This is a genomic window from Dyadobacter flavalbus, from assembly GCF_006149045.1.
In the GTDB taxonomy this organism is placed as follows: Bacteria; Bacteroidota; Bacteroidia; order Cytophagales; family Spirosomataceae; genus Dyadobacter; species Dyadobacter flavalbus.
Genome location: NZ_VBSN01000076.1, coordinates 115,344 through 173,014 on the forward strand (window position 1 = coordinate 115,344; position 57,671 = coordinate 173,014).

The 57,671-nt window shown below is 45.2% G+C and carries 39 protein-coding genes and 1 pseudogene (2 of these 40 cut by a window edge); 26 read left to right on the top strand and 14 right to left on the bottom strand.

Going from position 1 to position 57,671, the window contains the following annotated elements; all coding sequences use genetic code 11:
• A protein-coding gene (locus FEM33_RS25775) for an LEA type 2 family protein (RefSeq protein ID WP_139014848.1) crosses the window boundary here: on the top strand, nucleotides 1-713 show its 3' portion. It extends 202 nt beyond the left edge of the window; 713 of the gene's 915 nt are visible here — the last part of the coding sequence; its start codon lies beyond the left edge, outside the window; its stop codon occupies nucleotides 711-713.
• A gap of 13 nt (nucleotides 714-726) precedes the next feature.
• On the opposite strand, the gene FEM33_RS25780 is transcribed toward FEM33_RS25775, so the two are convergent.
• Nucleotides 727-2,676, bottom strand: a complete 1,950-nt coding sequence (locus tag FEM33_RS25780) for a glycoside hydrolase family 127 protein (RefSeq protein WP_139014849.1) — start codon at nucleotides 2,674-2,676, stop codon at nucleotides 727-729.
• A 144-nt stretch (nucleotides 2,677-2,820) separates the two neighbouring features.
• On the opposite strand from FEM33_RS25780, the gene FEM33_RS25785 reads away from it, so the two are divergent.
• On the top strand, nucleotides 2,821-3,546 hold the full coding sequence (locus FEM33_RS25785; protein WP_139014850.1) for a porin family protein: 726 nt from the start codon (nucleotides 2,821-2,823) through the stop codon (nucleotides 3,544-3,546).
• Nucleotides 3,547-3,558: 12 nt separating this feature from the next.
• Here FEM33_RS25785 and FEM33_RS25790 read toward each other — a convergent pair whose 3' ends face one another.
• Nucleotides 3,559-4,926 (bottom strand): sigma-54-dependent transcriptional regulator, encoded by a 1,368-nt coding sequence (locus FEM33_RS25790; RefSeq protein ID WP_139014851.1) that lies wholly within the window; start codon nucleotides 4,924-4,926, stop codon nucleotides 3,559-3,561.
• A gap of 379 nt (nucleotides 4,927-5,305) precedes the next feature.
• Between FEM33_RS25790 and FEM33_RS25795 the strand changes: the two genes are divergently transcribed.
• On the top strand, nucleotides 5,306-6,553 hold the full coding sequence (locus tag FEM33_RS25795) for an efflux RND transporter periplasmic adaptor subunit (protein ID WP_139014933.1): 1,248 nt from the start codon (nucleotides 5,306-5,308) through the stop codon (nucleotides 6,551-6,553).
• Between the two features lie 144 nt (nucleotides 6,554-6,697).
• Here FEM33_RS25795 and FEM33_RS25800 read toward each other — a convergent pair whose 3' ends face one another.
• Complete coding sequence (locus FEM33_RS25800) at nucleotides 6,698-7,069, bottom strand: four helix bundle protein (protein WP_229214426.1); 372 nt, start codon at nucleotides 7,067-7,069, stop codon at nucleotides 6,698-6,700.
• 126 nt (nucleotides 7,070-7,195) lie between these two features.
• Here FEM33_RS25800 and FEM33_RS25805 point away from each other — a divergent pair, with 126 nt between their 5' ends.
• From FEM33_RS25805 to FEM33_RS25855, 11 genes and pseudogenes are all read left to right on the top strand, one after another.
• The gene (locus FEM33_RS25805; protein ID WP_139014852.1) at nucleotides 7,196-7,873 is read left to right on the top strand and encodes an ABC transporter ATP-binding protein; all 678 of its coding nucleotides are present in this window, start codon (nucleotides 7,196-7,198) and stop codon (nucleotides 7,871-7,873) included.
• A gap of 1 nt (nucleotide 7,874) precedes the next feature.
• Nucleotides 7,875-8,252 (top strand): hypothetical protein, encoded by a 378-nt coding sequence (locus FEM33_RS25810; RefSeq protein ID WP_139014853.1) that lies wholly within the window; start codon nucleotides 7,875-7,877, stop codon nucleotides 8,250-8,252.
• A 138-nt stretch (nucleotides 8,253-8,390) separates the two neighbouring features.
• Nucleotides 8,391-10,750: pseudogene (locus tag FEM33_RS25815) on the top strand (ABC transporter permease).
• 43 nt (nucleotides 10,751-10,793) lie between these two features.
• The gene (locus tag FEM33_RS25820) at nucleotides 10,794-13,178 is read left to right on the top strand and encodes an ABC transporter permease (protein WP_139014854.1); all 2,385 of its coding nucleotides are present in this window, start codon (nucleotides 10,794-10,796) and stop codon (nucleotides 13,176-13,178) included.
• Nucleotides 13,179-13,392: 214 nt separating this feature from the next.
• Nucleotides 13,393-13,620, top strand: a complete 228-nt coding sequence (locus FEM33_RS25825; RefSeq protein WP_139014855.1) for a DUF433 domain-containing protein — start codon at nucleotides 13,393-13,395, stop codon at nucleotides 13,618-13,620.
• A gap of 190 nt (nucleotides 13,621-13,810) precedes the next feature.
• Nucleotides 13,811-16,270, top strand: coding sequence for an ABC transporter permease (locus FEM33_RS25830; RefSeq protein WP_139014856.1), 2,460 nt, complete (start codon nucleotides 13,811-13,813; stop codon nucleotides 16,268-16,270).
• 296 nt (nucleotides 16,271-16,566) lie between these two features.
• Complete coding sequence (locus tag FEM33_RS25835) at nucleotides 16,567-18,987, top strand: ABC transporter permease (protein ID WP_139014857.1); 2,421 nt, start codon at nucleotides 16,567-16,569, stop codon at nucleotides 18,985-18,987.
• Nucleotides 18,988-18,998: 11 nt separating this feature from the next.
• Nucleotides 18,999-21,413, top strand: a complete 2,415-nt coding sequence (locus FEM33_RS25840; protein WP_139014858.1) for an ABC transporter permease — start codon at nucleotides 18,999-19,001, stop codon at nucleotides 21,411-21,413.
• Between the two features lie 30 nt (nucleotides 21,414-21,443).
• Nucleotides 21,444-23,822, top strand: a complete 2,379-nt coding sequence (locus tag FEM33_RS25845) for an ABC transporter permease (protein WP_139014859.1) — start codon at nucleotides 21,444-21,446, stop codon at nucleotides 23,820-23,822.
• A 150-nt stretch (nucleotides 23,823-23,972) separates the two neighbouring features.
• Entirely contained in the window at nucleotides 23,973-24,359 is a 387-nt protein-coding gene (locus FEM33_RS25850; protein WP_139014860.1) for a hypothetical protein, read from the top strand.
• A gap of 340 nt (nucleotides 24,360-24,699) precedes the next feature.
• Nucleotides 24,700-27,138 (top strand): outer membrane beta-barrel family protein, encoded by a 2,439-nt coding sequence (locus tag FEM33_RS25855; RefSeq protein ID WP_139014861.1) that lies wholly within the window; start codon nucleotides 24,700-24,702, stop codon nucleotides 27,136-27,138.
• Nucleotides 27,139-27,481: 343 nt separating this feature from the next.
• Here the strand turns inward: FEM33_RS25855 and FEM33_RS25860 are convergent, their stop codons facing one another.
• The gene (locus FEM33_RS25860; protein ID WP_139014862.1) at nucleotides 27,482-27,871 is read right to left on the bottom strand and encodes a hypothetical protein; all 390 of its coding nucleotides are present in this window, start codon (nucleotides 27,869-27,871) and stop codon (nucleotides 27,482-27,484) included.
• 179 nt (nucleotides 27,872-28,050) lie between these two features.
• On the opposite strand from FEM33_RS25860, the gene FEM33_RS25865 reads away from it, so the two are divergent.
• From FEM33_RS25865 to FEM33_RS25890, 6 genes are all read left to right on the top strand, one after another.
• Complete coding sequence (locus FEM33_RS25865; RefSeq protein ID WP_139014863.1) at nucleotides 28,051-30,477, top strand: ABC transporter permease; 2,427 nt, start codon at nucleotides 28,051-28,053, stop codon at nucleotides 30,475-30,477.
• 217 nt (nucleotides 30,478-30,694) lie between these two features.
• Entirely contained in the window at nucleotides 30,695-33,097 is a 2,403-nt protein-coding gene (locus FEM33_RS25870) for an ABC transporter permease (RefSeq protein WP_139014864.1), read from the top strand.
• Between the two features lie 245 nt (nucleotides 33,098-33,342).
• On the top strand, nucleotides 33,343-35,718 hold the full coding sequence (locus FEM33_RS25875) for an ABC transporter permease (protein WP_139014865.1): 2,376 nt from the start codon (nucleotides 33,343-33,345) through the stop codon (nucleotides 35,716-35,718).
• Nucleotides 35,719-36,022: 304 nt separating this feature from the next.
• Nucleotides 36,023-38,404 (top strand): ABC transporter permease, encoded by a 2,382-nt coding sequence (locus FEM33_RS25880; protein WP_139014866.1) that lies wholly within the window; start codon nucleotides 36,023-36,025, stop codon nucleotides 38,402-38,404.
• Between the two features lie 314 nt (nucleotides 38,405-38,718).
• Nucleotides 38,719-40,209, top strand: coding sequence for a capsule assembly Wzi family protein (locus tag FEM33_RS25885; RefSeq protein WP_139014867.1), 1,491 nt, complete (start codon nucleotides 38,719-38,721; stop codon nucleotides 40,207-40,209).
• 248 nt (nucleotides 40,210-40,457) lie between these two features.
• Nucleotides 40,458-40,745: a hypothetical protein gene (locus FEM33_RS25890; protein WP_139014868.1), complete on the top strand. Its 288-nt coding sequence runs from the start codon at nucleotides 40,458-40,460 to the stop codon at nucleotides 40,743-40,745.
• Nucleotides 40,746-40,791: 46 nt separating this feature from the next.
• On the opposite strand, the gene FEM33_RS25895 is transcribed toward FEM33_RS25890, so the two are convergent.
• The 5 genes from FEM33_RS25895 to FEM33_RS25915 all read right to left on the bottom strand — a co-directional run bounded on the left by FEM33_RS25895 (nucleotide 40,792) and on the right by FEM33_RS25915 (nucleotide 44,876).
• Nucleotides 40,792-41,721, bottom strand: coding sequence for a serine hydrolase (locus FEM33_RS25895; RefSeq protein ID WP_139014869.1), 930 nt, complete (start codon nucleotides 41,719-41,721; stop codon nucleotides 40,792-40,794).
• Between the two features lie 20 nt (nucleotides 41,722-41,741).
• Nucleotides 41,742-42,635: a carbohydrate-binding family 9-like protein gene (locus FEM33_RS25900; RefSeq protein ID WP_229214427.1), complete on the bottom strand. Its 894-nt coding sequence runs from the start codon at nucleotides 42,633-42,635 to the stop codon at nucleotides 41,742-41,744.
• Nucleotides 42,636-42,721: 86 nt separating this feature from the next.
• Nucleotides 42,722-43,195 (bottom strand): GNAT family N-acetyltransferase, encoded by a 474-nt coding sequence (locus FEM33_RS25905; protein ID WP_139014870.1) that lies wholly within the window; start codon nucleotides 43,193-43,195, stop codon nucleotides 42,722-42,724.
• Between the two features lie 64 nt (nucleotides 43,196-43,259).
• Nucleotides 43,260-44,582 (bottom strand): hypothetical protein, encoded by a 1,323-nt coding sequence (locus FEM33_RS25910; protein ID WP_229214428.1) that lies wholly within the window; start codon nucleotides 44,580-44,582, stop codon nucleotides 43,260-43,262.
• Between the two features lie 63 nt (nucleotides 44,583-44,645).
• Nucleotides 44,646-44,876 (bottom strand): hypothetical protein, encoded by a 231-nt coding sequence (locus tag FEM33_RS25915; protein WP_138281821.1) that lies wholly within the window; start codon nucleotides 44,874-44,876, stop codon nucleotides 44,646-44,648.
• Nucleotides 44,877-45,118: 242 nt separating this feature from the next.
• Between FEM33_RS25915 and FEM33_RS25920 the strand changes: the two genes are divergently transcribed.
• Together FEM33_RS25920 and FEM33_RS25925 are read left to right on the top strand one after the other, a co-directional pair.
• Complete coding sequence (locus FEM33_RS25920) at nucleotides 45,119-46,159, top strand: DUF4097 family beta strand repeat-containing protein (RefSeq protein ID WP_139014871.1); 1,041 nt, start codon at nucleotides 45,119-45,121, stop codon at nucleotides 46,157-46,159.
• A gap of 226 nt (nucleotides 46,160-46,385) precedes the next feature.
• Entirely contained in the window at nucleotides 46,386-47,345 is a 960-nt protein-coding gene (locus FEM33_RS25925) for a ComEA family DNA-binding protein (protein WP_139014872.1), read from the top strand.
• Between the two features lie 15 nt (nucleotides 47,346-47,360).
• On the opposite strand, the gene FEM33_RS25930 is transcribed toward FEM33_RS25925, so the two are convergent.
• Nucleotides 47,361-48,131 (bottom strand): LOG family protein, encoded by a 771-nt coding sequence (locus FEM33_RS25930; RefSeq protein ID WP_229214429.1) that lies wholly within the window; start codon nucleotides 48,129-48,131, stop codon nucleotides 47,361-47,363.
• 223 nt (nucleotides 48,132-48,354) lie between these two features.
• On the opposite strand from FEM33_RS25930, the gene rpiB reads away from it, so the two are divergent.
• The gene (rpiB, locus tag FEM33_RS25935) at nucleotides 48,355-48,786 is read left to right on the top strand and encodes a ribose 5-phosphate isomerase B (protein ID WP_139014873.1); all 432 of its coding nucleotides are present in this window, start codon (nucleotides 48,355-48,357) and stop codon (nucleotides 48,784-48,786) included.
• Here rpiB and FEM33_RS25940 read toward each other — a convergent pair.
• On the bottom strand, nucleotides 48,783-50,195 hold the full coding sequence (locus FEM33_RS25940) for a hypothetical protein (RefSeq protein ID WP_139014874.1): 1,413 nt from the start codon (nucleotides 50,193-50,195) through the stop codon (nucleotides 48,783-48,785). The genes rpiB and FEM33_RS25940 overlap by 4 nt on opposite strands.
• A gap of 212 nt (nucleotides 50,196-50,407) precedes the next feature.
• Here FEM33_RS25940 and rbfA point away from each other — a divergent pair, with 212 nt between their 5' ends.
• Genes rbfA through FEM33_RS25955 form a run of 3 tightly spaced genes read left to right on the top strand, consistent with a single transcriptional unit; the run spans nucleotide 50,408 to nucleotide 54,717 of the window.
• Nucleotides 50,408-50,791, top strand: a complete 384-nt coding sequence (gene rbfA / locus FEM33_RS25945) for a 30S ribosome-binding factor RbfA (RefSeq protein WP_138281826.1) — start codon at nucleotides 50,408-50,410, stop codon at nucleotides 50,789-50,791.
• 18 nt (nucleotides 50,792-50,809) lie between these two features.
• Nucleotides 50,810-52,036 (top strand): ABC transporter permease, encoded by a 1,227-nt coding sequence (locus FEM33_RS25950; RefSeq protein WP_139014875.1) that lies wholly within the window; start codon nucleotides 50,810-50,812, stop codon nucleotides 52,034-52,036.
• A 20-nt stretch (nucleotides 52,037-52,056) separates the two neighbouring features.
• Nucleotides 52,057-54,717, top strand: a complete 2,661-nt coding sequence (locus FEM33_RS25955) for a M1 family metallopeptidase (RefSeq protein ID WP_229214430.1) — start codon at nucleotides 52,057-52,059, stop codon at nucleotides 54,715-54,717.
• Between the two features lie 55 nt (nucleotides 54,718-54,772).
• On the opposite strand, the gene FEM33_RS25960 is transcribed toward FEM33_RS25955, so the two are convergent.
• The 3 genes from FEM33_RS25960 to FEM33_RS25970 all read right to left on the bottom strand — a co-directional run.
• A complete protein-coding gene (locus FEM33_RS25960; RefSeq protein WP_139014876.1) occupies nucleotides 54,773-55,837 on the bottom strand; it encodes a substrate-binding domain-containing protein in 1,065 nt (354 codons plus the stop codon).
• A gap of 399 nt (nucleotides 55,838-56,236) precedes the next feature.
• Nucleotides 56,237-57,295, bottom strand: a complete 1,059-nt coding sequence (locus FEM33_RS25965; RefSeq protein WP_139014877.1) for a ferredoxin--NADP reductase — start codon at nucleotides 57,293-57,295, stop codon at nucleotides 56,237-56,239.
• A 12-nt stretch (nucleotides 57,296-57,307) separates the two neighbouring features.
• A protein-coding gene (locus tag FEM33_RS25970; RefSeq protein WP_139014878.1) for a hypothetical protein crosses the window boundary here: on the bottom strand, nucleotides 57,308-57,671 show its 3' portion. It continues 746 nt past the right edge of the window; only the last 364 of its 1,110 coding nucleotides appear in the window; the start codon falls outside the window, past its right edge; the stop codon is at nucleotides 57,308-57,310.

Consider the following 57,671-nt stretch of genomic DNA (forward strand, 5'->3'; position numbering starts at 1 on the left):
TGCCTGTCGGGCTGGACATCAAGCATTTCAGTTATGTTGTACAGATGAACGGTAAAACGATCATGGAAGACGATTACCCGAAACCGGTAAATATCAAATCCAGCGACAGCACCGTTATTCCTGTTTCTTCCGAATTAAAAATCAGTAAATTGAGAATAGAAGGCGATCAGGAAGCATCGAAAGGAGAGGATAGTGCAGATTATCATTTTGAAGGCGTTTTTCATCTGCAGAAACCTTTTCTCGGAAAAGATTCGATTGAGCTGTCCATGGACAAACGGCTGCCGCTCGTAAGGGTCCCGAAAATCAGAATGGCCGGTTACGACATGAAAAAGCTGCGCCTGAAAGATACGGAAGTAGTCCTGAGCATAGAACTTACGAACCCCAATCCGTTTTCAATGGAATTCAGGAATGCAGCTTATGTAATGGATCTCGGCAAACAGAAAAGAATTGCGGAAGGCAGCGTAAAAGGCCCAACCAAAATAAAAGCGCACAGCAAGGAAGTGTACGAAATTCCGATGTCGATTGACCTTGGAAAAATGCTGAAAGCAACCGGTCAGGCGATTACCAAAGGCAAGCACCTGCCGTATACTTTCTATTTCAAAAGCAAGATCGTTTCTGAAAATGACATGTTCAAGAACAGTGATATCAACATGATTACAAACGGAGAACTGGAAGATTTGAAAATGGCAAAAGAAAACCTGATCAAAAAGTAACGATCCTTAAAAGTTATTTTTTCTGATCAAACCAGATTGTCATTTCGTTGGCACCTCTGTTTCCCCATGCATAATAAGGAACAAGCATTGCATTTCCGGAAGCTGATTTCAGTACATTGATGCCGCCCAGAAAGTCCTTCTGGAACTGCGGTACGAAGGTATCTGAAGCCGAAATCCGGATGGCAGCTGCTTTTCCGTTGTTGTCGCGGCCTTCGGCGCAGTACAGAACCGGCCCGCGTTCAATGGCCACTTTTCCGTTGTTTGATCTGATGTTTTGATCCGAAACCACTTTCCTGACAGGCATATCCAGCGTAAGTTCAATAACGTCACCTTTTTTCCACGTTCTTGTAATTTTCAGATAACCGTTTTCAATTGTTGCCGGCGATTTTTTACCATTGATTGTTAACGTTACGGGCTTTGATTCTTTCTCGGTATAAGTATAAAGATCTCCGGGAATGGCCTGTCCGTTGGCCCAGCCGGGAATCCGTACCGATAAAGGAAATGCAAGTGATTTTTCAGGCTCAATACTGATTTTTATATTTCCTTCCCACGGATAACTGGTCTGCTGAATAATTTTGACCGTTTCGTTTTTTACCATAACGTAGGCCTCATTATCCGCAAATAAATTAACAATCAGTTTGTCGCCGCGCAGGGCATAAATGTAAGCCGGCATGGAAGGCAGAAACCGCGATACATTGGTCGGGCAGCATGCCGTTCCAAACCAGAGTTGTCTTTCCGCGCCCGTACCGCGGTTAAAATCATTGACACCGTTGGATGCCATCGGATTAACATAGAAAAATTTGTCGCCTTTCACGGACATGCCGCCCAGAAAACCATTGTAAAGCACTCTTTCGAAAACGTCCATGTATCTGGATTCGCCTGTATACAGATACATTTTATGGTTCCAGAGCATATTGGCCACAGCCGCGCAGGTTTCGGCATACGCATTATCGTTGGGAAGCACGTAAGCTTTGTCAAATGCTTCGCCGTCTTCACGCGCGCCGACGCCGCCGGTTATGTATTGCTTTTTCTCTGTTGCATCTTTCCAGATAGCGTGAATGGCATTGCTGTAACGGGCATCTTCCTGCACGGTAAGGAAATCTGCAACCGCAGTGTAAAGATACTGTGCACGAACAGCATGGCCTTCGGCTTCTTTCTGCCTCACAAACGGAACCTGATCCTGAAAATACGCCGGTCCGAGCTTGTGTTCATCCAGATAAAGTGCGCGCTTGTCGGAACGTCCGCGCATGTCTATGAAAAAGCGGGAAAGGTCCAGATACTCTTTTTTTCCGGTTGTACGGTACAATCGGATCAGTGCGATTTCTATTTCTTCATGACCGGGAACCACAACGAGCTGGCCGGGATTCGGCCCGAAAGTCTTTACAAGATGATCCGCATTCTTGATGGCAACATTCAGCAGTGATTTTTTTCCGGTTGCTTCGTAATGGGCAATGGCCGCTTCATAAAGGTGCCCCACATTGTAGAGTTCATGGCTGCCGTTTTCAAAGCCGTACCGGTACGGGCCGGCAATCCAGTCGTAAGAACCCGTGGTATCTTTGTTGATCGTCCGGATGGTGTAAAGGTATCCGTCGGGTTCCTGCGCAGCGGCAAAAAGCGTGATCAGGCTGTCGAGGTAATGATCCAATTTGGCATCATACTGGTTTTGCAGCACGTAAGCGGCGCCTTCCACGACTTTGAAAACATCCGAATCGTTAAACCGTGTGCCTTCGAATTTTCCTTTTTTCAATCCGCCGGCCACGGCAAAGTTGTCGATCCTTCCCGATTTTTCGCATTCTTCCAGCACATGCGGAACGGTTACGTTCTTTGCTGCTTCCAGCCTCTGGTGCCAGAACCCCTGACGGGTTTTTACATTTTTAAGCGGAACGGGAGTTATCTTGGTTTTCTGGGCAAAAAGGAAATGGCAGGAAAAAAACAGGAAAAAAGAAAGCAGGAATCTGGTCATTATAAAATCAAATTGGTTCTAAATCCGACGTTAAAACGATAAAAGTCTTCTAAAAACATGCCAGTCAGTCAATTCTGAAGACCTTTTTACAATCAGATGAAAACGGCTGTTATCTTCAAATGATTTAATAATGAAGGAACAGCCATGCTTAAATATTTAACTTTTTTACTGGTATTTTTTAAAACGGGTTATGCGTCCGCTCAGTCTTCCAAATGGACATTCAGCCTTAAACCGGGTTACGGATGGGCCGGAACGGAAAAGACAGTAATACTTGGTCCGGAAATAAAGGACGAATTTGGCCGGGGTTTCACTGTCAGTTCAGGTATTCGCGCGGGGTACCGGCTATCCGGATTTCTGACACTTTCCTTGGATGCAGAATGGCAGTTCAGTCAGGATCTGAGAATCCGGACTTTCGATACCCGGAATTCTGCCGACATTTCAAATGATCCGGTTTACACTACTTTTTACCGAAACAATTTCAAGCGCATCCAGTTTCCGTTGACCCTGCAATATTCACCATTTGATAAATCCTTCAAACCATACATTACTGCCGGTATCATGCCGTCGTTTATTACTTCCGGACGCATCCGTTATACTGCCAAAAGCTCGTTGATCGGAGAAATAGATTCGGGAAATATACCTGCTGATTTTGCCATTCCTGCAAATGCAAAACTCAGAAAAAACCTTTCCTATATCACAGGAATCGGGTTAAACCTTAAAAAACGCGTTTCCTTTGAACTGGTTTATCAATTCGCCAGACCGGTTGAACTGGCAGCTTTCGATCCCGGATCAAGTGCCATTAATGTTCCTGTTTATACTACAAGAGCCAATGAAGGCTGGATATTTTATGTATTGATACGCTTGTTCTAGGGTACTTCGGAATTACAAACCGTACTTTTCCATTCTTCTGTAAAGTGCTGCGCGGCTCAGGCCCAGTTCGCGTGCGGCATCTGTAATATTTCCGTTAAAGCGTTTCATTGCCTTGATGATCAGCGTTTTCTCCATATCTTCCAGATCAAAGCCCGTAGCCGTCACAGGCTGTCCGCCGGAACTTTTGAGGAAAAGGTCTTCAGGCTGCAACGTTTTTTCCTGCGAAAGGATCACGGCGCGCTCAATGGCATGCTGCAGTTCGCGGATGTTTCCCGGCCAGTTGTACTGCTGCATTTTCTTGATCAGTGCGCTGCTGACGTCGTTGACAGGACGGTTGTATTTTTTGCTGTACTGCTTCAGGTAGAAATCCGCAAGTGCGCTGATATCCTCGGGCCTTTCACGAAGCGGCGGAAGTTCCAGTTCAATGGTATTGATCCTGTAAAGCAGATCCTGACGGAATGTTTTTTCCGATACCATTTTTTCAATGTTCATATTGGTGGCGCAAAGCAGGCGTACATCCAGTGAGATCGGTTTGTTGGAACCCACACGCGTAACGCGCCGTTCCTGTATGACAGTCAACAGCTTGGCCTGCAGCGGAAGCGTAAGGTTGCCGATTTCATCCAGAAAAATAGTTCCGCCTTTTGCTTCCTCAAACCTTCCTGCGCGGTCTTCCTTGGCATCCGTAAAAGCGCCTTTCACGTGTCCGAAAAGCTCGCTTTCAAACAGTGTCTCGCTCAAAGCGCCCAGATCAACGACGACAAACGGCTTGTCCGAGCGTCTGGAATGTTGATGGATATGTTTGGCAAGCTGCGTTTTGCCTGTACCGTTTTCTCCGAGTATCAGAACGTTTGCGTCCGTTGCAGCCACGCGTTCAGCAGTGGCCAGCACCTGCCGCATGGATTCGCTGGATGCCACGATCGTGTCTGCGGCCGGCTTGGGTTTCTTGCTGTCTTCCTTGCTTTTTTCTTCCGGCACAACTACCGCTTTGTCCGCTCCGCCTTCGAGCGCGCCGGCAATGGTTGCAAGGAGCTTGTCGTTTTCCCAGGGTTTCAGTACAAAATCGGTGGCGCCCGCTTTGATGGCGCGGATGGCCATTTCAATATCACCATATGCCGTGATCATGATTACTTTTGAACTGGGCTTGATGTCTAGAATACGGTCGAGCCAGTGAAATCCTTCCCGTCCGCTGTTGACGTCACGGGTAAAGTTCATGTCCAGCAGAATAAGGTTGTAGTCGCCGTTGGTAATCAGAAAAGGGAGTTTCTGCGGATTCTTTTCGATATCGACGGCTTTTGCGTGCCGTTTCAACAAAAGTTTGGCTGCGCTGAGCACGTCAACATCGTCGTCGATGATCAGGATTTTTGCTTCAGAGAGTTGCATGGCTGTTTTTATTCACAAAGATAATCCTGCGGTTGAAAACAGAAATTATCCGGATGTTGGTAATTGTTTTGTAAGATAGTATATGCAATTTGAAATTTAATTTTATACCTGCCTAAAAAGCTGCAAGACATCCGGACGGCCGCTTGAAACGGCTTGTCCGCCGCCGAACAAAAATGTCCGTTATCGGACAAAGCAGCAGGTTTGTAAATATTTATGTATATTGATTTTCAGTGCCTTAAATGCGTAAATGTTCTTTGGCACAAGGATTGGATAGTAAAGATCAAAGTTTAACAGCGAATCCAATCTTTACAATATAATGGAAGTCAAAACACCTAATTCAACGAGCAGCAGTAACGGCTTTACCGGGGGCTCATCGTCTATGGATAAAATCAAACCAAAAAAATTCTGGACTACCCAACGCATCGGTATCATTGCCGGAAGCACATTGCTGGTTGCCTTTCTGATCTATCAGTTTTTCTTTGCAGACAAACGCAGCAAGCTCAACGTAGAGCAGGACAAACTGACTGTATCGACTGTCAGACAAGGAAAATTTGACGAATTCATTGTGGTTACGGGTGTTGTGCAGCCATTGAAAACCATTCAGCTGGATGCGATTGTAGGCGGCTATGTTACCGAAAAACTGATTGAAGGCGGAAACATGGTAAAACAGGGCGACGTACTGCTGCGGCTCGAAAACCAGAACCTGAAACTGAGCTTTCTTCAGTCGGAAACGGAAGCCAGCCGATTGGTAAACGATCTGCAGAATACGCGTCAGAGCCTGCGCATTGCCCGGTTTACCCTTCAGAAAACATTAAGCGAACTGGATTATCAGATTGATCAGGCGAAAGATGCGCATGAGAGAAATACCAAACTATACAAGGATAAAGTGATTCCGGATGCTGATTTCCTGAAAACGAAAAGAGAATTTGAGCGGCTTACCAAACAGCGTGAAATCGAGATCGAATCGCAGAAATATCAGGAAGAAAACTCACGAATGCAGATTTCCCAGCTCGAAGGAACGCTGGCGAGCACGCAAAAGAACGTAAGTTTGTGGAGGCAGACACTTGATAATCTCGTGGTTAAAGCGCCGGTTTCAGGATTGCTTTCGTCCATGAATGTGGAAGTCGGATCGAATATCAACCAGGGACAGAACATTGGCCAGATCGATGACCTGAACGGATTTAAAATGCGTGTGAGCGTGGATGAGCATTATATTTCCAGGATTTTCGCCGGGTTGCAGGGTTCCATGGAATTCAACGGAAAAGATTATGGACTGAAGATCATCAAAATATATCCGGAAGTACTGAGCGGCCGGTTTGAAGTCGATATGCAGTTTGACAAAGGCGCTCCCGAACTGATCAAAAGAGGCCAGTCGGCACCGATCCGTCTGCAGCTTGGACAGCCATCGCAGGCAACGCTGCTGCCTGTCGGCGGGTTCTTCTCCGAAACAGGCGGAAACTGGGTGTATGTAGTCGGCGAAGACGGAAAACGCGCTTCCAAACGCAATATTACATTAGGCCGCAAAAATCCTGAATATTTCGAAGTACTGGAAGGCCTGAAACCGGGCGAAAAGGTGATTACGAGCTCGTACGAGAACTTCGGGGATAATGAGGTGTTGGAATTTTGATGGCTGTTAGCCATTAGCTTTTAGCGATTAGTTGTATTTTTTAGCCAAGTGCTTAGCACTTTAAAGTCAATTATCAAGTGCTTTGATTACAGTAACCAAAAGTCAATCGCTAAAAGCCAACAGCTTACAGCCAACAACCAATCCTCATTTCGTGTTTAATTTTTTAATAAACGAATTAAGCATTTTGTGAATTTCGGTTAAATCGTTTGCAAGTTTTTCATATTCATCCAATGAAAGAAAATGAAGGTATTTACTAAGAAGCAGCTGATATTCAAGCTCGGAAGCAGAGCCGCTGGCAATTACCATGAATTTGGCCAGTTCGGCATCTGAAAGTCTTCCGCATCCTTCGGAAATGTTTGAAGGTATGGAAACGGCAGAACGGCGAATCTGACTGACAAGGCCAAATAATTCATTCTTAGGAAAATTTTTTGAAATGGCATAAATATCAAGAACTAGCTGATGACTTTTTTCCCAAACTCTTAATACCCTGAAATCTTTCATTTGATCTATAAACATTTGACTTGTTTCCTTTAGAATCAGAATCAGATGTTAGGTCACAAAGCAATACAGAATTTGTAAACCACATTTATCATAACCAAATTGCCGATAGCTAAAAGCTAACAGCCAAAAGCCAGAAAAACGATGATCAAAATTACAAACCTTCACAAAATCTTTTCTACCGAAGAAGTAGAGACCACAGCGCTGAACGGCATTGATATGGATGTCAGGGACGGCGAGTTTGTTGCCATTATGGGGCCTTCAGGCTGCGGGAAATCCACGTTGCTGAATATCCTCGGGCTTCTGGACAATCCAAGTGAAGGTTCTTACGAATTTTACGGAACCGAAGTTGCAAAAATGTCGGAAAGACAGCGTGCGCAGATCCGCAAGGGAAATATCGGGTTTGTGTTTCAGAGCTTTAACCTTATCGACGAACTGACCGTGTATGAAAATGTGGAACTTCCTTTGCTTTACCTGAAAACGCCGCCGGCAGAACGCAAGGAAAAAGTGGAAGCCGCCCTGACGCGCATGAACATGATGCACCGCAGAAACCACTTTCCGCAACAGCTTTCGGGCGGGCAGCAGCAGCGTACGGCAATCGCCCGGGCTGTGGTTGCAACGCCGAAGACAATCCTAGCGGATGAGCCTACGGGTAACCTCGACTCCAAAAACGGGGAAGAAGTGATGAACCTGCTCAGCCAGCTCAATGCCGCCGGAACAACGATTCTGATGGTGACGCACTCGCCTTACGATGCCGGTTTTGCACACCGGATTGTGAATTTGTTTGACGGAAAGATAGTGACAGAAAAAGTACATGTGTAGCATGAAAGCTTTCCTGCGCTTTGTCCTTGCTGGCGCCGGTATGCTCGGTGTGCATACGCTGGCAATTGCCCAGAAAGAACCGGCCTGCGGCAAGGTCGCCGGCCGGAGCGAAGTGAGAACACATGCGGCCATGTCGGAGTGCATATATACACAGCCGTATGCAGCGGAAGAGGCCGGGGAATTTAAAAAATACGTCAGCTACAATGATGATTCCGGCGTGCTCTTTCTCAAATACGAGTTTGTAAAAAACAAGGAAGAATTTATTTATGAAAAGACGGTAAATGCCGCTGGAAAATCAAAGGAGGAGCGCAAGCAGATCATTCTTGAATTTGAAGACGAAATAGCATTTCCGGGACGGGAAATTCATATCAATCTGTAATTCCGGATTGATGCCGCAAAGCTGCTGTGCAAATCGGGCTTTGATCTGATGCCTGATTTTCCATATTCGTTTCATATGGATTTTAAGTTCATGTGAAAACCAAACCGTTTATACTCACACTAAAGAAACAATATTGGTATGTTCAAAAACTATCTAAAAATCGCATGGCGGAATTTGCTGAAAAATAAGTTATTCAGTCTGATCAATATACTTGGCCTTGCCTTGGGAATGGCCTGCAGTCTGCTGATTATGCTTTGGGTGCAGGACGAAATGAAAATGGACCGGTTTCACAAGAATGACGCCCGGATTTTCTCGGTTATGGAAAACCAGCATTATTCCGGCGCTATCAATACGTATTCGTCCACGCCGGGAATTTGGCGGAAAATATTGTAAAAGATATTCCGGAAATTAAATTGGCAAGTCAGGTGATTTGGGAAGAAACCCCGGTGCTGAAAGCCGGCAATATTTACGATAACGAAAAAGGTCGCTACGTTCAGGGCGATTTCCTGAATATATTTTCTTTTGATCTCAGCCAGGGCAATGCCGCTACTGCATTGAAGCGCCCGGACGGGATTGTGATATCAAAAAAACTGGCTGAAAAGTATTTTAAAGGTCAGGATGCAATGGGTAAAGCCATGCGCGTTGATAACAAGGATGATGTGATCGTAACGGGTATTTTAGAAGAACTCTCTCCTTACTCATCCATGAAATTCGATTTCCTGATGAGCTACGACCATTGGAGGAAAAGCAATCAATGGGCAAAGGAATGGGGAAATAACGGTCCGCGCTGCGTTGTATTGCTGGCTGAGAATGCTTCTGTTGACAAAGTCAATGCCAAGATCAAGGGTTATCTGAAAACCAAGAATAAAGACAGTAACATAGATATATTCCTGGTCAATTACGGGCAGTCGTATCTTTATTCCAAATGGGATTCAGGCAGACAAAACGGCGGACGAATCGAATATGTGCGTCTTTTTACAATTGTTGCCGTTTTTATACTGATTATTGCATGCATCAATTTCATGAATCTGGCCACTGCCCGTTCTGTGAAAAGAGGCAAGGAAGTAGGGCTGCGAAAAGTTGTGGGCGCCTATAAAGCCAGCCTTATCGGCCAGTTTATGGGAGAATCCATACTGATCACGCTGATTGCACTTTTCTTTGCCCTGGCCATTGTACTTATTTTACTTCCTTCGTTCAATTCATTAACGGAAAAACAGCTGTCACTGGATTTTCTTAATCCGTCGTTGCTTTTACTCCTACTTGGACTTACGGTTATAACCGGAATTGTGGCAGGCAGTTATCCTGCATTATTTATGTCGTCGCTCAATCCGGTTGTTGTACTGAAAGGTGCACTGAAATTCAAGCCGAGTGCGGCCTATTTTCGTCAGGGGCTGGTTGTATTCCAGTTCGGGCTGTCAATTCTTTTGATACTTTCCATGATTGTGGTTTATCGCCAGATTCAGTTTATCCAGAACAAAAATCTTGGTTTTGACAGGGAAAACCTGCTTTACATCAATAATGTGGAGAAAAGCATTGAAAAGAATTTTGAGGCATTCAAGCAGGCGCTGGAAAATGAGCCCGGCATCAAGTCGGTAACGTGCTCCCAGTCTGATCCGATCAATTATGGAAGTTCTACGATGGGCGTTACATGGCCTGGAAAAGATACGACGCAAAAAATCCTGTTCAGCGTAAATACGATTGGCTATGATTTTATAAAGACAATGGGCATAACGTTGCTGGACGGCCGCGATTTCAACCCCGAATTTGGAACGGATACGACCAACTTTATTATTAATGAAGCTGCTGCCAGGAAAATGGGATTCAAAGATCCTGTTGGAAAAGAGCTGACCATTTTTGATAGGAAAGGGAAAATAATCGGGCTTATGAAGGATTTTCATATAGGTTCTCTACATGTAGCCATTGAACCTCTGATTATCGGGTTCCAGTCAAGAAATTCATACCGCGGCGCTGTGCTGATCCGGACAGAAGCCGGCAAAACCAGGCTTGCCATTCAGAATATTGAGAAGGTTTACAAACAGTTTAGCCCGGGGTTTCCTTTCAAGTACCGCTTTACAGATGAAGAATTCGGAAATCTTTACAAAGCGGAAAATGTAGTCAGCCGGTTAGCCAATTATTTTGCATTTCTGGCCATATTCATTTCCTGCCTGGGCCTGTTCGGATTGGCAGCATTTACCTCGGAGCAGCGGACCAAGGAAATAGGTGTCAGAAAAGTGCTGGGTGCAAGTGTTGCCAACCTTGTTGGCATGCTTTCCATGGATTTTGTAAAGCTCGTGGCAATTGCAGCAGTCATTTCGTTCCCGGTTGCAGGATATTTTCTGCATGGATGGCTTGAAAAGTATGCTTACCGCATTGAAATGGAATGGTGGTATTTTCTGGTTGCAGGCATTGCAGCATTGCTGATTGCATTATTTACTGTCAGTTTTCAGGCTGTAAAAGCAGCTTTGATGAATCCTGTGAAGTCGTTGAAAACGGAATAATAGACAGTTTACTTTCCATGTATTTTACCTGAACCTTAAAGCCATGATCAAAAACTATCTGAAAATTGCTTTCCGGAACCTGACGAGGAACAAGGTATTTTCACTCATCAACATTGCCGGTCTTTCGCTCGGGCTTACGTGCTGCATGCTGATTGTCCTTTATACAAAGGATGAAATAAGTTTTGACCGCTTTCAGGAAAAAAAAGATCATTTGTACAGGATAAAAGTAACCATATCCGATTACACGGAAACGCGTGTAATCGGCAGTACCAATGCCGTTCACGGACCTTCGTTCAAGCAGGAAATTCCGGAAATACTTCAAATTGTGAGGACACAAAGCAGCTCGTTTGTTGTCAAGAAAGACAATGAACTGCTGAATGAAGATATACTTTTTGCCGATAGCAACTTTTTCAGCGTTTTTACAATGCCCTTGCTGGCCGGCGATCCGAAAACAGTCCTGAAAGACCTGCATTCGATCGTTCTGGCAGAACAGGTTGCGGAGAAATATTTTAACACAAAAGATGCCGTCGGAAAAACGCTGGAACTGAAAATCGGTGATGTGTTTGAAACGTTTACCGTTTCGGGTGTAGCCAGAAAATGCCCGCAGAATTCATCCGTGCAGTTTGAAGCGGTTTTGCCGTTTCAGTTTCAGGAGGCCAGAGGCTGGACGGACAATGCATGGCTGGGTTTTTATATGAACACCTTTGTTTTGCTGCATGACAAAGCAAATTACCGAACGGTTATTCCAAAGCTCAATCAGGTTTTCAAAAGCAAATCGGCGGATGAGATCGGCAAGATCAAGGATTTTAATCAGAAAATCAGTTTCAGTCTTCAGCCTTTCATGGAAGTTCATCTGGACAGCGAATCGAGCGAACTCCGGAACGGGCTCGGACGCGGCAGCAGCCCGGTTTATTCCTATATCCTGTCCGGAATTGCCGTTTTTATACTGCTGATTGCGTGTATCAATTTTGTTAATCTTACCGTTGCCAGATCGCTTAACCGCGCCAAGGAAATCGGGGTCCGAAAAGTAGTCGGCAGCCAGCGCAAGCAGCTGATGATCCAGTTTCTGGGAGAATCTTTCCTGCTGTCTTTTATTGCATTCAGTTTTGCGCTTTTACTGACAAAGTTTATTTTGCCGACCTTTAATATATTGGCCAACAAGGAACTGTCGCTTTCTTATCTTCTTGACGTACAGCTTGTAACGGGTTATTTACTGCTTTTTTTAATGACCGGAATGATTGCAGGATTTTACCCGGCTTTGGTGCTGTCGGGATTCAGTCCTGCCCAGACGCTTTACAACCGTACCCGCCTGACACAAAAAAATTACCTTACAAAAAGTCTGGTTGTATTTCAGTTTGCCTTGTCTGTATTTCTGCTGATCGGTACGCTGGTTATTTATGCCCAGTTCCGGTATCTGATCAGCAAGAAACTCGGGTATAATGACAAGAATCTGATGAGTTTCAGTACCGGCCGGGGCGGACCGGGCAATGAAACACTTGCAACGATCATGGAAGAACTGAAAAATACGACCGGTATTGAGTCCGTTGCTGCTTTCAATGGCAATTACAACGGAACCGGTGCAGAAGTGAACGGCAAGAGAATGGATTTTGGGTACATTGGTGTAGACGATCATTTTCTTTCAACATTGCAGATTCCACTGATAAAAGGACGTAATTTTTCCCGGAGTTATCCTTCCGATCCGCTGCAATCCGTTGTGGTGAACGAAGCTTTTGTAAAAGAAGCCGGCTGGCGTGACCCGATTGGCAAGGAAGTGAACTTTGAATGGAAAAACCAGAAACTGAAGGTGATCGGAGTAATCCGGGATTATCATTATGCTTCACTGAAAGACACAATCAAGCCGTTATTATTGACGCAGGATCCGAATTACCGCCTGGGAACCGTATATCTCAAACTGAATGCTCAAAATATTCCGGGGACAATCAGAACCGTGGAAAAGATATTCCGCAAGCACGTTCCGTTTATGCCGTTTGAATACAATTTTGAAGATGCTGCCAATTACAAAAGGTACGAATCCGAGGCCCGGTGGAAACAGATGATTACACTTGCCGCGGCACTTTCCATTTTTGTTTCCTGCATTGGTCTGTTTGGCCTGGCAACCTTCAATGCGGAAACAAGGGTTAAGGAAGTCGGGATCAGGAAAGTACTTGGCGCGTCGGTTTCGAGCATTGCGGCTTTATTATCCACGGATTTTGTAAAGCTGGTTTTGCTCGCGATTGTCATTGCGCTGCCGTTTTCCTATTATGCCGTAAATGTCTGGCTTCAGAACTTTCCATATCGTATCAATCTTACGTCGTGGTATTTTGTTTCTGCTGCATCCATCGCCATTTCTGTCGCCATCCTTACTGTGGGTATTCAAAGTGTAAAAACAGCGTTGCTTGATCCGGTAAAATCGCTAAGGAGTGAGTAAAAGTACATTTCAGTAAACAGGTTTGGAAACTATTGCGACAGTTTGCCGGATACCGGACCTTTTCGCCCTGGTAGGTTTTTTGCCCTGCTTCTTACCGATCTGGCCGTAATTTTTCAAAGTATCAAAGCCGCTTTGATGAACCCGGTAAAGAGTTTGAGAAGCGAGTAAACGGAAGTGTCGGGATTATGGTTATATTTGATAAAACATGTTTGATATGAAACTGGACCATATAACATTTGATCCCCAGATTATGGGAGGAAAGCCATGTGTCAGGGGAATGCGGATTACAGTAGGAACTATCGTCGGACTTGTTGCTTCGGGAAAAAGTTTTGAAGAAATTCTTGAATATTACCCTTATCTGGAAATGGAAGACATCAGGCAGGCTTTGGCTTATGCAGCCTGGCGTTCCGAAGAAATTGAAGTCCCGTTTGTTGCTGCATGAATGTTTACACCATAACTCCAAGCCAAGTCCAATACCGAACAAAAGTGTCCGCTTACGGACACTTTTGTTGTTTTTATATCTGTATAATTATCTGATTATCAGTATATATTTGAATGTTTTACGGCGCTGGTACAATATTCATTGCATAATAGCCGAACCTATGCAACAATGCGTTTGCAATCTGTTAGCCATGATAAAAAATTATTTGAAGATCGCCTGGCGGAACGTGCTTAAAAGCAAGCTTTTTTCTGCCATTAATGTTTTTGGCCTGTCCGTAGGGATGACCTGCTGCATGCTGCTTTTGCTGTACATTTTAAGTGAAGTTTCTTTTGACAGCCATCATGAGTTTGGCAAAGATATTTATCTGGTCAGAAGCGTTCGTATTCAGTCCAACGGAGAGAAAATGGATAATCCGCGTGCGCCTTCGCCGTATGCACGCGCTATTCAATCAGAATTTCCGGAAGTAAAACAGGTTACAAGATTGTGGCAGAATTTTCTGGAAAACAAAACGCTGCTCAGCGTGGAGGAATCCGGCAAGTCTGTAAAATCATTTTATGAAACCCGTGGATATCATGTTGATTCTACTTTTTTCGACGTTTTTACCTATCAGTTTCTGGAAGGTGATGCCAATACGGCACTCGATGACGCGCATGCGGTTGTTCTGTCGGAAGAAGTGGCCAGAAACCTGTTCGGCAATGCTACTGCGCTCAACAAAATAATCCGTCTGGGCGGTACAACGGGAAATGGTGAAAATTTCAGGGTTACAGGTGTTTACAAAGATGAAAGTGCACGTTCGCATATTGATGCCCGTTTTTTTGTTTCGATGAATGCCGGCTGGGTTGGCGGTTTTCTGAGAGAGCAGAAGCAGGATTTTACCAACAACAATATGTTTTATACATACGTCAGACTGGCGCCCGGAACGGATGCTTCCCGATTTGAAAAGAAATTGCCTGCATTTATCAATAAATATGCGCGGCAGGATCTGAAGGCGGCGGGTGTTGACAAGCAAATGGCTTTGCTTGCAGTGAACGACATTCACCTTTTCAACCAGATTGAAAGCATTGTAACGCCGACGACGAGCTCCACATATCTTTACGTGCTGGCATCCATTGCATTGTTTACGCTCCTTATTGCCTGCATCAACTTCATGAATCTGGCAACAGCCCGTTCTGCAAAACGTGCAGCCGAAGTGGGCATCCGTAAAGTGATGGGTGCCGGAAAAGGCGGGCTGGTCGGACAGTTTCTGGGTGAATCCATGGTGCTTACCTTTATTGCACTGGCTGTGGCCGCGGTGCTCGTTGCATTGTCTTTGCCCGTTTTTAACGAGCTTTCAGGCAAATCGCTGGAATTCAATGAACTGCTTAAACCTGAAATTATTCTGGCTTTTATCATGCTGGCCTTTGTAACCGGATTGCTGGCGGGCAGTTATCCTGCGTTTTATTTATCTGTTTTCAACCCGCTTGATGTAATTAAAGGAAAATTTGTCAACTCTGTTTCGGCTACGACTCTGCGTAAAGGGCTTGTTGTGGTGCAGTTTGTCATTTCCACCGGGCTCGTGGTGGCGACGCTGGTTATTCAGACCCAGATGAAATACATGCGGGAACAGCCGCTTGGCTTTACCAAAGATCAGCAGCTTGTGATTCCTTTGCGAACCGATGCGGCAAAGCACGCGTATACAGCTTTACGTAATGAGCTTCTGCAGAATAACCAGATTGAAGGCGCTTCCGGAACTTCCTACTATCCGGGCATCCTGAACCCGAGCGATATGTCTCTTTATCCGTCAGATCAAAGCATCAACGAGGCAAAATTGGTTAAAACCAACTGGGTAGCTCCCGATTTCATGAAAACAATGGGATTTGAAATGGCTGCGGGCCGGATGCTTTCAGCTGATTTTCCCGGAGATACCAATTATAAAATGGTTGTGAATGAGGCAACTATACGAAAAATGGGCATTTCGATTAACAAAGCAGTCGGCAGCAGGCTCAATTTCAAAAGCAATACGGACGGCGTAATACATCCTCTGGAAATTGTGGGCGTTGTAAAGGATTTCCACTTTGCCGATCTGCATCAGGCCATTGAGCCTTATGCCTTGTTCCTGAATATGAACTCCGATTTTAACTACATCGTTACGCATGTCAGTTCCAGAGACGTCAGCAAAGTGCTTCCGTTTATTGAAAGCAAATGGAAGTCGCTGGTTCCGGACGAACCTTTTACATACAGTTTTCTTGATCAGGATTTTCAGAATAACTATGCTGCTGATGCCCGTACTTCCCGCATTGTCAATTCTTTCACGCTGATTTCCATTGTTATTTCCTGCCTTGGCCTGTTCGGACTTGCGGCATTTGCAGCACAGCAGAGGATCAAGGAAATAGGAGTAAGAAAAGTACTGGGTGCTTCTGTGACGAGCATTGTGGCATTGCTTTCGGGCGATTTTGTCAAACTGGTCATTGTTTCCATTGTCATTGCCACGCCGCTTACATGGTATGTGATGGACAAATGGCTGCAGGGATTTGCTTACAAGATCAGCATTCAGTGGTGGATGTTTGTGCTGGCCGGCGCGCTTGCCGTTGTTATTGCAATCATTACCGTAAGCACGCAGGCGATTAAAGCAGCCGTTACAAATCCGGTGAAGTCGCTGAAAAGTGAGTAGCGCAGGAGTTGTGAGATGTAGAATGTGAAATGTGAAATGTAAGATGAAGTTGATGGCTAAGATAAGAGCTGCTGGCTAGAAGCTGACAGCTATTAGCTTTCATTATCTTGTAAATTACCCGGACGCAAATGAACAAAAGTGTTCGCTTTTGAACATTGAAAATTTACAGTTCTTGATTTAATTTATTGATTGTAACCCGTTTATGTTTGTTGATTTATTTTGGTATAATATTCTTTAAAATGAAGCTGATGAATCGTAGCAATCCCTGCTGCCTGTATATTTAGCCAAGAAAAACCATGTTTAAAAGTTACCTTAAAATCGCCTTTCGTAACCTCTGGAAAAGCAAGGGTTATGCTTTTATCAATATCGCAGGACTTGCCGTGGCATTCTGCATCAGTACTTTTTTGTTTCTGACCGCATACTTTGCCTTGTCTTTCGATAATTTTCACAAGGACAATGAACGGTTGTACCAGGTTTACTTTTTCTCGAACGAGCCGGAAAGAGCAGAAAAAATCGGCTCGATGCCATTTCCGATCACGCCTGCGCTTAAAGCCGAATTTCCCGAAATAGAAGGCGTTACAAGGGTTCTGAACGGCAGCAACGTGGTGGAATACAAAGGAAAATATTTTGATAAGCAGGTTCTGTTTACAGATCCGGATTTTCTGAAAATCTTTACGTTTCCGCTTGTAAAAGGCAGTGCGGAAACGGCGCTTCAGGATCTGAGCAGCATTATCATTTCCGAAAATATGGCCAAAGCAGTGTTCGGAAATGAAGATCCAATGGGCAAGCCGCTCGATGTGGGTCTGGACGGCAATAAAAAGCAATATGTTGTAACGGGAGTTTTAAAGGATTTTCCTGAAAATTCATCCATCAAGTTTGATGCTTTTATCAGGAGTGAAAATGCAGAAAATTATCAGAATCAAAAGGATCAGTGGGATGCCTATTCGCATCGCGTATTTTTGAAGTTAAGCCCGAATACAGATCAGGCTGCTCTTGAAAAGCGTCTTAAACCCTTTTCAGCCAAATATTTCGCTGAAAATATCGCTTCATTAAAAAAGAAAGGAGCAAAGCCGGATGAAAAAGGAGATTTGTTCGCAGTAAGAATAGAGCAGATCCGAAACGTGCATTTTGATTCGCAGATATCCGGCGGAGGCAGTGCGCCGCTTGCGCTTGTGTATGCGCTGATGGGAATCGGTTTTTTCATCCTGCTCATTGCCTGTATCAACTTCATCAACCTGAACGTTGCAAGATCTTTTGTCCGTGCGCGCGAAGTAGGGGTCCGCAAGTCACTCGGCGCATTGAAAAACCAGCTTTTTCTTCAGATTTGGGGAGAAGCCGGCATCATCTGTTTTTTGGGATTTCTGTCGGGAGTTATCCTGGCGGTTCTGCTGCTGCCTGCTTTTAACGCCACTTTCCAGGGAAAATTAACACTGGATTATTTACTTCAGCCGGATAAAATAGCCATTCTGCTGGGGCTTTTCATTCTTGTAACCTTGCTTGCCGGCGGTTATCCTGCGTGGCAGATGTCCAAGTTCAACGCGGTGGAAGTGCTGAAAGGAAAAGTTTCCTTAAAGAAACCCGGCGTATTGCGTAACTCGCTGATCGTGGCGCAGTTTACTTTGTCCAGCCTGCTGATCTGCTGCACCGTTATCGCCATCCAGCAAGTGGATCATCTGAGAAAGCAGCCGCTGGGTTTCCAGAAAGAACAGGTCATCAGCATTCCGGTCGGGAAAAAGGTAAACGGGCGTCAGGTGCTGATGCGGATGCGGAACAAGCTGGAAGGTGATCCTCATGTACTCGGTATTACCGGAAGCGGTGTGAACCTCGGCGTAGGAATAGACAGAAGTACTTCAAGAAGCATTCTCGGATTTACATATAAAGAGAAGGAAGTCACAACAGACTGGCTGCATGTGGATTATGATTATCTGAAAACGCTGAATATCAAATTACTGGCTGGACGCGAGTTCAATCCGGCTTACCCTTCGGATACGCTTGACCGGGTTATTATTACGGAAAGTATGGCTAAAATGATCTCGGAACCGGAGCCTGTCGGTAAGTTTTTCCAGACGGATACAGCCGGCGCCAAATACCAGATCATCGGCCTCATTCCCGACTTCAACCTTTATTCTTCCAAAAATGAAAAGAAGCCGATCACCATGCATGTTTCGGGTTCGGAAGCGATCAATTACATATTCGTACGTGTTACGCCGCAGAGCCTCAAAGGTGCCATGGACAAGTTCAGGAAAATCTGGGATGAGGTTGCGCCCGGATCTGCATTCATAGGCACTTATGTGGACGAAAATACAAATGCATGGTACCGCGAGGAAGAGCAGCTTTCGCAGGTTTTCAGTCTGGCTTCCGGCATTGCCATTATGCTTTCCTGCCTCGGCCTTTTTGCCGTTGCACTGATTGTCATCGAGCAGCGTACCAAAGAAATCGGCGTTCGTAAAGTGCTGGGCGCAAGCATCTCCAGTCTGGTTTTTGTGCTGTCGCGTGACTTTGTGAAACTGGTGCTGGTTGCTATTTTCATTGCATCGCCGCTCGCGTGGTTTTTTATGCAGAAATGGCTGGATCATTATCCGTACCGCATTGAAATAAATCCGTTGATATTTATTCTGGTCGGGCTTTCCGCCATTATCGTGGCAGTCGTTACCGTCAGTTTTCAGAGTATCAAGGCAGCCTTGATGAATCCGGTCAATTCTCTAAAACGCGAATAAATTGCAGCATCATGATCAGAAACTATTTTGTTACTTCTTTCAGAAATTTAAGGCGTAACTGGAATTTCACAATCCTTAATGTGGTCGGGTTAACGCTTGGCATTGCCTGTTGTCTGCTGATATTCTTTACGGTACGTTACGAGCTGAGTTTTGACAGCCATCACAGGAATATGGATCGTATATTCCGGATTGTCAAGTATAACAAATCGCTTGGTGACAAAGGTTACAATACCGGCATGCCGCTTCCTGCACTGGCTGCACTGCGCAATGATTTTCCTGAATTGAAAAACCAGGTAACCTGCACGTATGCCATGCGTGAAACTTTGGTTACAGTCAAAAAAGGCGCAAAACGGGAAAAACATGCGGACCAGTCCAATACCGTTTCGTTCATAGGCCCGGAATATTTCCGGATGTTCGATTATACATGGATAAAAGGTTCGCCTTCTACTTCACTTGCCAATCCGGGATCGGTTGTACTGTCAGAAAGCCAGGCCATAAAGTATTTCGGCCATGCCGATCCGATGGGAAAAACAATAAATGTTAACAATCAAATGGATTTTCTGGTGACGGGAATCGTAAAAGATCCGCCTGCAACCACCAATTTCCCTTTTCATACCATGCTTTCTTTCTCATCCCTGAAAGAATACGGCGCTTTTACAAACTGGGACGACTGGGCAAGTTCGTACGGAGGAGGGCAAATGTATTTAATGCTGCCGGAAGCGGTCAGTCAGAAAAAGATGGAACAGCAACTGGTTTTATTTGGAAAAAAGTACCGAGAACCCAAGCAGGCCGCTACCGAGGATTTCGTATTGCAGCCGGTAAAAGATATTCATTTTGATACCAAAACTTCCAATTATACCGGCCGCTCAATCAGTAAGGGAATGATCTGGTCCATGGTTATGGTCGGGGTTTTTATCCTGGTCACAGCTTGCGTCAATTTTGTAAACCTGGCTACTGCGCAGGCATTGAGGCGTGCAAAGGAAGTAGGTGTAAGAAAAGTGCTTGGCAGCACCCGCGGACAGTTGCTTCGTCAGTACTTTTCCGAAACGGCTGTTATTACCGTCACCTCTGTATTTTTTGCACTGGCCATTGCACAGTATGTTTTGCCTTATGTTGCCGGTACTTTAAATGTCAGACCGGATGGCGTAGTGTTTTTTACAGATTTGCCTGTTCTCGGATTTTTAGCAGTTCTTGCTGTTCTCACTACTTTGCTGGCAGGTTTTTACCCGGCAATCGTCGTTTCAGGTTATCAGCCGGTTCTTGCACTGAAAGGTAAAATGCGGACAGCCGGAAACAGGCAGTCTCATTTGCGTTCCGGACTGATCGTTCTCCAATTTACCATATCACAGATCGTGCTGATCGGGACGCTGATCGCTTACAGCCAGATGAAATATTTCCGCACCATTGATCTTGGCTTTCAGAAAGATGAAATCATCAGTATGCCTGTTTACGGGCAGGAGCCGGAAAAGCTGAATGCTTTAAAAACCAGGCTGGTTAACGAACCCGGCATTATATCTATGAGTTACAGCGCATTTACGCCGATGTCCAGAAGCAACTGGCAAACCGGGTTTAAATTCGAAAATGATGCCGAAATGCTGGATTTTGATATTGTAATGCGCCCGGCGGATACGGCTTATGTGAAAACCTACGGCCTTACGCTGCTTGCCGGAAGAATGTATCTGCCGGCAGATACCATGCGTGAATATGTAGTCAATGAAGCTTTTGTGAAGAAGCTCGGGCTTAAAGATCCGAATGATATTCTGGGCAAGCGCATGGCGATCGGCGGATCGGGAGTAAAGCTGCCGATTGTCGGGGTTGTTAAGAATTTTAATACATTCAGTCTGCACCGGGAGATTATCCCTTGTGTCCTCACAACGGACATCAACAATTATCTGACCCTGAATATTAAACTTGCATCCAGTGCAGACAGGCGGCTTATTGATAAAATAGAAAAAGCCTGGACTGCTACTTTCCCGGATTATCTGTTCAGCTATCATTACTTTGATCAGACATTAAGCAGTTTTTACGAAAAAGAAGAGAAGCTGTTCGCTTTGTTCAGGATACTGACCGGAATTGCCATATTTATCGGATGCCTTGGTCTTTACGGCGTCGTTGCATTCATGGCAGAATCACGGATCAAGGAAATGGGCATACGAAAAGCAGTCGGAGCATCTGCCATGAACATCTTCGGCTTGTTTTCCATTGATTTTGTTAAACTGGTGATCATTGCACTGGTCATTGCGTCACCCGTCGCATGGTATGTAATGAACGAATGGCTTCAGGGATTTACCTATCAGGTCCATATCAGCTGGTGGCTGTATGTGCTGGCAGGCATGGCGGCCATTGTGATCGCATTGGTTACAACCAGTTTCCAGAGTATAAAGGCTGCCTTTGTAAACCCGGTTACGGCATTGAAAAGCGAATAGAATCCCAACCCATAATCATTTCGTAAAGCCATGATCAAGAATTATCTGCTGATTGCACTTCGCAATCTTGCCAAAAACAAGGTCTATTCATTTATCAATATCACTGGTCTTGCCGTCGGGATTGCCATTGCCATGCTGATCGGACTTTGGGTATGGGATGAACTTTCGTATAATAAATATCACAGGAATTACGACAGGATTGTGCAGGCATGGGTAAGCCAGACTTTCAATGGACAAACGGGTAGCGGTACGGCCGTTTCCATTCCTGCGGCTGTTGAAATGACAACCAAATACCCGGCCGATTTCAAATATACATCGCTGGCTTCCTGGAATAACAGTCATTTACTTACGAACGGCGAGAAGAAAATCAATAAACCGGGCATGTACGCGCAGCCGGATTTTCCTGAAATGCTTTCTTTGAAAATGATCCGGGGCGATTATGCAAGTGCATTGAGAAATCCGGGTTCCATCATTATTGCGGAATCTGTGGCCAAAGCGCTTTTCGGAAATGAAGACCCGCTGAACAAAACGCTGAAACTGGATATCAGGAAAGATGTTAAAGTAACCGGCGTTTACGAAGATGTTCCGTTCAATTCCGATTTTAATGAATTGATGCTCGTTTTGCCGTGGAGCGATTATCTGGTTTCAGAAAACTGGATTAAAAATGCGCAGACGCAATGGGGAAATCATTCGTTCCAGTTTTTTGCGCAGGTTGCGGATCAGGCGGATATCGGTAAAGTTTCGCTTAAAATAAAGGATGTGGAGCTGCCGCATGCATTTTCCAAAACGGACAAGCCGCAGTATTTCCTGCACCCGATGAGCCGCTGGCACTTGTATTCCGAGTTTAAAGACGGCAAAAACATAGGCGGAAGTATACAGTTTGTATGGCTGTTCAGCATCATCGGCATTTTTGTGCTGCTGCTTGCCTGCATTAATTTCATGAACCTGAGCACTGCACGTTCCGAAAAGCGTGCAAAGGAAGTCGGCATCAGGAAATCTATCGGTTCATTCAGAAGTCAGCTGATTTTCCAGTTTCTCAGCGAATCTTTTCTGGTTGTCATTTTCGCGCTTGTACTCGCTGTTCTGATTGTTTTACTGGCGCTTCCTGCCTTTAATGAATTGTCCGGCAAACATGTAAGCCTTCCGTTTGCCCATTACCAGTTCTGGCTGGCCATTCTTGTATTTGCTTTGTTTACCGGCCTTATTTCAGGAAGTTACCCGGCTTTCTACCTTTCTTCTTTCAACCCGCTTGCTGTTCTGAAAGGCACATTTAAAGTTGGCAAATGGTCGGCCGTACCGCGCAAAGTAATGGTTGTCATGCAGTTTACTGTTTCCATCACGCTTATAATCGGTACAATTATCGTTTTTCAGCAAATTCAGCATGCCAAAAACCGCCCGGTTGGTTATGACAGGCAGGGATTGCTTCAGATCCGTATTTCGCCAAATATCTTCGGGAAGTATTACCCGCTTCGGGATGATCTTTTAAAAACCGGCGTTGTAAACGAAATGAGCGAATCTTCAAGCCCGACAACGGATATTTATTCCAATCAGATCGGCTTTGAATGGGAAGGAATGACGCCCGGCTCCGTGCCGCTTTTCGGGACAATCGCATGTACGCATGATTTTGGGAAAACAATCGGATGGAAAATCATAGAAGGAAGGGATTTTTCACGTGAATATTCCACCGATACAGCCGCATTCATATTAAACGAATCGGCGGTTAAACTGACGGGAATCAAAAACATCATCGGCAAAACAATCCGGTTCAACGGCAAGCCGCGGCAGGTTGTAGGCGTCATTAAGGATATGGTCATGCAGTCGCCGTATGAGCCGGCCATGCCGACCGTTTTTCTCATGGATTACGAATGGGCCAATCTGATCAATATCAAGCTTGCGCCGGGCGTACCGGTTGACAAAGCACTGAAAAGGGTAGAGGCTGTTTTCCGCAAGCACGATCCGGATTCGCCGTTCGAGTTCAAGTTTGCCGATGAGGAATATGATGCCAAGTTCCGTTCGGAAGAAAGGATCGGAAAGCTGGCCCGGGTTTTTGCCGTGCTGGCCGTATTTATTTCCTGCCTCGGCCTGTTCGGACTTGCCGCTTACACGGCCGAGCAGCGTACAAAGGAAATCGGGATCCGGAAGGCGCTTGGTGCAAGCGTAACGCAGATGTGGGCCATGCTGTCCAGGGAATTTGTTTACCTTGTTTCTATTTCCTGTATCATTGCTTCGCCGATTGCCTTGTATTTTCTGAACGACTGGCTTCAAAAATATCAGTATCATATCGAACTGAGCTGGGTTGTGTTCGCTGTTTCTGCATTTACCGCCATCGTCATAACGCTTTTGACCGTAAGTTTTCAGGCTATCAAAGCAGCATTGATGAACCCGGTGAAATCCTTGCGCAGCGAATAATTTTTTAGTTGGAAAAAACGGTTCGTCGATAAAAACAGGCATACTGTCTGCCAGCAGAGGTCATTGGCAGATCGGGTTTCAAGTGCATTAAACGTTTATGAAAAAAGGCCCTCTAACCTTCATAAACAAACACTTTAATACTTGGAAACCATGAAAAAGACCATTTTGGCCATCGCAGCAGTAATCGCTCTGACAGCAGGAAGCAGCTTTGCACAACGCGCATATGAAAGGCATGAAATTCCGGCTGCAAGAAATTCCCGGATAGACGATATCAATGAGAATATCCGGATCAGCAAGCTGAACGAAATTGTAAACCTTTCCCGCAAGCAGGAAAAACAGCTGAAAAAGATTGAAGACCATTATGACCGCCTTCAATCCTCAAACAGAAGATACAATTCGCATCAGGCTTCCCGGCGGCTGGAAACCCAGAAGCAACAGGAAATACTTTCCGTACTGACTCCGGTTCAGCGTCAGCGTTTGTACGCATATCAGCATGCCAACCGCTTTGATAATAAATACCGCAATCACAGAGGATAAATAGAGCAAGGCATTAATCATCAGTCAAAAAGCAACCCGCGCCAGGCAAATTTATGCAGGTGCGGGTTGCTTTTTTATAATCAGCCTGTTTGCAAAGGAAAACGAGATTTACAAAGACTTGCCATTCAAAATTAATATATGCCGTTTAACATTATTGTCCAATAATTGCACCAAGTACCTTGCATCACAAAGTACCTTAGTATACATTTGTTTATCATTTGATAGTCGATGTGAAGTGATGTAAATCCGGCCTTTCTGAATATCCTTTTTAAAAGAGCCATAGGCACTTACCGGATTTGCTATGCCTTTTTGAATCTGTTAGCCATCAAAAAAATTAGCCATGAAGACACTTTTTTCTTACTTGCTTTCCCTGTTAATTCTTGGTCTGGTCTGTGTCAGCAAGCCTGCAATTGGCCAGGCGGTTCATTCCGGAGGTGCAATTTCAGGCGTTGTCAAAGATTCGGTCAGTGGAAAGCCGCTCGATTATATCACAGTCAATCTGATGACGGACAAAAACGTTGCCGTGAAAGCTGATTTTACCAAAACCGACGGGTCATTTGCTTTCCGGAACCTTAAACCGGGAAAGTATACGGTTGTGATTGTGGGCGTCGGTTACCGGAACAAATCAATTGAGGCCGATCTTTCGGACAGTACAAAAAAGCAAATTGAGCTTGGGCCTGTTTTCATCACACAAAGTGTCACCGGCCTGAAAGAAGTAACGGTAACAAGTATCAAGCCCATTGTAAAACAGGAAGTTGACCGTATGTCGTACGACCTGCAGGCCGACCCGGAAAGCAAGGTTTTCAGTGTACTGGAAATGATGCGAAAAGTGCCTTTTCTTTCACTGGATGCGGACGATAATATTTATCTGAAGGGAAATGCAGATTTCAAGATCCTGATTAACGGAAAGCCGTCGAGCATGGTGGAAAGGAGTTACAAGGAAGTTCTGAGGAGTATGCCTGCGTCTTCCATTCAGCGGATCGAAGTCATTACGACGCCGCCTGCCAAGTACGATGCGGAAGGTTTGGCGGGCATCATCAATATTATCACAAACAAGAAAATTGATAACGGTTACAGCGGCACCATCAACGTCAACGAGCGTTTCCCGATCGGCGGGCCGGGATTTGGCGGTTCGCTTTCAGTAAAATTGGGCAAGCTGGGAATGACGGCACTTGCCGGCGGCAGTCAGTATAACATGCCTTCCACGCAGAATCTGCTTCATCAGAAAAATTTTGGCCCTGAACCGACAAACCTGTTTCAGAACGGAGCTTCAAAATCGGCGAGCAGGAACGGTTATATCGGTTATGAAGTAACTTATGAAATGGACAGTCTGAACCTTTTCAGCGCACAGATCAATCTGAACGGAAGCAGATCGGACGGTTCCGGGTTTCAGCGATCCGCACTCAACGGCAGTAACGGAATTTTGCAGGGATATGAAATCATCAATAACAACGACGGAAAAGGAAGCGGTATGGATGCTGCGCTGAATTACCAAAAGGGTTTTAAAGCCGATAAAAACAGGCTGCTCACTTTTTCTTACCGTTACTATGGTTTTAACAATCTTCAGAACAGCAATCTTTCCATTTTTGACCGGATCAATTATGAAACGCCGGATTACCGGCAGATCAATGACCAGCGCTTTTCAGAGCAGACATTCCAGATCGATTTTGTTTATCCGGTAAAAAAACTGAGTATCGAAGCCGGTTTGAAAGGCATTATGCGCGACAATAACAGCGATTTCCGTTACAGCATTTTCAATGCCGAAAGCAAAATGTTCGAGATTGATCCGGGTATGAGCAACATGTTCAGCAACACGCAGAATGTATTCGGCGCTTACAATACCTATCAGTATAATTTCAAGAAATGGGGGTTAAAAGCGGGTGCCAGAATTGAACAGACCGTCGTAAATGCCGATTTCATATCTACGGATTCCAGAGTAAAACAAAATTATTTCAATGTGATTCCGTCTGTTTCCATTAACCGCAAGATGAAGGACAACAGCGGTCTGAACTTCGGTTATACGCAGAGAATACAGCGGCCGGGCATTTATCAGCTGAATCCGTTTATCGACCGTTCCAATCCGAGTTTTGAAAGAACAGGCAATCCGGGCTTGCGGCCGGCGTTCGTGCACGATATGCAGCTTGGTTACAGCAAGTCCAAGAAAGCATCCGTTAATTTCGGTATAGGATATACGCAGTTTAAAGACCTGATTTTTGGCGTAGCTGTTTTCAATCCGGAAACCAGCATTACCCGCACGTCTTTTGGAAATACAGGCCGGGCACGATTGATCAGCGCAAACCTTAACCTGAATTATCCGATTACAAAGGAATGGAATTTCAGTGTGAACATGCGGCTGGCGCATGGAAAAGTAGAAGGGATTGTGAACAGCGCACGGATCACAAACAGCGGATTACTGTATCAATTGTCGGCTTCCAGCGGTTACCGGCTTCAAAAAGACTGGCGTGTTAATGCCAATCTGAACATCTACGGTCCGAGCGTGAATTTGCAGGGAACATCCAATTCCATGGTCAGTCCGTCTTTCAGTATCAATAAAGATGTTATCAAAGACAAGCTTACCTTTTCTGCTGCTGCGAACAATCCGTTTACCAAATTCCGGAAATACCACACAGAAACTTCCGGGCCGGATTTTTCGCAATACAATGACAGAAGAGATTATTTCCGGTCATTTAACCTGAGCGTAAATTACAAATTCGGCCGTCTGAAAGAAGCAATCCAGAAAAACAAACGCAGCATCCGCAACGACGACGTGCAGAACTGAGGGGAATGCTGCAGGTGTTTTTTATTAAAGTCCGGAAATATTTATTAATCAGATAGTTTCAGAAAACAGTAACGCCGCTTCGCGGCGGGTCGTAAATTATGAGGGTTTATTTTGCATATGTAAAATCAGCTCCGGAGGAGCTAACTGTTTATAGCAAAGGAGATTTGAGCGAGTTTTTTTGTTGCTCTAAAGGAGCTTCCTTGGATTGGCAAATGATAAGAAGGCCCCGCCGGGGCCCAATGGTATTTGTGGCAATGCTATTGCTACAAACAGGGAGCCGCTCTGCGGCAGGCCTTAAACAATGAAGGGCTTTTTTGCATATGTAAAATCAGCTCCGGAGGAGCTAACTGTTTATAGCAAAGGAGATTTGTGCGAGTTTTTTTGTTGCTCTGAAGGAGCATTCTTGAATTAACGTATAATCAGGAGGCCCCGCCGGGGCCAATGTTGTTTTTGGCAATGCTATTGCTACAAACAGGAAGCCGCTCTGCGGCGGGTCGTAAACAATGAAGAGATTTTTTGAAATGCGTAAAGTTAGCTCCGGAGGAGCTGCCTGTTTGTAGCAAAGAGATTCGTGCGAGTTTTTTATTGCTCCAGAGGAGCATCCTTGAATGAACGTATAACAAGGAGGCCCCGCCGGGGCCAATGTTATCTTTGGAAACGCTATTGCTATAAACAGGAAGCCGCTCTGCGGCGGACCGTAAACAATGAAGGCCTTAATTACCGGATCAAGCATTTAGATTAATGCGCGTTCAGCGCTGTACAAACTGTTCAATATCGAACAAATTATTTTATCAATTATTTATATAAGTATCTGATAATTAAGTTTTTATATAAGTGGTACAGGATTTATACTTCTGGATGTATGAAAGTTGGATCTTTCTTAAACCTGATTAATTATTTTCCTGAAAAGCCATGACCCGTAACTACCTTAAAATTGCATGGCGTAACCTTTTTCGCAACAAGGTTTACAGCTTTATAAACATTGCCGGACTCGCCATGGGAATTTCCGCTTTCCTGCTGATCCTGGAATATGTGAGTTTTGAAAAAAGTGTAAACCAGTTTCATGCCAGCCTTCCGGATATGTACCGGATGCTGAACATCAATCCGAAAGGTGAAACCTGGGCGGAAGTGGAACCGGGCTGGGCCGCAAGGGCAAAACAGAATTTTCCGGAAATAAAGGCATACTGCCGTTTTGCAGAAGGTTCTGCAAGAGGTATTGTGAAAAGAGCAGATGCAAAGGCGGAACCATTTCGCGAAGCGGGCATCGGATATGCAGAAGGTAACTTTTTTGACTTTTTCAGTTTTCCGTTACTGGCCGGGAACAAGGCTGCACTCGGCAAGCCGAAAGTAGTTTTTATCTCAAAGAAAACAGCAGCCAAATATTTCGGGAATGACGATCCGATCGGTAAAGTACTGACGCTTTCGAACCAGTTCGGAACGCTTTCCTATTCTGTAGAGGGAATTTACGAAATACCTGCCAATTCCGACATTCAGTTTGATATGGTGTTCTCCATGAAAACGCTTGACAATCCTGCAAACCTTAACGGAAATGACTGGGCAACGCTGGATAATCTGGATTCCCAGTTTTTGAGTACGTACTTTTTGCTTGCGCCAAATACAAATATTAAAAGTCTTGAAAACAAGCTGAGCAAGTTGCGTGATGAGCTGAAAACGGATAAAGACGGTGTGAAATTCGGATTGCAGGCATTTGAAAATGTGCATCTTTCTGAAAAACTGGGCGATACTTACCAAACCAGCGGCAACCTGAAATATGTTTATATGCTGCTGATCATTGCCGTTCTCATTCTGCTGATCGCATGGTTCAATTACATCAATCTTTCTACGGCGAATGCGCTTAAACGGGCGAATGAAGTGGGAGTCCGCAAAGTAATCGGTGCTACGCCGGGCAATCTGATCGCGCAGTTTCTCGGAGAATCCATGCTGGTGAACATGCTTGCGGTTTCCTCGGCCGTATTGCTGATCAGTATTCTTCAGCCGTTTTTTAATGAACTGATCGGCAAGGAACTTTCACTGGCAACGCTGGGCAATTCTTCCATGTGGCTGGCAGCCGTCTGCATTTTATTATCGGGCTCGGCTATTTCCGGCGTGTATACGGCTTACGCATTATCCAGATTCAATCCGGTTAAGATCCTGAAAGGAAGTCTGGTGAAATCGTCCAAAGGCATTTTGCTCAGAAAGTCACTCGTGATTTCACAGTTTACGATTTCCATTGTGCTTATCCTTGCAACGATTGTGATTTACGCTCAGCTGCGGTTCATGCAAAGCCGGAATTTAGGTATAAGAACGGACCGGTTACTGGTTGTACGCGGCCCGGAAGCAGGCAATGACAGTACGTATAAAATGCGGCAGGCTGCTTTTTACAATGAACTAGGCCAGCAGAGCTATGTGAAAGATTACAGCCTTTCCGGAACGGTGCCGGGAAACTGGTACAATTTCATGACTTCCGGTTTTACGCAGTCAGGTTCCAGGCCGGGCGATGAATTCAAAACCTATTCATTTGCGATTATCGACAACCATTATCTTGATACGTACGGCATACAACTGAAAGCAGGAAGAAATTTCACGCCGCAGGAAGCCCGGGTGGAATGGAATAATAACAGCAAAGTAATCCTGAATGAAAAGGCCGTGGCGCAGTTTGGTTTCAAGTCCGCCGAAGAAGCCGTTCAGAATAAAATCAAATGGGATGAAAGATATCTGGAAGTGATCGGCGTTGCCAAGAATTATCATCATATGGGCTTGCAGCGCGCCATTGACCCGATTATCTTTTATCCTCAGAACAACAGCAACTACATCACGATCAGGCTCGTGCCGGGGCCTATTCAGGACAAAATGGCCCGGATGGAAAGCATTTACAAAAACTACTTTGCCGGCAATCCGTTCGATTACTTTTTTGCGGATGAAAACTTTAACAAACAGTATGTTTCTGAAAAGCAATATGGCAAAATGTTTACTTCTGCATCGGTTTGGGCCATTTTCATTGCCTGCATGGGATTGTTCGGACTGGCTACATTTATGGTCGAAACCCGGACCAAAGAAATCGGAATCCGAAAAGTGCTCGGCGCTTCGGTGGCCAGCATAGCCGGTTTGCTGTCAGCCGATTTTCTCAAACTTGTTTTTGCTGCCATTGTCATTGCAAGTCCGCTCGCGTGGTATTTTATGAGCAATTGGCTGAAAAGTTTTGAATATCAGGTTCAATTGAGCTGGTGGATTTTTGCAGCCGGAGGCATTACAGCCATTCTGATCGCCATACTGACAATCGGTTTTCAAAGCATCAAAGCCGCACTAGTAAATCCGGTCAAGTCGTTGAGGAGTGATTGATGAAAGCTGTTGGCTATTAGCTGTTAGCTTTAAACCAATCGCTAGTAGCCTGTTACAAATCGCTGACCTTTTAATTCAGAAATTTATATCTAACCAATAACCGCTAATAGCCAATCGCTAAAAGCCAGTTACAAATTGTTGCCATTTTAATTCAGGAATTTTATATCGAATCAATAACAGCTAATAGCCGATCGCTAAAAGCTAAGAGCCAAAAGCCATGTTAAAAAACTATCTCAAAATCGCATTCCGGAACCTTGTCAAACATAAAGCGTTCAGCTTCATTAACATTGCCGGTATAGCCATCGGACTGGCTTGTTTTCTGTTGCTTTCCCTTTATGTAAAAGATGAGCTGAGCTATGATCGTCACCATGCCAATGCAGACCGGATTTACCGGCTTTCACGCACATTTATTTCCAATGACGGCACAGAATCACTGCGGCTCGGACAAGCTGCCCCGCCGTTCGGCCCGCTTGTAAAGCAGAATTTTCCGCAGGTGGAAGAAGTCGTGCGGTTACTTCATATGGGTGCGCTTTTCAGGTACGGCGACAAGGTTTTCGAAGAAGAAGACCTGTTTGTAGCGGAACCGGCTATTTTCAGGATATTTACTTTTAAAGTGCTGCAGGGAAATCCGGCAAGCGCGCTGGAAAACCCTTTTTCTGTTATGTTTTCAAAACCGATGGCAGAAAAATACTTTGGAAACGAAAATCCGATAGGAAAGACCGTGCGGCTGGATAACCAGTTTGATTATACCGTTACCGGGGTTTTCGAGCCGCTTCCTTCGCAGTCACATTTCCATCCGCAATTTCTGGTTTCCTTTTCCTCGCTGAACGACGACCGCGTTTATGGCGCCGAAAATCTGCGGACCAACTGGGGCAATAACGCTTTTTCAACTTTTCTGCTGCTTCCCGAAAATTACAATCCGCAGAGTCTCGTGAATGCCTTTCCGGCGTTTCAAAACCGGCATATAGAACCCAATGCATCCAAGTATTCGCGCCTTGACCTTATGAAGCTGACCGATATTCACCTGCATTCGCATACGGACTCTGAAATCGAGGCAAATGGCGATATTCAGTATGTGTACCTGTTCTCGGCGATTGCACTTTTTATCCTGATCATTGCGTGCATCAATTACATGAACCTTGCTACGGCGCGCTCGGCAATGCGCGCGAAGGAAGTCGGTATGCGTAAAGTTATCGGTGCGGTGCGGTATCAGCTTATCCGTCAGTTTCTGAGTGAATCCCTGCTGTTGGTTGTCATTGGTCTGCTGCTGGCCATTGTAATCATCGTTGTTTGTCTTCCTTATCTCAATTCATTTACACAAAAACAGTTAACGTTCAGGTCGCTGCTTGATCCGGTATTTCTGTCCATTGTGGTCTGCATTACTTTGTTCACGGGTCTGATTGCCGGCAGTTATCCCGCTTTTTTCATGACATCGTTTCAGCCGCTCAGCGTTTTCAGAGGAAAGATCACAACGGCACTGAAAAAAGGAAATCTGCGTCAGGTGCTCGTCGTGACACAATTTGCAATTGCCGTTGTACTCATCATCAGTACGGCAGTGGTTTACAAGCAAATGCAGTACATCAGAAATTACGAGTTGGGTTATGCCAAAGACCAGGTTGTACTGCTGCGTGCGGGAAACGATACGACCACCAATTTTGAAAGTCTGAAACAGCGTTTCAAAGCAAACAGCAATATCCTGGAAGTCGGCCGGTCGTCACGCATTCCTTCCGGCAGGCTGCTCGATTCCTGGGAAGCCTATGTTTCCAAAGGCGATTCCCTGGCGCCGAGCAACATTAATATAAAGTCGTTATCTGTGGATGAGGATTTTATATCCGCTTACGAAATTGAAATGGCTGCCGGCCGAAATTTCTCACGCGAATTTTCTACCGACAAAACAAACGGTTTTATCCTGAACGAAACGGCCGTAAAGCTGATGGGATATAAAAATCCGGCAAGCGCAATAGGCGACCGTTTCGGTTACGGCCGGATACGCGGTCAGATTATCGGTGTTACCAGAGATTACCATTTTGAATCGCTCCATCAGAAAGTGGCGCCCATTGTCATGTTCCGGCAGGATGAACGCCTCGGCTGGATGTCGGTGCACATAGCGGGCAGAAACATTAAAGAATCTCTTGCGCATATCAAGGCAGTTTGGCAGCAGGAGTTTCCGGACCGTCCGTTCAATTACGAGTTTTTGGATCAGCGGTTTGGCGAACTTTATGCACGTGAACAGACGCAGCAACTGCTCTTTGGCATTTTTGCAGGCATTGCCATTTTTATTTCCTGCCTCGGACTGCTCGGACTTTCCATGTTCATGGCCGAAATCAGGATCAAAGAAATCGGTGTGCGCAAAGTGCTCGGGGCTTCTGTGACCAGTCTGGTTATTTTACTTTCCAATGATTTTCTGAAACTGGTCGTTATTGCCATTCTGATTGCATCGCCGGTTGCCTGGTATGCCATGAACAGCTGGCTGCAGGATTTTGCCTATCATACGGAAATTCAATGGCCTGTTTTCGCTTTTGCCGCCATTATATCCATCGCCATTGCATTGTTCACCATCAGTTTCCAGAGTATAAAAGCAGCATTGATGAATCCGGTGAAGTCGCTGAAGAGCGAATAGGTGTGAGCTGGTGAGTGTGAAATGTGAGATGTTTTTTGGCTTTTGACGACTAGCTTTTGGCTACTAGCTTTTAGCCATTAGCTTTTGGTTATGATAATTGTTAATAGTTATAAAAAATTTCAGGTCGCCAGCAATCCATTGCCAGTTATTAATTGCTAACGAATATTTCAAACCTCCAACCTCCAACCTCTCACATTTTACATCTGACATTCAACCGCCAACCGCCAGAAACCCATCAGAAACCCATGCTAACGAACTATCTGAAAATCGCTTTAAGGAATCTTGTCAAGAACAAAACTTATTCCCTGATCAATATCATCGGGTTGGCGCTGGGAATGGCGGTTTCTGTGCTGATGCTTATTTTCGTCATGCACGAGTTCAGTTACGACAAATTTCATATCAACAATGCGCGTATTTATCGGATTCTTGCGCAGATCAAAATGGGCGACAGCGACATGCAGTTTACGTCGTTTTCGGCCAAACTGGGTCCGGCACTGAAAGAATACAACCCGCAGGTTCAGGATTATGTAAGAGTGAAACCTGCTTATCAGAAAGTAGTCATCAGAAATCCGGAAAAAGGCGGCGAGCTGTTTTACGAGCAGCATTTTCTGTTTGCCGACCCTTCTTTTTTCAAGGTTTTTTCATTTGAATTAAGAGAAGGAAATCCGGCCACGATGCTGGAAGGGCCATTTACAATGGTCATATCCGAGCGCGCTGCCCGAAAGTATTTCGGAGATGAGCAAGCAGTGGGAAAAATGCTGGTTTACGAAGGCAAGCACATGATGCAGATCACCGGCATTGCTCAGGACCCGCCGTCCAATTCCACCTTTGATTTTGATTTTGTTGTTTCCGCGTCCACTTATCCAAAGCTGAGCGGGGAGGATAAAAAAAACTGGGAAACAGCCGGGATTTTTACAACCTATCTTTTGCTGGATTCAGAAAAATCGAAATCAGTAGTTGAAAAAAACATTAAAAGAGAAGGAAACAAAACCGGTGCGTTCGACAGTACGGCCGGTTACAAACTGGAAAGTTTCGGCGGCATTCATCTTGGCAACAACTTCAATGAATCGGGTAATACCAAACTGATCTATATATTCGCCGGCATAGCCGTTGTGATCCTTTTTCTGGCATTGTTCAACTACATGAGCCTTATAACCGCCCGTGCAACAATGCGTGCAAAGGAAGTGGGCGTAAGGAAAGTGGTTGGCGCCGGTAAAAGTGGTTTGGTCTGGCAGTTTTATGTTGAATCCGTTCTGGTTTGTACGTTTTCATTTGCGCTTGCTTTTCTGCTGGTGGATTTGTTGCAGCAGCCTTTTTACAATTTGCTTGATCTTCATATCGACTCCTCATTCCTGCTTTCACCTGAATTTATCGGTTTTTTAGCTTTGCTGCTTATTGTCAGCGCACTGATCGCCGGCAGCTATCCGGCGCTGATCCTGTCAGGGTTTAGACCGCTGGAAGTGTTAAAAGGAAAATTTGCTGGCAGTCATAACGGCGCTTCGGTACGGCGCGCATTTATGGTTTTCCAGTTTGCCGTTTCCATTACGCTCATTGTTTGCAGCCTGGTCGTGCATAATCAGCTGCAATTCATGCAGACCAAAAAACTGGGCCTTTACAAGGATCAGGTGCTGAGCGTTCCTTTGAGCGCAACCATGGCACCCAATTACTTCCCGTTGCGGAACGAAATCCGTGAACAAACAGGCGTGCAGGATGTGGCTTTTACAAACGCCGGTCTTTTTAAAGGCTACAACATGTTTTTTCTCAAAAATTTTACAACCGGAAAAGATGTCAGTCTTACCTATATGGTTGTGGATAAAAACTTTACACGGACACTCGGACTGAAATGGAAAACGGAGCCTGCGGAGGAAATATGGAAAGACCGGAACTATGTGGTCCTGAATGAAACGGCCGTCCGGCAACTGGGCATGAAAGGAAACCCGATCGGGCAGAAAGTAGGGGAAAATGACGAAGTTGCGGGTGTTTTAAAGGATTTTCATTTTTCATCCGTTCAGAACGAGATCAAGGCAATGGGTCTTTTTGTTGTCAGTGATACTTCCAATGTCCTGAAAGTGCCCGGCGCAGCCGGCGTTTTGTACGTCAGGCTGGATCCGAAAGCGAACCTGAAAGAGAAAGTGGCAGCAATCGGCGGAATTTTCAAGAAATACGATCGTGAGAAGCCGTTCGAATATTATTTTCTGGACGATGCCTTCAATGAAACTTTCAAAACAGAAATCCGCATGTCCCGCATGTTTTCGGTATTTACGGCATTTGCCATTTTCATTGCCTGCATGGGACTTTTCGGACTGGTGACATTTACAGCCGAAGTCCGGACGAAGGAGATCGGTATCCGCAAAGTGCTGGGCGCTTCCGTTGCCGGGATCGTTGCGCTGCTTTCCCGCGATTTTATCAGACTTGTGCTTGTAGCCATCGTTCTGGCCATTCCGTCAGCTTATTATTTGATGAACAAGTGGCTGCAGGATTTTACTTACCGCATCCAGATTCCGGTATGGATTGCAATTGTTTCAAGCATTTCAGCCATTGCAATTGCATTGCTGACGGTCAGTTTTCAAAGTATCAAGGCGGCATTGATGAATCCGGTGGAGTCGCTGAAAAGTGATTAGCTGCTGGCTTTTAGCTACTAGCTATTGGCTGTCAGATTATTGCTGATTGTCCATGATCAGTTTTTCACAACTAACCACTCGCTGTTAACAGCTTATTGCTAACAGCCAGCAAATACTGTCCGGCGTGAAAGATTTAATGTTCATTTCTGAACACCTGATTAATGATTTTTTTAAGTTAATCCATTGAATTGTAATTAGTTAAAAATTCGGTACGAGTTTTGTATTTTAGATAACCAAATACGAACAGCCAATAGCCAATAGTTAACAGCCAACAGCCATAAACAACTTCCAATTCCAACCATCCATGTTAAAGAACTATCTCAAAATTGCATTTCGTAACCTTTGGAAGCACAAGGTTTTTTCATTTATCAATATCATGGGGCTTACGGTCGGCATGTCGGCTTGCTTTCTGATATTTTTATATGTCAATTTTGAACTGAGCTACGACGCCTTCAATTCCAAAGCAGACCGTATTTACAGGCTGGTGACGGACATCAAGACGCCTTCCGAAACCATTAATACGGGTGTAACTTCATGGGCATTTGCGCCGAGTATTAAAAATGATATGCCGGAAGTCGATGCATTTACACGGGTAAGCGGAGGCAGTTTTCTGGTCCGGAAAGGCGAACTGAAATTTCAGGAAGAAAAAACGGTTTTTGCCGATTCATCGCTTTTCAGGGTTTTTGATTTCAAACTGATAAAAGGAAACCCGGCTACTGCGCTGAAAGATCAGCTCAGCCTTGTTTTTACAGAGAAGGCCGCCAAGAAATATTTCGGTGATGCCGATCCGATCGGTCAGACGCTGCTGTTGTCCGGCGAAGGATTTCCAGCCATTGTAACGGGTATTATGAAGGATATTCCGGAAAATTCGCAGATCAAAGGCGATATGTTCGTGTCCATGTCGACGCTTACGCAAAAGTTCAACAAAGGGCTGGATGAACAATGGGGCAATTTCGGAGCGACAACTTATTTGCTTTTAAAGCCGGGAACCACAGGAAAAGCGCTTGAAAAAAAGCTGCCGGAATTTCTTAGGAACCGTGCAGGAAAACTCATGAACGAACTGAACATGCATTATACCTTGTTCCTGGAACCGCTCAGGGATGTGCATTTGCTTTCAACCCGCGGGTCGGACGTAGCCGGAAGCATGAACAACGTATATATATTTTCGGTTGTGGCTGTTTTTATCCTGCTCATTGCCTGCATCAATTTTGTAAACCTGACAACGGCGCGTTCCGTGGAAAGGGCAAAAGAAGTCGGAATCCGCAAAGTTGTCGGCGCTCCTAAATGGCTGATTGCAAGACAATTTATCAGTGAATCCATTTTGCTGTGTCTGATTGCGTTTGTGTTTGCCATTGTTTTGTCGGCAGCACTCATTCCGTTATTCAATAATCTGTCGGGCAAGATAATCAGTGACGGTATGCTGGATAACTTGCCTTTTGTGCTTGGGTTGTTTGTTGCTTCCATTATAATCGGCATACTGGCCGGGATTTACCCGGCGCTTGTTTTGTCATCTTTTGAGCCAGTTGTGGTTTTAAAAGGACGTTTTACGACAAGTTTCAAAGGCGCTTTGTTAAGAAAAGGGCTTGTTGCCGTTCAGTTTGCCATTTCCATTGCGCTGATTATTGCCACAATTGTAGTTTATACCCAAATGAATTTCATGCGCAACCGCGATCTGGGTTTCAGCAAGGATCAGATGCTGATTATCAATTCCGAAGGTGATCCCAAAAAAGAAGCATTCAAGGAATCTCTGGCCAGTCTGAGCGGTGTAAAATCGACTGCAACATCGTCCAGCGTGCCGGGCAGCGGCAATCCGGGTGCGTATTCGGAGATTGAGAACAAAAGCGGCGACATGCAGATCGCCAATCTTGACCTTTACTTTGTAGACTTTGACTATATTCCTCAGTTTAAACTGAAAATGGCTGCGGGACGTCCGTTTGCAAGGGAATTCGGCACGGATACGACGCAGGCGATGGTCATCAATGAAGCAGCAGTAAAATTATTCGGTTACAGTTCGCCGGAGCAGGCAATCGGCAGGCGTTTCAAGCAATGGGGACGTGAAGGAAAGATCATCGGGGTTGTTAAGGATTTCCATTTCAGAGCATTGCAGGAAGTGATCAAGCCGCTCACCATGCGCATTGAGCCGAGGAATACGGATCTGGTTTCTGTAAAAATAGACGGCGGAAATATTCAGGGAACCGTTGCGGCCATTGAAAACAAATGGAAATCCATCATGCCGGACCGGCCGTTCAGCTATTATTTCATGGACGAGTTTTTCGACCGTCAGTACCGGAGTGAAGAGCGTTTTGAGAAGCTGTTTTTCAACTTTGCCATTCTTGCCATTTTTATATCCTGCCTTGGTTTGCTCGGCCTTGCCTCGTACAGCACCATGCAGCGTACAAAGGAAATCGGCGTTCGGAAAGTAATGGGCGCATCCATTGGAAGTATAGTCGGGCTTTTGTCCAGAGATTTCCTGAAACTGGTTTTAATTGCATTTGTAATTGCTTCACCGATGGCTTATTACGGTATGTACAAGTGGCTGCAGAACTTCGCTTACCGTACGGATATTCATTGGTGGATCTTTCTGGCAGCAGCTTTGCTTTCGGTTACAATCGCATTCATTACGGTAAGTTTCCAAAGTATCAAAGCCGCATTGATGAACCCGGTCAAATCACTGCGGAGTGAATAGGTTTTGGCTATTGGCTGTCAGCGGTTAGCTTGCCGCTTCTGGCATTTGTTTTCAGAAGAGTTATGAGCCGATGGTTTGTAACTCTTCTGTTATTGGCTATCAGCCGGTAACAAATGGTTTTTATCAAAAAATGGAAGGCAGGGTTTTCTTTGATAAACAAAATTTAAAAGCCAATTACTAAAAGCGGACAGCTAAAAGCCGATAGCCAGCAGCTGATTGCCAAAAACTATTAATCTTTTATTAAAATTAATTGGACTGAGTTATAATTCTGCCGGGGTGTTTATCTTGCAGATCAATACTTTTTACAGTAGGTTATGCCTCAGAGATTTGGTTACAGCACTATATTCCTGTTGATTTTTTGTTTTAACACAGTTCGTGCCCAGCAAAAATCGTTTGGTTCATTATTAAGAGCAGATCTGGAAGCAGGAGGCTATGTTTCTTCCGGGAATTTCACACCTTTCTGGCTTAGGACCAATCAATTTGGTGCAGTTCCGTTACAGGCTCCGGCAGCGGTAATTCAGGGAAATGTTGGTAAAAGCTATGTGTTTTATGATTCCCTCAGACAGCGTCCGAAGAAATTTGACTGGGGTTTTGCCTTCAATCCGGTACTTACTTTTGACAAAAAGGATCATGCAAAACTGTTGTTTCCGGAAGCACATGTGAAAATCAGGTTTAAAGCGGTGGAGCTATACGCCGGGAGAAGAAAGGAACTGATGGGATTGGGCGATTCTACTTTGTCGTCAGGGTTTTATTCGGTTTCGGGCAACTCACTTCCAATTCCGAAGATCCAGATCGGAACCATCGGTTTCACGCCGCTGCGGTTTACCGGAAACTTTGTAGCGATACACGCAGGATTTGCCCACGGCTGGTTTGGTACGGACTATATTCAGGGCGTACGGCTTCACCAGAAGTTTTTGTATTTCAGGCTCGGCAAAGAACAGTCCAAAAGCAAATTCTTTTTCGGGCTTAATCACAATGTGCTTTGGGCCGGCCATGCCGAATACCTGAAAAGATATCCTGAACTGGCTTTGAACGGCGAGCTGCCTTCTTCCTGGAAATTTTACCCCAATGTTGTGCTTGCTTTCACCTCCAAAAACTGGTTTACCAAAAACGGTTACGGCGCTTTTGACAGTTACCGGCTTGGCAATCATCTGGGCAGTTATGATCTGGGTTTTGAAACAAAAATCAACGGCAGGAAATTGTGGATTTATCATCAGCATCCGTTTGAAGACGTTTCGAGTATGCTGCTTAAGAACGTTCCCGACGGACTTTACGGCATCAATTTAAGCGTTAATTCGGTTGCCAATGCAGGTTTCAGGCTGACGCGACTTACAATGGAATTTCTTACAACAAAAGACCAGTCGGGGGCTACATTCTATATTCCGGGCAGCAAGTTTCAGGGCGCGGATAATTATTTCAATCATACGCAATACTCGGAAGGCTGGTCTTATTATGGCCGTACGGTCGGCACGCCGTTTATTGTTCCAGGAAAAGATACGGAACATGCATCGGAAACAAGAAGCAGGTATTTCCCGGACAACCGCGTCAACATGTGGTACCTGGGTGCTCAGGGATTGCTGGGTAAATCACTGATGTTTACACTGCGTACTTCTTTCAGCCGCAATTTCGGTACACCGGGCGGCAATTTTACAAAAGTCAAAAACCAGTTTTCTTCCATGATCTCTGCCCGCTATGCGCTTTCAAATGCCAGCAATACAAGCCTTGTACTTCAAGTAGCAACGGACCAGGGAAAGCTGTTCGGGCAAACGACTGGCGGTTATCTGGGAATCAGGAAAAGCTGGTAAATGGTTTTATTCCATTGAAAAGTATTGTTCGTCCATGAACAAAGCTGTTCGAATTCGGACAAAAAATGGCTTCTGCTTTACTATAATCAGTTGAAAATTAAGGTTATGTGCTTTTCGGCATGCATTTAATATTGTTCTGCAGAACGGTAGCTGTTTGTGAACTTTATGCATCCGGTGCCAGACAGCAGGCAATAAAAATGTATTACACTCATACTTTCAATATGTTGAATTTTTAACCATTCGTTACCATGAGCCATATTGCAATCCCGATTCCGCCGCTTCAGGGCAAGCAGGAAATCAAAGTTGAAGTAACGATCAACGGAATCAGGCAGAACCTGTTTTATCGCGTTGAGCTTTTTTATTGGGAAGACTGCAGCAATCCGGTGGCGCACCGTGCCGACTGCATCAGTGAAATGCTGGCACATCATGATCCCGAATGGACCGTATATTATATTGGCGCGCCAAATGATGAGTTTGTCCCGATTACTTTTGTAAAGAAAGAAAGCAGGAACCTGCTTCGGGAAGCAATTGCATAGATGCCGTTTTCAGGCTTTCCGGATTTCCTGTCTGGAAAGCCTGCATTCAGAACCACCATTTTCCGGAATCCGGAAGCGGTTTCCATTTGCTTTTCGGTTCAAAGTGATTCCAGATAATTTCTGAAACTTTACGGATCAGCGTATAACCTTCATTGTTCTGCTGCCAGGTTTCATCCTGCTGGTTTTTTGTGGAAACACAAAAAACATAATCCCCGTGCGGCGCATGCACAACAAGCACTTCCGATCTGGCCTGATTTACCGCACCGCTTTTCGCAGCCGTTTTGATATGGGGCGGAATCTGTGAAAGAGCTTCTCCGTCCCAGAACTGCATGCCCAGATAACGGTACATCCGCTCGCTCGCAGCTGCATTGATCGCCTTGCCATTCCGGATCATCGCAACGAGTTCCGCCATTTCTTTCGGCGTGGTTTGTCCCCAGCCGTATTTCGCCTGACCGTCCTTGCGGCCGGGCGTACGGGAATTGACGCGGATATTTGCAAAGCCGTTTGCATCGAGCCACTGGTTAATCGTGGCTCCGCCGCCGGCCATAGCCTGCAACCACAAGCTGCCCGTGTTGTCACTGAGTGAAATCATAAGATGCACAACTTTCGGCAAAGGAATTCTGGTGCTGTCGCGGAATGAACCTACGATGCCGTTGTCATATTTCAGAGAATCGCGGTAAACGAGTTCCTGGTCAAATTTGATTTCCCCTTTGCTGATTTTGTTAAAAAGACCGCACATGATCGGGACTTTGATCATGCTTGCAGTCGGGAAAATCGAGTCTGCGTGGATGGCTGCGGTCTGATTCGTTTTCAGGTTACGGACGTACACGCCTGCATTGCCGTGAAAGCCGGCCAATGCCTTTTCCAGCATGGCCGTTAATTTCTTGTCCGTTTTCGTTTTACCGACTGCCGAAGGCTGCGCGTACAAGCCATGCGCAAGAAGCACAAGCAGAAAGGAACAGCAGAATATTTTCATTTTGAATCCGGTTAAAACGGTTATTTGCTTTTAGATTGCTTCCTGCCCACACTGCCGGCATTAAAATGCAGATAGCCCCAGTATTCCGGAAAATGCATGTTAATAATGCCCTGCGGCGACCATACCCAGTTATATTCCGGGATCAATTTGTTTGTTTCCTTATTTTTCCTGCGGCTGTATTTGCCGTCGGTTCCGATTTCATGCTGCCAGTTGACACGCGAAAAATTGATGCGCCATACGGCATCGTGCACCGGGATTATTGCCGGAATCTTATCATTTGCAAGAGATTGGAACGGAATGGCGATTTCCAGCGTCCAGCTTTTGTCCTTATCCTTGCCGTCGTTCAGCGTACCATCAATGGAAACAGCCGATTTCAGGCCTTCTATATTCCAGGAAATTTGCGCCTTTCCGCCTTTTTTGTACGTTTTCGGAAGAAAAAGGTCGAAAGTATTATTGATTGCATTGATTTCCAGCTCGTAGTAATTTTCAGTATCACCGTCGGGATCAATAAAAACCTCGAAGTCGTTTTCGTGAAATACAATCTGGTCTTTTTTGTCCTGATATGCCCAGATATGTTCCTCGTCCAGCACAGCGGCAATGTAGAGAAATTCATTGTCCCAAAGCATTTTTACACGCGTATCCTGCAAAGGCAGCGGCTTTTTGTCGCCTTCAATATCTTTGAATTTTGACGTCCATTCCGCTTTTTTCCACGATTTCTCGTTCAGCTTTCCGTCAATGACAATCTTTTCATCCGGTTGGAAACAAATGTAGCTTTCAGGCGGATTCGGGGCTTGGGCAAACCCGCTGTTTGAAATAAGCAAACCGGCAAACAGGAAAGAGGCCAAAATGGGTAATCCGGGCAGGCGATTCAGGTCAAATCTGTTATTTTCTTTGAACGATTTTAAGTTTTTCAAGATCAGTAAAGGGAATGAGTTCGTACGCTCAATATACTTTCAAACCGTTCAAAATCTCAAAAAATACGCCTGTATTTTATTACGGTCTATGAAAGTTCTCTTTCAAAATAAAGCACGCCATCGTACGGATTGTAATTATAAGGCACCGTTTCTCTGAAACCGAAAGATTTGTATAATGCCACGGCAGCCGGCATTTTGGTGCCGAGTGTATCCAGTTTGATGGTTTTGTAATTCAACATTCTGGCGCGTTCGATGACGCTGGACAGCAATGCTTTTCCGATGCCTTTACCCTGAAATTCCGGCCGGATGTACATGCGCTTGACTTCGCAGGTAAAATCGTTTTCAATACGTCTTAATCCGACGGCTCCGATGTACTCGTTTTCATTTTTGACAAGCAGCAGCACGCCGGTCGGTGCGCCGTACATGTCAGAAATAATCGTCAGTTCATCATCAAAATTCTGAAAGCAAAGTGTGAAGTCCAGCGAAGCGGCATATTCTTTGAAAAGCGCTGCGCCTGTCTGGTAATCTGCCGGTGTGGAAGCTTGTATAATCTCAAACATAACTGAACTGCATGGATACTAAAATATGGATTTTTTAAGCTGCTGTTATTTTCTGCGGGTCCGCTTACTGTTTAATCTGTAAATCACTTGCCTTGATCTCGTTGCTCAGCAAATCACCAAATAATTTCCACCGCCGTTCAGGAGCATTGTCGGTGCCGCCTTTTGCCTCTATGTAATTTTTGACAAGATCCTGGCCGTAATTATAGTTGATGACATAACTGCGGTATTTTTTAATAAACTTTAAATAATCCGCTGCGCCTTTCGGAGTAAGCAAAGCATAATTTTCGAGCCATTGAATGGCTTGCTCATCCGTCATGGTTTTATTCAGGATTCCTCTTGCTGCTTCGTTGCGTACATAGCCGAGGCCGGATTTTACGGACAAAGCTTCAAAATAAAGATCTGCTTTTGAGGTGTCCATTTCTGCAAGCGGCATCAGGACTTTTTTACAGAATTCCTTTTGTTCATTGCCCGGAAAAGCAACGGAAATACCGTAATTCGCACTTCCTTCGGCAATCAGCGACTGCGGGCTGAACAGCGGATAAAGGGAGATTTCAGTCCGGTTTTTATCCTTGTAAAGATTTTTTTCCAATAAGGAATTATAAACGTGATGCCCGGGATACCCTTCGTGGCAAGCCAGATCAATGGCTCGTTCTATAAAAATAGGCTGACTGACATTGATCTGAATAACACTTGTGAAATTTCCTTTGTACCAGTTGTAACCCGACCAAGGTTTGTCCCGGACATATTCCAGCGTAAAAGTTTCACCAGCCGGAAGTTCATAATGCGTTAAAGTCCGTCTTCTGGCTTCGGCAATGGCCGTCCTGAAAACCGTATCAATCTTGTCTTCCGGAATCAGGAAATTTCCGGCCAGTTTCTGAAAGCGGTCCGAAATGGAACCTTTGCCGGGCAGCAGACTGTCCAGCCGGGCAATTTGTGACTGAAAATGCTTTTCAGGATAAACGGGCGCAACGGCGTCAAACAATTCCCTGGATTCTTCGTCAAAAGAGACGTTTTCTCCTGAAAATACTTTTATTCTTCTTTCAAATGCCGTCAGTTGCGCAGAAAGCCATTTTGCCCTTTTACTGGTCGAATCGTTTTTTGATGCAGCGGCAAGGCTGTCAAGTTCTTTTTTCAGACCGGCCGCTTGCATTATAAAGCTGTCTTTCGGAAAATCCGCACGTTTCGGAGCAGCAGGTTTCAGTGAATCCGGGCCGTAATAGGCATCTACAAAATCCGTATCATACTGACCGATGTTTAAGGCCAGACGGACATAATCACTGGAAATCCGGTTCAGAGCGTCGTTTTCACTTTTTTCTGTCATTTTGGAAGAACAGGAAACCAGCAATGCAGCAATCAGTATTGCAGAAAAATATTTTAAAGCCATCATCCTGAAAAATCTGAGATTGAAAGTGTTCGTGTAAAACAAACAGGATTTTCCGGAATTACAGCATTACAGGTCCAGAATGTCTTTTGCTTCTTTCTCGGTGTAAAAAGGGCCAAGTTCCGCTTCATCAATAATTTCCTGAACCTGCTCTTCCGTTGCGGGTTTTGCGGGTTCGGTATTGTTTGCCGGATTGATTTCCCAAAAATCGATAATGCCCTTGTTTTTCAGGGCAACCAGTATTTGTTCTGCCAGATTGTTGTCCGATTCGTTAATTGCTTTGACATGAAAGGTTTTCATAGAACTGCTGTTTTGTAAATTTATACAAGAACTCAAAAAATCATACCCGTTCAGAGCCTGTAACAGGCAAATACATATCCGGCGTTTCAAATGTCCGTTTTTGAACAGTGTTTTATGCCTAAACAGCTTACAATCAGTGTACTTTGTTACTGGCTTTGTTTTTGATGTATTAAAATTAACGTTACGCCATGCAACATACGATTTCATTTTGTCATCATTATAAAAATTAACAACACCGGATCATGAAAAAGAAACAGCTACTTGTAATCATGCTTGCAATGTTCGTTGCCATTGCAGGAAATGCTCAGAACGACAGCGACAAGCCGTATGTAACCAAAAATTTTACAAATGCCTCGCTGAAAGAATTGTCCGTTGAAACTTCCGGCGGTTCCATTTCGGTAACGGGCGGTGAAAGCAACGGCTTTAAAGTGGAAATGTTTGTAAAACCAAACAACTGGAATGGCAAAAGCGAACTTTCCAAAGAAGAAATCGAAGACAGACTGGAAGATTACGACATTCTGATCGGTACGGAAGGAGACCGGGTGGTGGCCACAGCAAAGCGAAAAAACAATAATAACCAGAATAATAACAAAGGCATTTCAATCGGGTTCAAGGTTTATACGCCTAAAAATACAGCCACTTACCTCAAAACAAGCGGCGGAAGTATTCACATCGCTTCACTGAACGGCGAACAGAACTTCACGACAAGCGGCGGAAGCCTGCATGTGAATGACCTGAGCGGCATGATCCGCGGCCGTACTTCCGGCGGAAGCATTGAGGTTGCCAACTGCAGTAAGGACATCGAGCTGCATACCAGCGGCGGAAGCATTAAAGCGAGCGACCTGAAAGGCAAAATTGAACTACAGACCTCCGGCGGAAGCATTGCGCTGAATAACCTTGATGGAGAAATTGAAGCGCAGACCAGCGGCGGAAGCATCAAAGGTGAAAACCTGGCCGGCTCGCTGAACACCGGAACTTCGGGCGGTTCTGTAAGGCTGGCAAATGTTTCGGGAAGCCTGAAAGCCAGTACAAGCGCAGGCAGCATTGAAGTAGAACTGACCAAACTGGGCGAATTTGTAAATCTGTCCAGCTCGGCAGGAAGCGTGCGGGTTAAGATGCCGCTGGATAAAGGCGTAGACCTGAACCTGAAAGGCAATAAAGTATCCATCCCGCTGAAAAACTTTGACGGCCAAGCAGAAAAAGACCGCGTAAACGGCAAAATGAACGGCGGCGGCATTCCGGTTACACTTTCAGCGAGCAGCGGAAGCGTTTATGTCAATTAGTGAATGGCTTTTGGCAATTAGCTTTAAGCTGTCAGGATCAAAAATGATTAATTCAGAGAAGCTTGTAGAAAATTCAATCCGGATTCATTTCAATCCGTAACTTGGAAATAGTACTTGTAAATGGCGGAAGGACGGAATTTTGACTTCGTTCTTCCGCCATTTTATTTTTTTACAGTAACCATAAACCGGAAAGTGCGTCTAAAAGAGCAAACCTTTGATCCGACGTATGTTTAGAAATATGGTTACGCACTTGCAGGACTACTTTGGGATTTCCAGAAAGGAAGCACGCGGCGCGCTGGTTCTGATGGTATTATGCCTGTTTCTGATCTGGACGCCGTTTGTGTTCAGAAGATGGATTTTGCCGATTGTTCCGGTTAACGAGAGTGACGTTGATCTGAAGAAGCTGGACAGCATTGCAGCTAAACTTGAAAAAGAGAATCAGCTGAAATTTAAAAAGTATAAGAAATATCCTGAAAAAAACGATCATGCAAAATCGGCCCGTTCGTTCCGCCTTTTTGATTTTGACCCGAATACGGCAACCGTTGATGAACTGACTGAGCTTGGAATTCCCGTTTTTCTGGCAAAAAGAATGGATAAATTCAGGAGCAAAGGCGGTAAATTCCGTAAAAAAGAAGATTTGCTTACGATCTATGATTTTCCGGCCAGCCTTTACGAACGACTGGAAAAGCACATTGTACTGCCGCCTGCTGCCGGTATAACTCCGGCGAAACCTGCGGAAAAGGAGAAAGCAGCAACTGAGAAAAAGGTTTTTGCAGGAAAGCCGGCTATTTCAGAATTTGATATTAACAAAGCCGATACGGCGCAGCTTGTTCGGCTCCGCGGAATCGGCAGCAAATTGTCCATGCGGATTCTGAAATTCCGGGACGGGCTTGGCGGGTTCCATTCTGCAAGCCAGTATGCGGAAATATTCGGGCTTGATTCGCTGGCTTTGTCCGAACTCAACCGTTTTGCAAAAGTGCAGAGTGCCGTAAAAAAGATTGATATCAATACGGCGACTGCCGAAGAACTGAACAGCCATACTTATCTTAAAAACAGAAAGATTGCCGCAATTATTGTTAATTACCGCAATCAGCACGGTGCGTTCCGTTCTGCTGACGATCTGCGGAAAGTAAAAGTCATGGATGAAACCATGATCAGAAAGATCGAGCCGTATCTTTCTTTCTGATCAGAATCCATGATTTTAAAAATTGGGTTTCAGCAGATATTTGGAGTAGAAATTATCGATCACCTTCACCGCTTCATCGGGTGTATCCACAACGCTGATGAGTTTAAGGTCTTCGGGATTGATATTTCCTTCCGTCAGCATGGTTCCTTTGATCCAGTCGAGCAATCCGGTCCAGTAACTGCTTCCGACAAGCACAATCGGGAAGCGGCCGATTTTTTTGGTTTGTATCAAAGTCAATGCCTCAAAAAGCTCATCCAGCGTTCCGAAACCACCCGGCATGACAATAAATCCCTGGGAATATTTTACAAACATGACCTTTCTGACGAAGAAAAAGTCAAAGTTGATGTTTTTGTCCGGATCGATGTAAATGTTGCTGTGTTGTTCAAAAGGCAGTTTGATGTTCAGACCGACGGATTTGCCGCCCTGCTGAAAAGCACCTTTGTTTCCCGCTTCCATGATTCCGGGCCCGCCGCCGGTGATGACACCGTAGCCATGCCTGACCAGTTTTGCCGCAATTTCTTCGGCGGTTTTATAGTGCGGATTGTCGGCCAGCGTACGGGCAGAACCGAAAAGGGAAACGCACGGACCGATTTTGGCCAGTTTATCAAAACCCTCAACAAATTCGGCCATTACCTTGAACACAACCCAGGAATCGGCACTTTTTATTTCATTCCAGTTTCTATCTTCAAATGCTTCCTTGATGCGTTTTTCGTCTTCCGGAACTGCCGGATTGAGGAGGGAAACGTCAATGAGCTGTGCATTTTCTGTTTTTACTTGTTCATCCATACTTAAAAATTCAATTTAGTTGTTGATTCATATATTGTAGCTTTGCAATTGCCGGAAAGCTGCCGGCAATCCGCTTTAAGCAGTCAGGAAGATCCATTTTTAACAGAGTGTAAATTGTAAAAACGGATACTCCCGACTAATTTTAACAATTACTTATTTATAATTATACATTTAAAAACCCTTTTATTTTGCAGATAAACGGGTTACATATAACAAAAAAACAATGAGAAAAATTGCTATCGGTTCGGATCATGCCGGTTTTCCTTATAAAGAGCCTGTTACACAATGGCTTATTACAAACGGTTTTGAAGTAAAAGATTTTGGTACATACAGCGCCGATTCCGCCGACTATGCCGATTTCGCGCATCCGGTTGCAAGTGCCGTGGAAAGCGGGGAATATGAAAAAGGCATTCTGCTGTGCGGAAGCGGCCAGGGCGTGTGCATTACGGCGAACAAACATGCCGGAATCCGTGCCGCGCTGGTCTGGGATGCGCCGCTGGCGCAGCTGGCACGCCAGCATAACGATGCCAATGTGATTTGTTTTCCCGTAAGGTTTATTGAGCTGGAAACTGCGCTGGCAAGCGTGGCAGCATTTCTGAGTACGGAATTCGAAGGCGGCAGGCATCAGGCGCGCGTAGATAAGATTGCCTGCTAGATTTTTCTCTGGTAAATGCCTTTCCAGGGACTGGCTTCATACTGTTTTTGTAGTGCCGGAACACGGTTCAGCAGTTTCGGCATTATATTGACTTTATCAACGACATAATCGGGCGGATCTTTGCGGAAGTTGTCATAAACATGGATGACGCTGTCAAAATTGTCGAGGTTCATTAAATCGTAGCTCGCCAGTTCCCAGTTGAGATAAGGCGTTGCCGTGTAATTGTTAATGTACTCTCCCGTATGCTGCCCGAGCACCAGAATGCGTTTGCTGCGGATCTGGCCGGGCAGGTTTGCCGGCCTGGCTCTCAGATTTTCCAGCTTGCCCATGGCTATCCCTGGCACTACGCCGCGCAATCCCTGATATTGGATCAGCAGAATGATCCCGCCCATTAAAGTAAACTGAAGCTCGTCCGAAAAGCTGTTTTTCCTGAAACTCTGAAAATAATGCGTGGCAAAGAAAGCAGCCGGCGGTACAAATATTACAAACTGCATGGGCGCCAGAAACTGCATGAGCGGAATGGTAAAAACAGCCGTTATGAACCATAAGGCCATCACCTGCTGAATCCGGGTTTGGTAACTTACAAAACGCATGGTGGTGAAAATCCGCATAAAGCCCATAACGCCAAAACCCAGCGGCAGCAGGAGGGAAGCTATCAGCGAAGTGAAATCGTTCAGGTTATATTGTTTCACCTGAAAAACGGAAGTGAGCAGATTCCTGTTCAGGCTTTCCATGCCGTTGTTCATGTAAAAAAACAGCACGACCATCAGCAGCGGAAAAACAGATCCGAACATGCCGAGCAAGTGATGACGGACCGTAGAGCCGGTATAGAAAAGCAGCGCCAGAAAAGCCCATATCATAAACAAAGATGCCGGAAGATAAAACAGCGTGGCGATTCCGACATACAGGCCCATTTCAAAAACCTGCGGGCTGACTTCCCTTCTTACGAGTATCTTGACAATCGCCCCGAACGCAAACAGCAGAAAAGTGTTGGCCATGAGCATGGGCGAAAGCGTACCCATATCAAATGATATATTCAGGAAAAGCGCGTACAAGGCACCGGGAATGAAACTGCGTTCCGGAAATACTTCCCTGGAATGGATTACGTAATTGAAATAGATAATCTGGACAATGGAAACGGTAATGGCGGCAAGCTGATAAATCCATTGCGTCCGCCCGAAAAGGCTGTCGATGAGCCAGTAAGTCAATCCTGAAAAAGGACTTACATTATCCCAGACGTCACGGTAAAGCATAAAGCCGCGGCCCATTTGTTCGCCGACCAGCATCCAGCTCAGTTCGGGTATAAGCAAAGGTGCGCCGCCCAGAAAAAACGGCAGCCGGAGCAGCAGGAAAAATACAATCAGACTGATGGTCTGATACCGTGCGTTAACGCGAAAAAAGCTTAACAAGAAGTTGGCGGATTATAGATCTTAATGGGAATAACTTTCACGAAATTACAACTCCGTATTCTACAATAACAAAATAAGTATGGATATTTGTACTTATTATATAGGAGCAGGGGGATTTTGAAGATGCAGTTTTGTTGGCATGACAATTTGCAGAGCAGGGTGCTCAGGATATTAATTCAGGCAGCTTACCGGCTGACAATGATTTGAAAATTATGGAATCTAAAAGACAACAAAAAGTAGGAAGGCAGATACAGAAGGACCTTGGTGAAATCATCCAGAAAGATGCGCAGCACCTGACAAACGGATCTTTTGTAACCATAACCGCCGTGCGCGTTACGCCTGACCTCAGCATAGCGAGAGCTTATCTCAGTTTTTTGCCTGATAAAAACAAAAAGATGCTGCTGGAAACAATCCAGGAAAATACCCGTTTTATCCGTCAGAAACTTGCGGAAAGAGTTCGTCATCAGTTACGCATTGTTCCACATCTTCAGTTTTACATGGACGATACGGCGGAATATGCAGCTAAAATGGACTTGCTTTTTTCTGATATCGTCATTCCGCCGGCGCAGCCCGACAGTGAAGATGAATCTAATTGATTTCAACTGCAGCTTTTGATGGATCTTTCATACAGGATTGCAGTTCGCTATTTTTTTTCCAGAAACAAACGCAGTTTTATAAGTCTGATCGCCCGCATTGCCATGGCCGGCGTTGCCGTGGGTACGATGGCGATGATTGTTGTTTTGTCTGTTTTTAACGGAATGGAAGATCTGAACCGCAAGATTTTTAAAACTTTTGATGCCGACGTGAAAATTTCTCCGCGTGAAGGAAAAAGATTTCAGGTCTCCGATTCATTGATCGCCGCAATAAAATCGGTGAACGGAGTAAAATCGGTTACACAGGTTATTGAAGACAACGCGTTGGCAAGGTACGGAAGCCAGCAAATGATTGTGAGGCTGAAAGGCGTGGACGAAGGTTTCGAACAGCAGGGCCAGCTGGATACGGCACTTATCCAGGGTTCGCTGAAGTTGTATGGCCCGAACGGAACGCCTTATGCTGTCATTGCGGAAGGGATCAGAAACGCATTGTCGATTTCGCTTGAAGATGTCATTGTGCCGCTTGAACTGCTGTACCCGCGTACGGGTACCAAAACGCTGAACGTTACGTCTGCCGAAGCTTTTAACCACATTACCTTGCGGCCGGGCGGAATTTTCTTTATCGAGGCGCGCTACGACGATTACGTTATTGCGCCGCTTTCGCTTGTTTCTACGCTCATGGAATACGGCAGTCAGCGTTCTGCGCTGGAAATAAAGACAATACCGGGTTTTTCGGAGTACAAGATCAGCAGGGCAATCGGAGAAAAACTGGGTGAGAAATTTGTGGTAAAAGACCGGGATTCGCTGAATTCGGATCTGCTCCGCGCCATCCGGCTGGAAAAACTTTTTGTAAGCGTAACCTTGTCGCTGATTATTCTGGTGGCTGCAATCAACATATTTTTTTCATTAAGCATGCTTGCGATTGAAAAGAAAAAAGATGTGGCCATGCTGTATTCGCTCGGAGCCGGGCCGGCGCTTATCCGGAAAATATTTCTGGCGGAAGGAGCCATTGTTGCATTATCGGGCGCCATATTCGGGCTTTGCGGAGGAATTGTGATTTGCCTTCTTCAGATCCGGTACGGTTTTGTATCCATGGGCATGACAACTTCGCTGATTGATGCGTATCCGGTCAAATTAATGTGGCAGGATATACTCTACACAGGTATCATTGTCGTTATTATTACTATGATCGTTTCTTATATCCCAGCCCGGAGAGCAGCAGACGCAGGCCAGATCTTACGCGTTTAACCTGAATTCCGGATTTGAAAATGATACTATACCATCTGAATATTTTGACTTACTATCCTGCAATCAATTTAAAAGCAGCTATGACCGGAAAAAATAAAAAGTTCTTCCACAACGGGCTGATCTGCATAATCTTTGGAATTTTACTGGTTTCACCGTCGGTTTCCCGTTCCGAAATACACCGCGAAACGGCAGATACACTTTTCAGAAGAACGCCCGGGACCATTACGCCGCAAGGACCTTACCGTCCGGAAAGACAGAAAAAAAGCGATATACTTTACACGCGCCTGGATATTCAGTTCGACTGGGTAAAACAGCAGGTTCCGGCATCTGCGGTGCTGATGTTCAAATCGCATTTCTATCCGCAGAATACGCTGGAACTGGATGCCAAAGGATTTGATATCAAGGAAATAAGCTTGCTGGACACGCTTGCGAATTACGGAGACATTGCCGCCGGGGAAATAGCGGGCAAGGTGAAGAAAAAGCTGGAATACACGTATGACAAGCGTAAACTGATTGTTAAGCTCGGTAAAAACTATACGCGGAAAGATACCCTTTTTATCAAGATCGATTACGTAGCCAGGCCGAATGATGTTCCGAGAGGAAAAACAGACGACAGCGTTTCGGACAAAGGACTTTATTTTATCAATGCCGACGGAATGGACGAAGGAAAGCCGCGGCAGATATGGACGCAGGGCGAAACCGAAGGAAGTTCCTGCTGGTTTCCGACCATTGATGCACCCAATCAGAAATTTACGCATGATTTTTACATTACTGTTGACAGTACTTACAAAACCTTGTCTAACGGACTGCTGATTTCGCAGGAAGAAAAGAAAAAAGGCATGCGTACCGATCACTGGAAACAATCGCTTCCGCATGCGCCGTATCTTGCGATGCTTGCAGTCGGAGATTTTGCCGTTGCCAAAGACATGATGCCGAACGGTTTGGAACTCAGCTATTATGTAGAGCCGAAATACGGAGCGGATGCACATGCGATTTTCGGACGTACGCCTGAAATGATCGGTTTTTTCTCCAACGTGTTCGGAATGGATTTCCCGTGGGAAAAGTACGCACAGATTGCAGTAAGGGATTTTGTGGCCGGTGCGATGGAAAATACGACGGCCACGGTACATGAAGAAGGCGTGCAAAACGATACGCGCTCGCTTATCGACGGCAATTCGGATGCGGTCATTGCGCATGAACTGGCGCATCACTGGTTTGGCGATTACGTTACCTGCGAGGAGTGGGGCCAGCTTCCGCTGAATGAATCATTCGCCAATTATTCCGAATTCCTGTGGAGCGAATACAATAACGGCCGATACGAGGCGGACTGGCAGAATCTTCAGGAAATGCGTGCATACCTTGCCGAGGCAGAAACCAAGCAGGTCCCGATGATCCGCTATTTTTACAAGGACCGGGAAAATATGTTTGACAGCCATTCCTATGCAAAAGGCGGCCGGATACTGCATATGCTGCGAACTTACGTAGGTGATGACGCTTTTTTTGCATCACTTCAGAATTACCTGAAAACACATGCATTCGGAACAGCGGAAATTGATGATCTGAGAATGTCATTTGAAAAAGTAACAGGGCAGGATATGAACTGGTTTTTTGATCAGTGGTTCCACAAGCCGGGGCATCCCGTTTTGAAAATACAGCAGGAATATGCAATTGCGGGCGGAGGAAAGGTTCTTTTGAAAGTAAAACAGGCACAGGATACGCTTGCTGCAACGGTTTACCGCTTGCCGCTGAAAGTAGATGTATGGGTGAGCGGCAAGAAAAGCCGGTACGACGTTATGCTGGACAAAGCCTCGCAGACACTGGAATTTCCGGCTGCCAAAAAACCCGACCTTGTTATTTTTGATGCGGATGCACAGTTGCTCGGCGTAATCGAGCACGAAAAATCACGCAAGGAAATGCAGTTTCAATACCTGAACGCCGACCGGTTTCTGCACAAATATGAGGCGCTTACTTCACTGGAAGGCGGAATGGCCGATTCCACAGTCAAGAATATTCTGGTAAAGGCAATGAACGATCCGTTCTGGAAATTGCGCCAAATGGCCATCAGTAATTTTGCCGAGTATGACGGCACCGGGTTTGTAGACATTGAAAAAGTAATCCAGGATCGCGCCAGGCTTGATCCGCATCCGCAGGTCCGTACGGAGGCCATTATTACGCTCGCATCTTTTGGCGACAACAACAACGATTCCATTTTCCGGGAAGCTTTGAGCGACAGCTCTTATCAGGTTGTTTCGGTAGCAATGGAAAAATACCTGATGGGTCAGCCGGATGATGCAAGCAGCATTGCGGCTCAGTTCGAAAATTCTCCGAATGACGCGATTGTCACTTCCGTTGCCAATTATTATGCCGGACTCGCGCAGCCTGAAAGATTTGAATGGTTTCTGGAAAAGATGAAGCTGATGAAACCAACCGAGAAGTATAATTTTCTGCAGGTTTTCGGAAAGTACCTCATTAAGTCAAAACAGGATATTCAAAGAAAAAGCATTCCCGTGCTGGAAGGACTGGCGCGTGACAATCCTTCGTATTTTGTTAGATTCGGCGCTTTTCAGGCACTCGGGTTGCTGACGGACATTCAGGGCGTTTCTGCTTTGCGTAAAGACATCCGCTCCAAGGAAACGGAGCCGAAGCTGAAAGAAATGTATAATCAGTTTGGCGATTTATAATAAAGGCTACTGAATAGAAGTTCGGCTTTTCAGATTATTTGCTGTCTTTCGGCATTCATTGCGGATCGAGGTAATAATCCAGGTTTTCCTTTGTAATGATATCCAGCGGCAAAAACTTGATCGGCTGGATTTCTTTTTTAAAAACAAGATGATTGGCAAGCTGGTGAATTCCCCAGTAACCTTGTCCAAGCGGATTCTGATTGATCAGGAAGTTGATAATTTCCTTGTTTAAATAATTCAGGTTCGGTTTTAAAAGGTCATATCCGACCAGTTTGATGTGCTTGAGCTGATTTCGTTCCAAGTAAGAGGCAACTTCAAAGGCTTTGGAATTAGTAACATAGATCGCTTTCAGGCCGGGTTCGTCTTTCAGGATGATTTCCAGTTGCAGGTCAATGGATTCATTTTCGGCATAATTGATTTCCTTGCTGATTACTTTGAAGCTGCTTTCTTCCGGCAAGGCGTTGAAATAATCCCGGAAACCTTTTTCCTTGGTGATCAGATGCGCGGAATTGGAAATATCCTCGTTAACATGCGCCACCAGAATACTTCCCGGCGACTGAAGACCGAAGCAAAGTATTTTGGCAGCCAGACAACCGCTTCTGTATGAATCCTGCCCGATATAGCACAGCGGGTTTACAAGTTCAATCTGTGTGTTGAACAGCACATAAGGAATGTTCAGCGCAGCCCATTCCTTGAAAAACGGCAACGCTTCCTTGTAAAACACCGGCGCAATCAGCAGGCCGTCCGGATGCTCCCTGGTTACTTCCTGCGCTTTTGCAATAAAAGACTGTTCTTCATGCGGGTTGAAGATATACCGGCTGATGGAAACGCCGTACTGACGCAGTTCCTTTTCTGCCTTTTCCATTCCCGTTTCCGGTGCTTCCCAGTAGGAATCCAAATGCGGATCGGGAACAAGTGCGGCTAAGTTGAATGTACGCTGCGATTTCAGCGACTGCGCAATAAAGTTCGGCTCGTAATTCAGTTCCTTTATAATTTCCAGAATACGCTTGCGAACATCGTCGGCCACTCTTCCGCGGTTATGCAGTACCCGGTCAACAGTTCCTTTCGAGGTTTGTGCCTTTTCTGCAATGTCTTTTATCCTTATGATCTTCTTTTTCACTATCGGTATGTATTCGGAAAAAATATAGATGGTTACTTAGAAGCAAATAACAAGATTTTTCATATTTATTTTATAATAAATGTATGCTTGCAACGCTTGAAACAAAGGTCTGCAAATTGTACTGCAAGTATACGGTAAACTGAACGTGTACGAACACGATTGATAAAATCGCGTGTGTGCTCGAACACTTTTTTGAATTATACTTGGAATAACGGATTTAACAATTAATTTTGTAATCAGTAATATAAATAGAATATTATTCCTGACCGAGCCACTATTGCATTCCTAATATTTCAGCATTTAATCTATCTGACCTTATTCCTATCCTTAACCGTTTCTGAATTCCTGCTAATCCTAAATCCTGAATAAAGCGTATGCCGTAAAAAGCGTACGCTTTTGTTAATTACGGCCGGAAGGAAATTCAACTTTTACATCGTCACTGTCTACATAAGCGGAGCAGGTCAGGATCCAGCCTTCTTTGAGGTCGCGGTCTGTTAAAACTTCATTTACGCTCATTCTTACTGCGCCGTTTGTGCATATTGCTGCACAGGCAGAACAGCGGCCGCCTTTGCAGCTGTAAGGCAGATGGATTCCCGCAGAAAGTGCGGCATCCAGAATGGTCGTATGGGCCGGTACAAGCAACCTGTACTCTCTGTTCCTGAAATGTAAATCAATGGTATGCGGAAAAGAAACCGTTTCAGGTTTCGGAACGGCAGGAATTACAAAACTTTCTTTCCGGATTTGTGATGAAGTGAAACCCATAAAATGCAGCGTAATTTCTATGGAACGCATCAGTTCGTAAGGTCCGCAGATAAAAAAACGCGCGAGTTCAGGCGAAAAAGCGAGTGACTTGCTCACAAGCTGTTCCAGCCGCGTGTTATTGATCCTGCCGCGAATACCCGTCCAGTCGTCTGAGGGCTGGCTGTGGATTTGTATGACTTTCAGCCGTTCCGGAAACTGTTGCTGCAACTGCTCGATACGTTCCTGAAACAGCGTGCTTTTCGTGTTTCTGCTGGCGTAAATCAATGTGATCCGGCTTTTGCTCTCATCGGTCAGCGCCTGTTTCATAATAGAGAAAAGAGGCGTTATGCCGCTTCCGGCACCGAGCAGCATAATGTCATGCGGTGTCTCATCCGTTTTTTCAAGCACAAAACGGCCTGCTGCAGGCAAGGCTGTAAATACATCTCCGACCTGAACGGAATGTACCCAGAAACGCGAAATTTCACCATTGGGAACCCGCTTGACGGTAATGGCCGGAAAGGCATCCGCATCCGGCGCAGAACTCATGGAATAGGAACGCCGTACTTCATGGCCGTGCTGCGGAATGAGAAACGTAAGAAACTGGCCTGCTTTGTACGTAAACGGCTTTCCGTCGGTTCTTTCAAACAAAAACGTCTTGGTATCTTCACTTTCCGGAATGATTTGTCTTACGCGAAGGGAAATGGTGGAGTCGGACATCAGCGGGTGTCTTTATTGAATGTTTTTTAAGTAAGACTTTTCAACAAGAAAATTATTCCAGACCATTTCGTACTCCGCCAGCAAAGTCCAGCAATGCGCCTCGCAAACCCAGTGCATGTGAAAAAGCGGGCTGACGGAAATCCTGTAAAGCAAAGGATTTTCATACGCTGTCAGCAATCCGGCAATGAAGAAGTAAAAACCTTTGAAGTCATGAACCGTATAATCTTCAACGGGAATTCTTTCTGTTTCCACGCCGAGCCGCATCAGGGAAGTGGAAAGAATCACTCGGTCCATCGGATTGTCGGTTTTTGCAGCAAGCTGAATCGTGTCTTCAGTCAGTTTCCTTTTAATACTTTGAAGAGCCGGCGGATCGAAA

Excerpts from the sequence above, each read along its gene's own strand:
- FEM33_RS25865 (WP_139014863.1), top strand. The coding sequence starts at position 28,051 with ATGACCCGTAACTACCTTAAAATTGCATGGCGTAACCTTTTTCGCAAC.
- FEM33_RS25810 (WP_139014853.1), top strand. The coding sequence starts at position 7,875 with ATGAAAGCTTTCCTGCGCTTTGTCCTTGCTGGCGCCGGTATGCTCGGT.
- FEM33_RS25890 (WP_139014868.1), top strand. The coding sequence starts at position 40,458 with ATGAGCCATATTGCAATCCCGATTCCGCCGCTTCAGGGCAAGCAGGAA.
- FEM33_RS25930 (WP_229214429.1), bottom strand. The coding sequence starts at position 48,131 with ATGGATGAACAAGTAAAAACAGAAAATGCACAGCTCATTGACGTTTCC.
- FEM33_RS25870 (WP_139014864.1), top strand. The coding sequence starts at position 30,695 with ATGTTAAAAAACTATCTCAAAATCGCATTCCGGAACCTTGTCAAACAT.
- FEM33_RS25845 (WP_139014859.1), top strand. The coding sequence starts at position 21,444 with ATGATCAAGAATTATCTGCTGATTGCACTTCGCAATCTTGCCAAAAAC.
- FEM33_RS25805 (WP_139014852.1), top strand. The coding sequence starts at position 7,196 with ATGATCAAAATTACAAACCTTCACAAAATCTTTTCTACCGAAGAAGTA.
- rbfA (WP_138281826.1), top strand. The coding sequence starts at position 50,408 with ATGGAATCTAAAAGACAACAAAAAGTAGGAAGGCAGATACAGAAGGAC.
- FEM33_RS25835 (WP_139014857.1), top strand. The coding sequence starts at position 16,567 with ATGTTTAAAAGTTACCTTAAAATCGCCTTTCGTAACCTCTGGAAAAGC.
- FEM33_RS25830 (WP_139014856.1), top strand. The coding sequence starts at position 13,811 with ATGATAAAAAATTATTTGAAGATCGCCTGGCGGAACGTGCTTAAAAGC.
- FEM33_RS25785 (WP_139014850.1), top strand. The coding sequence starts at position 2,821 with ATGCTTAAATATTTAACTTTTTTACTGGTATTTTTTAAAACGGGTTAT.
- rpiB (WP_139014873.1), top strand. The coding sequence starts at position 48,355 with ATGAGAAAAATTGCTATCGGTTCGGATCATGCCGGTTTTCCTTATAAA.
- FEM33_RS25885 (WP_139014867.1), top strand. The coding sequence starts at position 38,719 with ATGCCTCAGAGATTTGGTTACAGCACTATATTCCTGTTGATTTTTTGT.
- FEM33_RS25910 (WP_229214428.1), bottom strand. The coding sequence starts at position 44,582 with ATGATGGCTTTAAAATATTTTTCTGCAATACTGATTGCTGCATTGCTG.
- FEM33_RS25855 (WP_139014861.1), top strand. The coding sequence starts at position 24,700 with ATGAAGACACTTTTTTCTTACTTGCTTTCCCTGTTAATTCTTGGTCTG.
- FEM33_RS25955 (WP_229214430.1), top strand. The coding sequence starts at position 52,057 with ATGATACTATACCATCTGAATATTTTGACTTACTATCCTGCAATCAAT.
- FEM33_RS25780 (WP_139014849.1), bottom strand. The coding sequence starts at position 2,676 with ATGACCAGATTCCTGCTTTCTTTTTTCCTGTTTTTTTCCTGCCATTTC.
- FEM33_RS25820 (WP_139014854.1), top strand. The coding sequence starts at position 10,794 with ATGATCAAAAACTATCTGAAAATTGCTTTCCGGAACCTGACGAGGAAC.
- FEM33_RS25795 (WP_139014933.1), top strand. The coding sequence starts at position 5,306 with ATGGATAAAATCAAACCAAAAAAATTCTGGACTACCCAACGCATCGGT.
- FEM33_RS25905 (WP_139014870.1), bottom strand. The coding sequence starts at position 43,195 with ATGTTTGAGATTATACAAGCTTCCACACCGGCAGATTACCAGACAGGC.
- FEM33_RS25825 (WP_139014855.1), top strand. The coding sequence starts at position 13,393 with ATGAAACTGGACCATATAACATTTGATCCCCAGATTATGGGAGGAAAG.
- FEM33_RS25860 (WP_139014862.1), bottom strand. The coding sequence starts at position 27,871 with ATGCTTGATCCGGTAATTAAGGCCTTCATTGTTTACGGTCCGCCGCAG.
- FEM33_RS25850 (WP_139014860.1), top strand. The coding sequence starts at position 23,973 with ATGAAAAAGACCATTTTGGCCATCGCAGCAGTAATCGCTCTGACAGCA.
- FEM33_RS25915 (WP_138281821.1), bottom strand. The coding sequence starts at position 44,876 with ATGAAAACCTTTCATGTCAAAGCAATTAACGAATCGGACAACAATCTG.
- FEM33_RS25800 (WP_229214426.1), bottom strand. The coding sequence starts at position 7,069 with ATGTTTATAGATCAAATGAAAGATTTCAGGGTATTAAGAGTTTGGGAA.
- FEM33_RS25925 (WP_139014872.1), top strand. The coding sequence starts at position 46,386 with ATGTTTAGAAATATGGTTACGCACTTGCAGGACTACTTTGGGATTTCC.
- FEM33_RS25895 (WP_139014869.1), bottom strand. The coding sequence starts at position 41,721 with ATGAAAATATTCTGCTGTTCCTTTCTGCTTGTGCTTCTTGCGCATGGC.
- FEM33_RS25880 (WP_139014866.1), top strand. The coding sequence starts at position 36,023 with ATGTTAAAGAACTATCTCAAAATTGCATTTCGTAACCTTTGGAAGCAC.
- FEM33_RS25950 (WP_139014875.1), top strand. The coding sequence starts at position 50,810 with ATGGATCTTTCATACAGGATTGCAGTTCGCTATTTTTTTTCCAGAAAC.
- FEM33_RS25920 (WP_139014871.1), top strand. The coding sequence starts at position 45,119 with ATGAAAAAGAAACAGCTACTTGTAATCATGCTTGCAATGTTCGTTGCC.
- FEM33_RS25790 (WP_139014851.1), bottom strand. The coding sequence starts at position 4,926 with ATGCAACTCTCTGAAGCAAAAATCCTGATCATCGACGACGATGTTGAC.
- FEM33_RS25840 (WP_139014858.1), top strand. The coding sequence starts at position 18,999 with ATGATCAGAAACTATTTTGTTACTTCTTTCAGAAATTTAAGGCGTAAC.
- FEM33_RS25965 (WP_139014877.1), bottom strand. The coding sequence starts at position 57,295 with ATGTCCGACTCCACCATTTCCCTTCGCGTAAGACAAATCATTCCGGAA.
- FEM33_RS25875 (WP_139014865.1), top strand. The coding sequence starts at position 33,343 with ATGCTAACGAACTATCTGAAAATCGCTTTAAGGAATCTTGTCAAGAAC.